General features: G+C 58.7%; 44 protein-coding genes (2 of these 44 running past the window's edge). 27 read left to right on the top strand and 17 right to left on the bottom strand.

What is annotated here, in order from left to right; all coding sequences use genetic code 11:
- Nucleotides 1–238, top strand: partial view of a penicillin-binding protein 1C gene (gene pbpC / locus ACOYW0_RS21830; protein ID WP_482415867.1) — the final stretch only. The gene continues 2,135 nt to the left of window position 1, outside the view; only the last 238 of its 2,373 coding nucleotides appear in the window; the start codon falls outside the window, past its left edge; its stop codon occupies nucleotides 236–238.
- 126 nt (nucleotides 239–364) lie between these two features.
- Nucleotides 365–2,908 (top strand): alkaline phosphatase, encoded by a 2,544-nt coding sequence (locus ACOYW0_RS21835; protein ID WP_482415868.1) that lies wholly within the window; start codon nucleotides 365–367, stop codon nucleotides 2,906–2,908.
- On the opposite strand, the gene ACOYW0_RS21840 is transcribed toward ACOYW0_RS21835, so the two are convergent.
- Nucleotides 2,871–4,217: an MATE family efflux transporter gene (locus ACOYW0_RS21840; RefSeq protein ID WP_482415869.1), complete on the bottom strand. Its 1,347-nt coding sequence runs from the start codon at nucleotides 4,215–4,217 to the stop codon at nucleotides 2,871–2,873. The two genes, ACOYW0_RS21835 and ACOYW0_RS21840, sit on opposite strands and share 38 nt — an antisense overlap.
- A 631-nt stretch (nucleotides 4,218–4,848) precedes the next feature.
- Between ACOYW0_RS21840 and ACOYW0_RS21845 the strand changes: the two genes are divergently transcribed.
- The 3 genes from ACOYW0_RS21845 to ACOYW0_RS21855 all read left to right on the top strand — a co-directional run bounded on the left by ACOYW0_RS21845 (nucleotide 4,849) and on the right by ACOYW0_RS21855 (nucleotide 7,997).
- A complete protein-coding gene (locus ACOYW0_RS21845; RefSeq protein WP_482415870.1) occupies nucleotides 4,849–6,165 on the top strand; it encodes a (Fe-S)-binding protein in 1,317 nt (438 codons plus the stop codon).
- Between the two features lie 427 nt (nucleotides 6,166–6,592).
- The gene (locus ACOYW0_RS21850) at nucleotides 6,593–7,036 is read left to right on the top strand and encodes a DsrE family protein (RefSeq protein WP_482415871.1); all 444 of its coding nucleotides are present in this window, start codon (nucleotides 6,593–6,595) and stop codon (nucleotides 7,034–7,036) included.
- Nucleotides 7,037–7,088: 52 nt separating this feature from the next.
- Complete coding sequence (locus tag ACOYW0_RS21855; protein ID WP_482415872.1) at nucleotides 7,089–7,997, top strand: Ntn hydrolase family protein; 909 nt, start codon at nucleotides 7,089–7,091, stop codon at nucleotides 7,995–7,997.
- A gap of 127 nt (nucleotides 7,998–8,124) precedes the next feature.
- On the opposite strand, the gene ACOYW0_RS21860 is transcribed toward ACOYW0_RS21855, so the two are convergent.
- From ACOYW0_RS21860 to ACOYW0_RS21870, 3 genes are all read right to left on the bottom strand, one after another.
- Nucleotides 8,125–10,935, bottom strand: coding sequence for a hypothetical protein (locus tag ACOYW0_RS21860; protein WP_482415873.1), 2,811 nt, complete (start codon nucleotides 10,933–10,935; stop codon nucleotides 8,125–8,127).
- Nucleotide 10,936: 1 nt separating this feature from the next.
- Nucleotides 10,937–12,556: a hypothetical protein gene (locus ACOYW0_RS21865; RefSeq protein WP_482415874.1), complete on the bottom strand. Its 1,620-nt coding sequence runs from the start codon at nucleotides 12,554–12,556 to the stop codon at nucleotides 10,937–10,939.
- 341 nt (nucleotides 12,557–12,897) lie between these two features.
- On the bottom strand, nucleotides 12,898–14,415 hold the full coding sequence (locus ACOYW0_RS21870; RefSeq protein WP_482415875.1) for a hypothetical protein: 1,518 nt from the start codon (nucleotides 14,413–14,415) through the stop codon (nucleotides 12,898–12,900).
- A gap of 838 nt (nucleotides 14,416–15,253) precedes the next feature.
- Here ACOYW0_RS21870 and ACOYW0_RS21875 point away from each other — a divergent pair.
- Nucleotides 15,254–15,883, top strand: a complete 630-nt coding sequence (locus ACOYW0_RS21875; protein ID WP_482415876.1) for a methyltransferase family protein — start codon at nucleotides 15,254–15,256, stop codon at nucleotides 15,881–15,883.
- Between the two features lie 127 nt (nucleotides 15,884–16,010).
- A complete protein-coding gene (locus ACOYW0_RS21880) occupies nucleotides 16,011–16,526 on the top strand; it encodes a DUF6125 family protein (RefSeq protein ID WP_482415877.1) in 516 nt (171 codons plus the stop codon).
- 40 nt (nucleotides 16,527–16,566) lie between these two features.
- Here the strand turns inward: ACOYW0_RS21880 and ACOYW0_RS21885 are convergent, their stop codons facing one another.
- Entirely contained in the window at nucleotides 16,567–17,508 is a 942-nt protein-coding gene (locus tag ACOYW0_RS21885) for a YceI family protein (RefSeq protein WP_482415878.1), read from the bottom strand.
- 611 nt (nucleotides 17,509–18,119) lie between these two features.
- Between ACOYW0_RS21885 and ACOYW0_RS21890 the strand changes: the two genes are divergently transcribed.
- From ACOYW0_RS21890 to ACOYW0_RS21905, 4 genes are all read left to right on the top strand, one after another.
- Entirely contained in the window at nucleotides 18,120–19,289 is a 1,170-nt protein-coding gene (locus ACOYW0_RS21890; protein ID WP_482415879.1) for an efflux RND transporter periplasmic adaptor subunit, read from the top strand.
- A gap of 161 nt (nucleotides 19,290–19,450) precedes the next feature.
- Entirely contained in the window at nucleotides 19,451–22,504 is a 3,054-nt protein-coding gene (locus tag ACOYW0_RS21895; protein ID WP_482415880.1) for an efflux RND transporter permease subunit, read from the top strand.
- Nucleotides 22,505–22,528: 24 nt separating this feature from the next.
- A complete protein-coding gene (locus ACOYW0_RS21900) occupies nucleotides 22,529–24,898 on the top strand; it encodes a TolC family protein (protein ID WP_482415881.1) in 2,370 nt (789 codons plus the stop codon).
- A gap of 23 nt (nucleotides 24,899–24,921) precedes the next feature.
- Nucleotides 24,922–26,517 (top strand): cation:proton antiporter domain-containing protein, encoded by a 1,596-nt coding sequence (locus ACOYW0_RS21905; RefSeq protein WP_482415882.1) that lies wholly within the window; start codon nucleotides 24,922–24,924, stop codon nucleotides 26,515–26,517.
- 36 nt (nucleotides 26,518–26,553) lie between these two features.
- Here ACOYW0_RS21905 and ACOYW0_RS21910 read toward each other — a convergent pair whose 3' ends face one another.
- The gene (locus ACOYW0_RS21910; RefSeq protein WP_482415883.1) at nucleotides 26,554–26,967 is read right to left on the bottom strand and encodes a winged helix-turn-helix transcriptional regulator; all 414 of its coding nucleotides are present in this window, start codon (nucleotides 26,965–26,967) and stop codon (nucleotides 26,554–26,556) included.
- Between the two features lie 185 nt (nucleotides 26,968–27,152).
- Between ACOYW0_RS21910 and ACOYW0_RS21915 the strand changes: the two genes are divergently transcribed.
- The gene (locus ACOYW0_RS21915; RefSeq protein WP_482415884.1) at nucleotides 27,153–27,767 is read left to right on the top strand and encodes a flavodoxin family protein; all 615 of its coding nucleotides are present in this window, start codon (nucleotides 27,153–27,155) and stop codon (nucleotides 27,765–27,767) included.
- 258 nt (nucleotides 27,768–28,025) lie between these two features.
- Here ACOYW0_RS21915 and ACOYW0_RS21920 read toward each other — a convergent pair whose 3' ends face one another.
- The 7 genes from ACOYW0_RS21920 to ACOYW0_RS21950 all read right to left on the bottom strand — a co-directional run bounded on the left by ACOYW0_RS21920 (nucleotide 28,026) and on the right by ACOYW0_RS21950 (nucleotide 33,935).
- Complete coding sequence (locus ACOYW0_RS21920; protein WP_482415885.1) at nucleotides 28,026–28,895, bottom strand: DMT family transporter; 870 nt, start codon at nucleotides 28,893–28,895, stop codon at nucleotides 28,026–28,028.
- Nucleotides 28,896–29,145: 250 nt separating this feature from the next.
- Nucleotides 29,146–29,466 (bottom strand): DoxX family protein, encoded by a 321-nt coding sequence (locus tag ACOYW0_RS21925; protein WP_482415886.1) that lies wholly within the window; start codon nucleotides 29,464–29,466, stop codon nucleotides 29,146–29,148.
- 35 nt (nucleotides 29,467–29,501) lie between these two features.
- On the bottom strand, nucleotides 29,502–29,720 hold the full coding sequence (locus ACOYW0_RS21930; RefSeq protein ID WP_482415887.1) for a hypothetical protein: 219 nt from the start codon (nucleotides 29,718–29,720) through the stop codon (nucleotides 29,502–29,504).
- On the bottom strand, nucleotides 29,717–30,889 hold the full coding sequence (locus ACOYW0_RS21935; protein WP_482415888.1) for an FMN-binding protein: 1,173 nt from the start codon (nucleotides 30,887–30,889) through the stop codon (nucleotides 29,717–29,719). The genes ACOYW0_RS21930 and ACOYW0_RS21935 overlap by 4 nt, the downstream gene beginning before the upstream one ends.
- A 13-nt stretch (nucleotides 30,890–30,902) precedes the next feature.
- The gene (locus ACOYW0_RS21940; RefSeq protein WP_092212969.1) at nucleotides 30,903–31,205 is read right to left on the bottom strand and encodes a hypothetical protein; all 303 of its coding nucleotides are present in this window, start codon (nucleotides 31,203–31,205) and stop codon (nucleotides 30,903–30,905) included.
- 92 nt (nucleotides 31,206–31,297) lie between these two features.
- Nucleotides 31,298–32,980: a 4Fe-4S dicluster domain-containing protein gene (locus ACOYW0_RS21945; protein WP_482415889.1), complete on the bottom strand. Its 1,683-nt coding sequence runs from the start codon at nucleotides 32,978–32,980 to the stop codon at nucleotides 31,298–31,300.
- 13 nt (nucleotides 32,981–32,993) lie between these two features.
- Nucleotides 32,994–33,935, bottom strand: coding sequence for a tetratricopeptide repeat protein (locus tag ACOYW0_RS21950; RefSeq protein WP_482415890.1), 942 nt, complete (start codon nucleotides 33,933–33,935; stop codon nucleotides 32,994–32,996).
- A 206-nt stretch (nucleotides 33,936–34,141) separates the two neighbouring features.
- Between ACOYW0_RS21950 and ACOYW0_RS21955 the strand changes: the two genes are divergently transcribed.
- The 12 genes from ACOYW0_RS21955 to ACOYW0_RS22010 all read left to right on the top strand — a co-directional run bounded on the left by ACOYW0_RS21955 (nucleotide 34,142) and on the right by ACOYW0_RS22010 (nucleotide 47,944).
- Complete coding sequence (locus ACOYW0_RS21955) at nucleotides 34,142–35,800, top strand: sigma-54 interaction domain-containing protein (RefSeq protein ID WP_482415891.1); 1,659 nt, start codon at nucleotides 34,142–34,144, stop codon at nucleotides 35,798–35,800.
- A gap of 20 nt (nucleotides 35,801–35,820) precedes the next feature.
- Entirely contained in the window at nucleotides 35,821–36,045 is a 225-nt protein-coding gene (locus tag ACOYW0_RS21960; RefSeq protein WP_482415892.1) for a hypothetical protein, read from the top strand.
- A 47-nt stretch (nucleotides 36,046–36,092) separates the two neighbouring features.
- The gene (locus tag ACOYW0_RS21965) at nucleotides 36,093–36,812 is read left to right on the top strand and encodes a TetR/AcrR family transcriptional regulator (RefSeq protein ID WP_482415893.1); all 720 of its coding nucleotides are present in this window, start codon (nucleotides 36,093–36,095) and stop codon (nucleotides 36,810–36,812) included.
- Nucleotides 36,809–37,969: an ADP-forming succinate--CoA ligase subunit beta gene (gene sucC / locus ACOYW0_RS21970; protein WP_482415894.1), complete on the top strand. Its 1,161-nt coding sequence runs from the start codon at nucleotides 36,809–36,811 to the stop codon at nucleotides 37,967–37,969. Before ACOYW0_RS21965 ends, sucC begins: the two co-directional genes overlap by 4 nt.
- Nucleotides 37,970–37,996: 27 nt before the next feature.
- Nucleotides 37,997–38,869: a succinate--CoA ligase subunit alpha gene (gene sucD / locus ACOYW0_RS21975; protein ID WP_482415895.1), complete on the top strand. Its 873-nt coding sequence runs from the start codon at nucleotides 37,997–37,999 to the stop codon at nucleotides 38,867–38,869.
- Nucleotides 38,870–38,924: 55 nt separating this feature from the next.
- The gene (locus ACOYW0_RS21980) at nucleotides 38,925–39,563 is read left to right on the top strand and encodes a succinate dehydrogenase cytochrome b subunit (protein ID WP_482415896.1); all 639 of its coding nucleotides are present in this window, start codon (nucleotides 38,925–38,927) and stop codon (nucleotides 39,561–39,563) included.
- 298 nt (nucleotides 39,564–39,861) lie between these two features.
- Complete coding sequence (locus ACOYW0_RS21985; RefSeq protein ID WP_482415897.1) at nucleotides 39,862–41,775, top strand: fumarate reductase/succinate dehydrogenase flavoprotein subunit; 1,914 nt, start codon at nucleotides 39,862–39,864, stop codon at nucleotides 41,773–41,775.
- Entirely contained in the window at nucleotides 41,772–42,524 is a 753-nt protein-coding gene (locus tag ACOYW0_RS21990; protein WP_482415898.1) for a succinate dehydrogenase/fumarate reductase iron-sulfur subunit, read from the top strand. The genes ACOYW0_RS21985 and ACOYW0_RS21990 overlap by 4 nt, the downstream gene beginning before the upstream one ends.
- Before the next feature lie 160 nt (nucleotides 42,525–42,684).
- Nucleotides 42,685–44,412 carry an NAD-dependent malic enzyme gene (locus ACOYW0_RS21995; RefSeq protein ID WP_482415899.1) on the top strand — a complete coding sequence of 576 codons (1,728 nt, stop codon included), beginning with the start codon at nucleotides 42,685–42,687 and terminating at the stop codon, nucleotides 44,410–44,412.
- A gap of 404 nt (nucleotides 44,413–44,816) precedes the next feature.
- Complete coding sequence (locus ACOYW0_RS22000; RefSeq protein WP_482415900.1) at nucleotides 44,817–45,719, top strand: DMT family transporter; 903 nt, start codon at nucleotides 44,817–44,819, stop codon at nucleotides 45,717–45,719.
- Between the two features lie 533 nt (nucleotides 45,720–46,252).
- Nucleotides 46,253–47,323, top strand: a complete 1,071-nt coding sequence (gene mutY, locus ACOYW0_RS22005; RefSeq protein ID WP_482415901.1) for an A/G-specific adenine glycosylase — start codon at nucleotides 46,253–46,255, stop codon at nucleotides 47,321–47,323.
- A gap of 36 nt (nucleotides 47,324–47,359) precedes the next feature.
- Entirely contained in the window at nucleotides 47,360–47,944 is a 585-nt protein-coding gene (locus tag ACOYW0_RS22010; protein ID WP_482415902.1) for a DNA-3-methyladenine glycosylase I, read from the top strand.
- Nucleotides 47,945–48,372: 428 nt separating this feature from the next.
- Here the strand turns inward: ACOYW0_RS22010 and ACOYW0_RS22015 are convergent, their stop codons facing one another.
- A complete protein-coding gene (locus ACOYW0_RS22015; protein WP_482415903.1) occupies nucleotides 48,373–49,773 on the bottom strand; it encodes a deoxyribodipyrimidine photo-lyase in 1,401 nt (466 codons plus the stop codon).
- Nucleotides 49,774–50,024: 251 nt separating this feature from the next.
- Between ACOYW0_RS22015 and ACOYW0_RS22020 the strand changes: the two genes are divergently transcribed.
- The 3 genes from ACOYW0_RS22020 (at nucleotide 50,025) to ACOYW0_RS22030 (ending at nucleotide 54,095) form a co-directional block, all read left to right on the top strand.
- A complete protein-coding gene (locus ACOYW0_RS22020; protein ID WP_482415904.1) occupies nucleotides 50,025–50,192 on the top strand; it encodes a hypothetical protein in 168 nt (55 codons plus the stop codon).
- Nucleotides 50,189–51,439, top strand: a complete 1,251-nt coding sequence (locus ACOYW0_RS22025) for a glycosyltransferase family 4 protein (RefSeq protein WP_482415905.1) — start codon at nucleotides 50,189–50,191, stop codon at nucleotides 51,437–51,439. The genes ACOYW0_RS22020 and ACOYW0_RS22025 overlap by 4 nt, the downstream gene beginning before the upstream one ends.
- 469 nt (nucleotides 51,440–51,908) lie before the next feature.
- Entirely contained in the window at nucleotides 51,909–54,095 is a 2,187-nt protein-coding gene (locus tag ACOYW0_RS22030; RefSeq protein WP_482415906.1) for an acetyl-CoA hydrolase/transferase C-terminal domain-containing protein, read from the top strand.
- 84 nt (nucleotides 54,096–54,179) lie between these two features.
- Here the strand turns inward: ACOYW0_RS22030 and ACOYW0_RS22035 are convergent, their stop codons facing one another.
- From ACOYW0_RS22035 to ACOYW0_RS22045, 3 genes are all read right to left on the bottom strand, one after another.
- Complete coding sequence (locus ACOYW0_RS22035) at nucleotides 54,180–55,913, bottom strand: Ig-like domain-containing protein (RefSeq protein ID WP_482415907.1); 1,734 nt, start codon at nucleotides 55,911–55,913, stop codon at nucleotides 54,180–54,182.
- A gap of 10 nt (nucleotides 55,914–55,923) precedes the next feature.
- Entirely contained in the window at nucleotides 55,924–56,508 is a 585-nt protein-coding gene (locus ACOYW0_RS22040) for a hypothetical protein (RefSeq protein WP_482415908.1), read from the bottom strand.
- Between the two features lie 141 nt (nucleotides 56,509–56,649).
- Nucleotides 56,650–57,671, bottom strand: the 3' portion of a protein-coding gene (locus ACOYW0_RS22045) for a M20/M25/M40 family metallo-hydrolase (RefSeq protein ID WP_482415909.1). The gene runs 289 nt beyond the window's last position; 1,022 of the gene's 1,311 nt are visible here — the last part of the coding sequence; its start codon lies beyond the right edge, outside the window; it ends in the stop codon at nucleotides 56,650–56,652.

A 57,671-nucleotide genomic window follows, 5' to 3' on the forward strand; every position in this document is an offset into this window, starting at 1 on the left:
CGGTGCCAGGGACGGCGCCGTTTTCAAAGACCCCTTGAAACCCGGACGCCCCCTCACCGTGGAGCTCTGTGCCACAGGCGGCAGCGGCCCTCTGCACTGGATGGTCGATCACACCTGGGTCTCCCGAAGCCGCCCGGGCGCAGCGGCCCGTATCACCTTTGCCACTCCGGGCAGGCACACCCTGACGGTGATGGACGCCTCGGGACAATACGCGGACCTCTCCGTGGTGGTGCAATAACCCGGATATTCCATGGGAAAAACACAACACAAATGAAGATATGACTTTCATGTAACCCAGCCTTAACACCGGGCAGGTAAAGAAAGGCAGCTGTCAAACAACAACCCGTATGTTTCAGGAGGAACCATGAAAATCCTTGGAAAGCAGGGCTGTTTTTTGTGTATTGCGTGTTTCATGATCGGGCTTTTTGTCCCACCGGCCTCGGCTGCAAAACATGTTATCCTGATGATCAGCGATGGTCAGGGCATGGGCACCGTCATGGCAACGGATTTTTACAACGGCAACCGGGCCGTGTACGAGTCCTTTGAGACCAAGTACGCCATGACCACCTACAGTGCCCTGGGCACCTACGAGCCCGACCTGGGCTGGCGGCTGTTCGGCTCTCATCTTTTAAACCCCACGGATTCCGCGGCGGCTGCCACGGCTATGGCCACAGGGGTCAAGACCTACCCCGGCATGCTGGGAAAATCCCCTCTTTTCATCGATGTAAAAAACATCGTGGAGACCGCCTCCACCCAGGGGTTGGCAACCGGGGTGGTGACCTCCGTGGAGGTGAGCCACGCCACACCGGCGGGCATGGCGGCCCACAACATCTCCCGCAACAACTACGAGGAGATCGCAGCCCAGATGATCTACGGCAGCGACCTGGATGTGATCATGGGGGCGGGCCACCCCATGTACGACAACAACGGGAACCTGAAGTCCCAGGATTGGGAGTACACGTATGTGGGGGGAGAGGCGGTCTACGCCGATCTTACCGATGAAGACGGGGCACTGGCCAAGGACGGGCGTTCCTGGGCCTTTATGGATGACAAATCTGATTTTGAAGCCCTGGCCCAGGGTTCCATTTCTGTCGGCAAGGTGTTTGGTCTGGCAAGAGCCGCCACCACCCTTCAGCAGGGGCGTTCCGGTGATCCCCAGGTGGTGGACCAAAGCAACCGGAACCCCTCGGTTCCCAGCCTTTCGAATATGGCCCTGGGGGCGCTTCGGGCTTTGTCCAACGACCCGGACGGCTTTTTCCTCATGGTGGAGGGCGGGGCCGTGGACTGGGCCAACCACAGCAATGAAAAGGGCCGTATGATCGAAGAACAGACCGCCTTTAACGAGGCCGTGGCCGAGGTGGTGGCCTGGGTGGAGGAGAACAGCAACTGGGACGAAACCCTGCTCATCGTCACCGCCGACCATGAGTGCGGTTACCTCTGGGGGGCGGAAGAGAGGGCCTTTGTCCTGGTGGGGGATAACGGTGCGGGCAACCTGCCGACCATGGTTTTCCACGCCGACACCCACAGCAACGTACCCGTTCCCTGCTATGTGAAGGGCACCGATGCCGGGCTGTTTCTTGATGGCCTGGTGGACGGCACGGACGCCTATTTTGCAGATCTCTTCTCCGGGTTCGATCCGGGATTCTCCGGCGACTTGATCGACAACACCGATCTGTTTCTCCTCATGAGCCGCTGGCTGGAAGGGCAAAACGAGGGCACCAACGGCACGGGGCAGTGGTTTAAAGGGGATCTGCACGCCCACTCCCTGCACAGCGACGGCAATGCCCCGGTGGCCGCGGTCCTGGAGAGCGTTGAGAACAAAGGACTCGATTTTTTTGCCCTCACCGAGCACGATTCGAACATGTTTGACCCCCAAGACCCCGGCCCGGTCATGCCCACCCATTGGGAAGACCCGGATTACACCTCCGAGGAGACCGTGCTCCTCTACGGCGTGGAGTGGACCACCGGTAAGGGCCACGCCAATGCATGGGCCGCAGCGCCCTTTGACTACACGCCCCTCTGGCACGCCAACACCGACGAGGATGCCGTGGCCGCGGTGTACGGGGCCCATGACGGGGAAGCCCTTTTCTCCATCAACCACCCCTCGGCCATTTTCTGCTGTCCCTGGGAGTATGATGTGGACAACGCCGTGGACACCATCGAGATCTGGAACAGCATGTACCGCATCCCCAACCTCAACGGCTGGTCCAGCCACCCGTTCTGGGATGCCGAACTCCTTAAAGGGCGCCGCATGACCGGTGTGGGGGGCTCGGACACCCACAAACTTGCCGAGTACGCCTCGGACCCCTTTGCAAAGATCGAGGCGGCCCTCTTCGGCCACGGAAACCCCACCACCTGGGTTTACGCCCAAGAGAAGTCGGGAGACGCCATCCTTCGCAGCCTGAAAAACGGCCATGTCTCCCTGAGCTACGCCCCGGACGCCGAGCGCCTGGACCTGGTGGCCGACCGGGACGGCGACGGACACTTCGAAACCCTCATGGGGGACAATCTGGTCCAGGCACCGGGCCGGGAGCTCTCCTTTCAGATCGATATCCGCAACCCGGCCCCGCCGGGCTGGTTTGCCGTGCCAAGGGTCAAAGAACTCACGGCCGAGAACCTGGTGAAGCTCGTGGCAGGGGAGGTGGACCTTCCCTCGCTGCTGGGGCTTTTGGCCGGAAAAGACACCTACCTTGTGGGCGTTCTGAAAAACGGTATCCCCCACAGGGCCTGGGTTGTCAGCGGGGGCGCAACCCGTGTGACCTTTACCGACACCCCGGCTTCAAGGGGCAGAACCTACTACCGCGCCGAACTCATGGGAACCCCCGACCTCCTTCTTTTCCAGCGCCTGCTCTACGGCCGGGTGAAGGCGGTCACCAACCCCATCTATGTGAACTTTCCGGCTCGGTAGGTGTTGCATCCGTGGCGGCGAACACCTGCCGCCGCAGGAGCAGCACACAGGACAAGCCTGCCGTGAGGTCCGAGAAGAGCTGGCTGGCGGCGATCCCGTTGATGCCGAGCCATCCGGGCAGGACCAGCAGCAGCGGGATGAGGTAGATGCCCTGGCGGGCGAAAGAGACATACATGGCAAGCCTGACGTTGCCCTTGGACTGCTCGAAGATCATGGCGATGAGTTGAACCGGGACCATGGCGAAAAAGCCCATGTAGAGGGCAAGGGAGCCGGACAGAATCGTTGTTACGGCAGCCTCTGCTGAAAAGAGGGCCGCGATGGGCCTGGAAAAGATCAAAAAGAGAAGGGATGCAAAGGTTCCGTATCCCGTACCTATTTTGATCAGGGCGGAGAGAAGGTCTTTGATTTTTGCGGGGTCTGTGTCCACCACACAGGCCCCGATCAATGACTGGGCGCCGTTGGCAAGGCCCATGACGGGCAGAGTGGATACCGTGTAGAGTCTCAGGGCGATGCCGACCCCTGCCACGGCCTCTGCTCCGAAAACGGCGGCCTGTCGGTTGACCAGGACCACTGCCAGGACATTGATGACAAAAGCCATGAAGGTGGGGATACCGATGCTCAGGATGGTTGCGAAGATGCGGCGGTTTACGGCCCGGAGGGCTGGACGAATCCGGATTCGGCTTTTTTTGCTCGAAAAATACCAGATGTATGCTCCCACCGCGGGGATCTGGGCAAGCAAGGTGGCACAGGCTGCTCCGCGGATGCCCAGGTCCATCCAAAAAATGAAAATCGGATCGAAGAGGGCGTTGAGGGCAAAGGCAATGATCAACGTCACCATGGAAAACAGGGTGCCCCCCTGGCTTCGCGCGATGAAGCCGAAGATGGTGTTGGCAAGCACCAGGAGGAATGCCACCAGGATAAGCCTGCCGTACCTGTAAAAGCAGGCCTCGGTCCCCGGGACGGTTCCCATGACACGGGCCACAAGGTCAAATTTCCAAAACATCACTCCAAGGTAGGTCCCCCCTGCCAGAATCCCCAGCATCAGGCCGCTGCTGGCGGCTGCATGTGCGTGGGCAAGGTCATTTCGCCCGATGCTCCGTGAGGTGATGGCCGCTGTGCCGATGCCGATGCTCTGGCCCAATGCGATGAGCACAAAGGTCAGGGGGTAGGTGAGGTTCACGGTTGCCAGCTCGGATACCCCCAGAAATCCCACGAAATACGCATTGAGGACCTGGTACATGGCCTGGATGATCAGGCCGAAGATGGTGGGGGCGGAGAGCACCAGAATTTTTGAGTAAAGACGATACATGGCTCGGGCCTTGGTTTTTGTTGGTTGAAACACCGGTTTTTTCTGCGATGAGAGGGCCTTTGCAGGCAGGGATATGCGGTGAACGGGATGCGTCGGGGGGGCGCATGGTTTGTTCTGCAAGGCGTTCTCTCCTGTATACCCTTGCCGGAAAGCCCCGTCCACAGGGGCTTTTGCTTATGTGGGCGTACGCGGGGTATCTTTCTGTTGCGGAGATGGCGGGCTGAACGGTGTTTGTCTGGGGGGAAGAACCGTGGTCGCGAAAAAAGACTGTGGCCTTGGCGTTCAGAGCTCAATTCGGATATCTCCGTGGATTTTGTCGCTGGCAAACCTTCCGTATTTACAGGGGATGGCTGGTTTGGTAGAGTTGGGGGTATGGCGTGTGTCTTTGGCATTTGGTGTATATCGGCTGTCTTCTCCTTCCTCATTCTCTGTCCGTCTCTGCCTTCATTTTCTCTCCTTTCACCGATTCCTGACTCCAGGTGATACCTGTGCGTGTCATCTTGTTGTCGATATTCCAGCAGGGAGCATGCCGTCCGCCGGTACCGGCCATGATCATGTGTCGCGTCATCTCTTGTGATGCGGGCCGGGCCTTCGCCCTTGTGAAAAAGCCATCAAGAAAGGAATAGAACTTATGAGTGAGAAACCTGTTAAATTGACAGGGGGGTCCAAGAGTCCCTTTAAGGACATGGTCATGAAGCTTCTCCCGAAGGGAGGCAATCTCAACTCCTGCCTGACCTGCGGGGTCTGCTCTTCGGGTTGCCCTGCCACGGGGCTGGATGACATGGATCCCAGGAAGTTTCTGCGCATGGCCGCCCTCGGCATGGATGAAGAGATCAAAGAGAGCCGATGGCCCTGGTTCTGCACCATGTGCATGCGGTGTGTGCATGCCTGCCCCATGGAGATCAATATCCCCCAGCTCGTCTTCAACGCGCGGAGGCTTCGCCCCCGTGAGGAGATGCCCAAGGGGATCCTGGGCTCCTGCGACATGGCCCTGGGCAAGCCCACCAACAGCGCCATGGGGTGCACCCAGGAGGATTTCGCCTTTGTGGTGGAGGACATCTTAGACGAGATCAAGGAGGAGTATCCCATCTGGGAAGAACGGAACCTTGAGGCCCCCATCGACAAGAAAGGGGCTGAGTATTTTATCAATCAGAACTCCAGGGAGCCCATGATCGAGCCCGAGGAGATGGGGCCCCTTTGGAAAATCCTGAACCTTGCCGGGGTGGACTGGACCTACGGCAGCTCCGGCTGGGCCGCCGAGAACTACTGCATGTTCATGGCCGACGACGCCGGGTGGAAAGAGCTCACCGAGCGCAGCGCCCGGCAGTGCGAGGAGCTGGGGTGCAAGACATTCTTGAACACAGAGTGAGGGCACATCACTTTTGCAGTCCTGGTAGGACTGGACAAATTCAAGATTCCTCACAACTTCAAGGTCGAGACCATGTACACCATGTATGCCCGGTGGATCCGGGAAGGAAAGCTCAAGCCGGATCCCAGCTGGAACGATGAGCTCAAGATTAAATTTACCCTTCAGGACCCTTGCCAGATCGTTCGGAAATCCTTTGGGGACCCTGCTGCCGATGACATGCGGTTTGTGGTGAAATCGTGCGTGGGGGAAGACAACTTTGTGGATATGTACCCCAATAAGTCCAACAACTTCTGCTGCGGCGGGGGCGGGGGGTTCCTGCAGTCCGGCTACAAGGAGCAGCGGCTTGCCTATGGCCAGATCAAGGACCTTCAGATCAAAAAGACACAGGCCACGTATTGCGTAACGGGCTGTCACAATTGCCACGCCCAGATTCATGAGCTGGGCGAGCACTTTGGGGGCGGGTATCACGCGGTCCATGCCTGGACCATCCTGGCCCTTGCCCTGGGCGTTCTCGGCAGCACCGAGCGGATCCATCTGGGCGAGGACCTGCAGGAGGTGAATCTTCCTGACCCGGGTTAGCTCGGATAGATAGGAAGTGAGAAGCACGCATGGCCGGGGGGATCACCTCCGGCCATGTTTTTTTTGTGTCGTTTTTTTCTGGTTTTGTTTAAATGTCGCAAGGTGTTATGGGATATTGTCCTTTCTTTTTGCTTCGTGGGGTATTAGAATTGTCGCGACGATTCACCGATGCCGATCTGTCGTGATCGGCCCGGGGTAAACCCCAAGCTTGCCTTTTTTATGAAATCATCACAATTCCCTGTTTTTCTTTTGAACCGTTGTGGCATGCACACCGGTTTCCTTTGTTGCTGCCTGCCCTTCGGACACGACGATCTGTTTTCAGCCCGGATAGTTCATGAGAAAGCGACCAGACCCTGAATATGGGCGTTCTGGATGCGTGGAATATCCGGCTCAGACTGCCAGCTTCCAAAAAACAAAGGAGGAACACATGAAAAAGCTCAGCGTGTTTTTGTCCACACTTCTGTTTGTCGGGTTGGCCTGGTTCGGTGTTGCATGCCAGGGCGGTGCCGAAGCACCCAGGGACGGCGTCTTTCTCCACATCAGCCATGGTGCGGACGATCCCCACAGGCTGCTGATGGCCTTGAACATGGCCAGCATCATGGCAGACGACAAGGATGTCCTTGTCTACTTCGACATCAAGGGCGTGGAGGCCGTTCTGCAGGATGCAGAAGAGGTTACTTTTTCCCATTTTCCGTCCTCAAAAGCTGCCCTGAAAACCCTCATGGACAAAAACGCAGTCCTCATGGCTTGCCCGGGGTGCCTCAAGGCGGCGGGCAAGAGCAAAGAGGACCTGCTCGACGGGGTCCGAGTTGCCGACAAGCAGACCTTTTTTACCTTTACCAAGGGGCGCATTGTGACCCTCGATTATTAGGAATGGCCGTTGCATCCTTTTGAAATGGGAGAAAACATGCGATGAAAGGGAGATGAAACTCAAAATCTCTCTTTTGTCGGTGTTGTTTGTTTTCTGCGGGGTGCCACTGGCGTGTGCGTGCACGGGGTTTGCCGTGTATGGCGAGCAGGTGGTTTACGGCATGAATTTTGACTATTTTGCCGTCCCTTTGAAGTTTCTCATCGAATCCCGTGGGGGCATGAGCGTGTTTCACCTGGCTTTTCTCTATGAGAAAACCCAGAACGACCCCATGTTCAGGGATTACTTCGCCAAAACCTGCGGCATGAACGAGAAAGGCCTTTTCTGCTCCTGCCAGGAGGTCGAACCTTATGTGACGGGGATCGAGAGCCTGGGGGAGGGGGACGCGTACATCGGCGACCAATACGATACCTTGGGATCCTGCTCCCGGGTGGCGGAGGTCCGGCACCTGATTCCCTCAAAAAGGTGGGTTCAGTTCACAGGACCGTCGGTGCACAACCTTTTTGCCGATGTGGACGGTCATGCCATGGTTACGGAGACAGATAACAGAGAACACGTCATCACCGAGATGGACGGGGATTTTCTGGTCATGGCCAATTTTTCCAATCACACCATGGCCCGTAAGCCCCTTGCGGAGGTGGTGGGTGTCGGGGCGGAACGTTACCGCAGGGCCCATGCCTACCTGGCAGAGCATAAGCATGCCTTTGGCGTGTCCCGGGGCTTTGACCTGCTGAGGCAGACGGTGTGCGATGATCCGGGATGCAACACCCTGTGTTCCATGGTGTGCCTGCCCCGGGAAAAAACCATTTACCTGACCACGGACCCTGAGATGGAAAAGATCTGGAAGGTTTCCCTGGGACGCAATCTCATGGAAACGGAACGGGGATTCGACAGGTATAACTGTCACTCCTTGGGGGCCGAAGGGATTCTGGCTTCGGAACTGGAGTCTGTTTCCGGTGCATGACACAGGCGCTGTCCTGCCCCGGATCTGTCACAACCGCTGCAATAATAATTTTGTTATTTTGTAATGAAACACACATGGCTCCGGGATGACTGTCCCGGGGCCATGTGTGTTTGTGAGGATGGTCGCTTCAGGCAAAGGCGTAGTTGGTGCCGTGGAACTCGATGCGGGCCGCGCTGAGCCCCGAGAGGTCCAGGCCCGGGTTCAGGGCGGGGTCGATTTTGAACTGCCACTGGGTAAAGGGGCCAAGGGCAGCGTATTCGTTCGTTGCCTGGTCTGCACTTTGCTCCACGCCGAAGTTGGCGTCTTCAAAGATCTGTCTTGTTTTGAGGTTGTAGATGAACAGCTTGGTGACGGGTTCGTGGGTGAAGGTGAAACGGTTGTCGGCCTGGTCGTAGATCTCTTCCCCACCGGTGTGGGTGATGTGGATGCTCAAGGTGTCCTGATCTGTCTTGACGCCGTCGAGCCAGAGCCGCACCCGGGAGATGCGGACATCGCACATGCCCGCAAAGACGCTTTCGGCCTTGCCCGTGGTGAGGCTGGGGGCGTAAAGGGAGACCGTCATGAGGTTCAGGTATTGCAGCACCGAGCGTTCCCCTTGGCCCACCGTAACCACCAGCCCTTCCTGGCCGGGTTTGTCCGGGAAGTGCTGGGCGTTGGAGCCGAAATGCTCCAGGGCCTTGTCGGTCTTGGTCAGCAGGTCGCTTTTGGCTGCCAGCAGGGCGGAGGCGTCCAGGGAGGGCAGGTTGCCTGAAAAGGTGCTGCTGATGATCTGGGCGTCGGAGAGGGACCAGAACCTGTAGGCTTGCTGCGTCAGGTCCATGAACTCCATGATCTGCTGGCGGGCCGTGTAATAGGTCCGGGACATGAAGCTGACCATGTCGGGCAGGGTAGGGTCCATGGTGGAGAGGACCTTGTCGGTGTAGGTGGCGTCTTCGGCGGTGAGGCTGTCGATGAGCTGGTGGTTTTTCAGGGCCACGATGACTTGGGCGTTGTACTGGAGGATATGGTTGTTTCTTTCCTGGACTTTTTGCACATAGGCGTCAAAGGCTTTTTTCAGTTCTTTGAGGTCATCGGGGAACTGGTCCTTGAAGTCGTTGAAAAATGTCTGGAACTGCTGCTCTTCGGCCATGAGCTTTGCCCCGCCCGGGTCGTCGGGTTGCAGGGTGCCGTCGTCCAGGGCGTCGTAGCCCTCCTGCAACCCCGCGACGCTGGAGGTTACCGTCTGGATTTCGTCCACCAGGTAGGCCTTGTTCACCGCAATGCCCCGGCTGTCCGTGACCTTGGACAGGGAGTTGTGCAGGAATTCGGCGCCCTGGGTCAGGGCCATGAACTTGGACTCCGGGGCAAAGGCCACCATGCTCAGGTTCTGGAGGAAGCTGTCGAAGTTGAAGTCAAAGTGGTCCTTGACCTTTGTTTCAAAAGCTTTCAGCAGGTCCGTTACCTTCTTTTTAAGCGTCGGCAGGATGCTCTGGTAGCTGTCGATGACCTCCGCCTGCTTGATAAGAAGGACTTTCAGCATCTGGATCTGGCTTTTGGCGTTGCTGACAAGGGCCTCGTTTTTCTGCCGGGTGGCAACCACGGATGAGATTTCCGCCTTTTTCTCTTTGAGCTTGGCAAAGTAGCCGTCGTAGGCGGTCTGGATGTGGCCGAAGTTGTCCATGAGCCCGTCCAGGGTCTGGAAGAGGCTGTCAAAGGAGACCAGGGGCACGTGGTCCGCGGCAAACCCGAAGAGGTCCTGCCCCTGCTTGATCTGCAACAGGGCGTTCACCGCCTGGGCATGAAGGCTCTGGAGCTGCTGCACCGACCCCAGGGCCCCGTATTCGGCCTCATGGGCCGTGTAATAGGCAACCAGGGCTTTGTTTTCCGGGCTGGTGTCGGCAAAGGGGGCGGTCTTTTCCTCAATCTGCTGAAAGAGGATCATGGTGTCGGTGACGGACTGAGGGCGGGACACCGGATCCATGGTCCAGTAGGTGAGCCTGGCCTTGTCCATGAGGCGGCTCACCTGGCTGGGGTGGACGAAGAATCCCGGGGCGGTGTGGCCTTTTTCCCAGTCGAGCTGGGAGAGCTGGCCAAAGGTGAAGAGGCTTTTATTGCCCGGTTTGCCTGACGTGCCGTTGGACCCCGGGGTTTTGCCCTGTCCGTAGGTGCCGTAGGCCCCCCCGTTGACCATAAGGCTGCCGTGCAGGGCGTTGTCGAACTGGGCGTCCATGGCGGCCAGCTGCTGGCCCACGGCTTCAAGGGCCTGGGTGGAGTCGTCCAGGCTCTTGGCCCGGGCCGCCTTTGCGAGCAGGGGAATCAGGGCAGCCCACTGGGAGTCGGTTTTGTAGGCACCGATGATGGGGGTCAGGGCCACATGGCGCTCGGTGAGGCTGGTCAATGAGGCGACGGTTCGGAGCCGATCCAGCAGGTCGCAGCAGCTCAGCCCCACCAGGACCTCAGCGGTACCGCCGTTGCCGCCATTGCCCCCGTCTCCCCCGTCGGTGTTGATCTTTCCCTGCTGGCCGTCGCCTCCGGCCCCGCCCGCAACAGACACCTTGAAGTTCAACCGGTTGTCGGCCACGCTCTGGAGATAGAGGCGAAAGGTACCTCCCGGCTCCCCCGGCCCTCCGGGTTGTCCTTTTTCATTGGGGTTCTGGTTCGGGGTGTCCGGGCTGGTGCCGGACTTGCCGGAGAGGTCGAAGAGCCCCTGGCCGGTGGTGGTGAGGCTCTGAACGGAGACGAGGCTGTTTTTCAGCTTGACGGACTGGCTCAGGAGGCACCCCTGTCCGTAGAGATAGACATGGTCGTAGGCGGTGAGGTCGTCTCCGATGTCCGTGTCCTTGCCCAGGGTCACCTCGTCCAGCACGCTGATGATAAAGAGGTTGCCCCCCGACGCCAGGGTCTGGAAAGCCTCCTGGGGATTGGAGAGCAGGGTGGTGTCGGTTGTGGGATTGGTCATGTCATTTCCCCTCGAATACGTGGTCTTTAAGGGCCGCCTGACGCTCCGCCGCCTCCTTGCTTTTCTCCTCGGCCTCTTTCTGGGCGGCCTCGTTGGCTTTCTGCGCCTCTTCGGCCTTGGTATATTTATCGTCTTCGGCCTTGAGCTTGTCCGTCAGGTCAGCCAGCTCCTGGGTCAGCTCCTCTTGGGTCTTTTTCAGGTCCGGGTCGTCGGGTTTGGACTTGAGCTTTTCCTCCACCTCTTTGAGCTGCTGGTTTTTGGTCTCCATGGAGGCGCTCGTCTCCTGCCGGGCCGTGCCCGCTTCGGCGATGGTGGCCTGGATGGTTCCCGCCTCCTGGGACAGAAGGTGTTGCTTTTTCTCCAGAAGCACCTGGTCGGTGACCGTCTGAAGGTAGCCCGGGCCGCCTGAGACCTCTTCGGTCAATTTTGCAAGGCGCTCCTTGACCATCTGGGACTGAAAGAGGGTGGCCACGCCCGAGACCTGAATCCGGGTAACCAGGTCCGTAAAGCCCGGTTCCGGGGCGATGAGGCTTACGCCGGTCTTGGTAAGGGCCGAGGCCACCGAGTCCATGACACCGTCCTGCATGGTTTTGTTCAGGTCGGCAACCGAGGTGTCAAAGGGCGTGTCCATGGCCGACAACTGGCGGTTTACCGAGTCGGCAACGGCCTTGTCCACGGTGGTGGGCTCAAAGGACCAGTCCACTTTCTCGGACATGTCCCGGACCTTCTTCTCAAGGGGGGAAAGGACCTCCAGCTGCTCGGGCAGGGGCACGAGTTTTTTGCTCTCGGGCTGGTCGAACTGTGCATTGTAGGTGAGGTCGTCCATGGTGTAGGCCTGGCGGACCACGGGGTTGCCGCCTTCCAGGATCTGGTAGCCCGAGGCCCGGCCCTGGGGCTCCACGTCCAGAACCATCTGGCCCTGGTCGCACCGGAAAATCGTATTGAACCCGCCGATCTCCCGTGCTGAGGAAACCTGGATGCACGGCAGGTCAAAGGTTTCGAAGGCGGCGTTGCCCACGGCCCGGGTAAAGCTGTAGTCTTCGCCCAGGTAGAGGTCTTCCAGGCTGCGCCCCTTGACAATGTCCGCCCCTTCCTTGAGCATGTTTTTGTAGATCAGCTGGGGATAGCTCATGGGGTCTGCCGTGAATCGGAGGTTCAGCCCGTCCTGGGTCTGGTTGAAGGTGTAGAGAAAGACGCTGCGGAGGTTCCCTGCTGTTTCCATCTTGGCTTCCGGGGCCTTACCCGCCTCGTAATGCATGTACTCCACCGGGGTCTGGGGATCCAGGGGCGTATCCGTGAGGGCCTGGGTCATGTAGTGCTTCATCTCGGCAAAGGTAAAGTCCTTGTCGAACAGGAAGTCGTTGGAGGTATACAGGCCCTGGCTGCCACCCCCTTTGCCGTCGGTGCCGGTCCAGCGGTTGTTGTCTTTGCTTAAGGGCTGCCAGACCTTGAGCACCTCGTTCCACAACTGAGGCCGGTCTGCGATGTAGCTGCCGTAGCGGTAGACAGCATCGCCTTTGGTAAACGAGACCGTGCGACTCGTGAGCGGGGTTTGCTTGAAGACGGTTTTGGCCATGTTGAACGCCAGATCATACAGCAACACTTCAATGGGTTTGGGCATGGGAATTCTCCTTAGCCCGGACATTTCATGAGAAAACAGCTGTCTCAAAGGGAAATCATATGGTTTTAAGGCCTACAGCAAAAATGTCAGCTATTTTGAACGTGCAACATGTAAATCAGCGCTTGCTGTTTGATTTTCTCATCCTTCGGGCGAGCCGGGTGCACTCATCTGCTGCGTTATCAGAGTCTTGAGGTGGAAAACCACATCTACAGCTCTGATGCCTTGCACATGAGGGCACCCGACTCGTGAAATATCCGGGCAATGTTGGCGGCCCGGCATGTGCCGGGCCCGTTGGGTTGAAGCCGCGTCCCGCCTCTGTTGATCTGCGGGGATGAGCAGGGCTATTTTGCGTTGACCTGTCCCACAAGCAGAAAGTCCTTGGGGGTTTTGACACCGGCCGAGGCATCAAAGTTGATCATTGTCTCGCCGGGGGCCAGCAGGTTGGTCTCCATGAGAAAGTTCAATCCCTTGAGGTCCAGGGAGAGGCTTTTGGGCATCTCAAGGTGGTCGCTCAGGTTGTCGTAGAACGAGGGGTGGGACTCCATGCAGCCCACCAGGCGTTTCCAGAAACTGCAGCTGTCGTTGCTCAGCCCGACGTGGATGTCTTTGGGGGTGATGGAGATGGCGGCGATGCTGATTTCGTCGGTGGTGGTGTCCAGGCTGATGGAGCCGCCGTTCTGTTCATAGGAGAGGGTCACGTCGACCCCGCCCCAGTGGTTGGAGGACGACTCCCCGAAGGAGGAGCTTTCGGACCAGGAGGTGTCGGCCGAAGCCTGCCAGTTCAGGGAGACGCTGCCGTCTGCGATCTGCATGCGGATGGGATGGTCCTTGAAGTTGATGTCAAACCCCTTGTAGTAGTGGCTGCCGAAGAACCAGTGGCCCGAGTCGTCCTTGGCAAGGACCTCCAGGTCCTTGCTTACATTGCAGGCAATGCCCTTGGGAACCGACTCATAGGCCACCGTATAGCCTTCATCCTGGAGTTGTTTGGTGATGTAGCTGGTGGTGAGGAGCTGGTAGCCCAGGATGAGGCTGGCGGTGAAACTTTCCGGGATGGGGAGCATCTCTTTGGTGCCCGGTTGAAAGGAGGGGTTGCGGTTGCCCGGGGGGTTGCCGCTCTCCTTCACCTGGATGTAAAGGCTCAGAATACCGGTTTCCCCGTCTCCTTCCGAGGCAAAGACAAAGGATTTCGGTGTGAGCAGCACGCTGCCCTGGGAGGCTTTGTCGTTGTTTACCTGGGCCAGGGCGTAGTCGATCTCCGTGACATGGTAGGTAAAGTAGCTCTCCACGGCGTCGACGAACTGCGGGTTGATGATGGCCTTCAGGGATGGATCGGGCTCGGGCATGATCTTGAACTGGGTGCCCTTTTCATTGGCAAAGTGGAGGATTACGTGGCTCTGGCTGGTTTTGTCGTCGTCGAAGGTGACGATGTCTCCCTTGGATGAGACCTTTCCGGTATCCCCCGTGACCGCAGCCAGGGGGACATACGCGTCCACGGTGTACGTATTTTTGGGGAAATCGGCTGTCCTGAAAGGTTTCTCCTGGCCCTTCAGGTAGATGCTGTACGTTCCGCCGGTGATAAGCATGGTGAGGTTGGCCTGGTCTGAGCGGCCGGCGATGAATTTCAGGGTGGGTTTGCCGAGAAAGAGGTCGTATTTCACCGTAAAGGGCTCCCCTGTCAGGGGATCGTCCTCCTGGACATCGAAGTGCATCTCCGTGACGAGTTTCTTTTTTGCGTAGGCTGTGGCGAGAAAGTCGTTGAGCTGTTTCGTGGTGTAGGAACAGACCATGTCCCAGTTGTTGGTTGAGGAGCTGCCGTTCATGGCGTTGACCAGGTTATCCATTGTCGGGTAGGTACTCATGGAGCCTCCTGAGGATTGTGAGTTGGTGTTACGTAATGAACGTTTTATGACGACGATATGGTGTTGATGAGCTGTGCGATGTAGGTATGTCTTGAATGGTAACTATCTGTAACAGTATTTAATTTGGGCTTTTTAGGGCTGGGCGTCTGCATCTGTACGACGTGGTGTCGCGATTTTTATAACATGACTGAGATGTAGGGCAGGACGCCCATGCATCAAGTCCGAAGGATGAGAAAATCGATCAGAAATCGGAGTATTACATTTTGCATTTTAGAAATGTATACACTCTTCTCAGTAACCATATGTAATGACATCTAAAATCATTTTTGGCATGGTCGCTTATTCATGAAATATCCGAGTAAGGCGTGTTGCTATTGGATAACAGAGGGCTGAGGTGTTCGTGGGATGGGGACAGTACGGTGAGCATCTCAGCATTTTAATGCTTTGAACTATAGGGATTGTTTTGCTTTTTGCCAAGGGAAAAAAGTATCCTTGTCTTTCAGGCGACAAACGCTCCCGTTACCTTTCTTTCCGTGTTTTTCCGACCCCACCGATTCGGCCTTGGAAGGCTCTCGCTTTAAGGGCCGTCTCCCACAGTGGTAAGCCCGGTTTTTTTGTTGAAATATGGCTGTGAATATCGTAATTTTATTCTCATATTTAAATACGTAGAATCAGTCGGTTGAGGCAGGCTATCAGGCGCCACAGACTTGTCAGCTGGGGCGAAGTCCCCTTTTTTGATTGGTGTGCTGTTTTTTTAGTAAGGAGAAGGTTGTTGTCGCAAAAATTGAACAAAGATGGCGTAAAGTATCTGTTGGCACCCGTTCGATGGAACATTCTCATGGGTGTTGTTTTTTTTCTTGTGGCCGGGCGATGGGATATTGCCAGGGCCTGGTTGGCCTTCGGCATTCATATTGTCGGAGCCGTTTTCGGGGGGTATTTGATGTTGCGGTTCGCACCGGAGCTGGCCAACCAGAGGGCGGAAGCCAGGGAAGGGACCAAGGGCTGGGACAAACTCATCCTCCTTTCCTACTTCCTGCTGTTGATCGTCTGTATCCCCGTGGTGGCGGGGCTGGAGATCGGACGGTTCGGAGGCGTCCAGATGGAAGGGCTCAGTTGCGTTGCCGGGATCGCATTGTACCTTGGCTTTTTTCTGCTGTTTTACTGGGCCATGCTGGTCAATAAACACTTTGAAGGGACGGTCCGTATCCAGACGGATCGGGATCATAAAGTGGTTACGCGAGGCCCCTATGGCGTTGTCCGGCATCCCGGGTATGTGGCCATGGTGCTGGTTTGTCTGGCCGACCCCTTTATCATCGGTTCGAAGCTGGCGCTGATCCCCGGTGTCGTTGCCATTGCGGTAACGGTGCTCCGCACCTTTCTGGAGGACAGGATGCTTCAGGAAGAACTGGATGGGTATGCCGAGTACGCAACCAGGGTGAGGTACCGGCTGATTCCCGGGGCCTGGTAAGTCTATTTCGCGTTGCGAACCCGGGCTTTTACATCACTTTTCGTTTTTCGGAACCCTGGGCGCACCGGGTGTAGTCCCAGGCCGTTATCATCTTCCATAGGTTCGCTTCGGGGGCAAAGGAGGCCATGTGAGATCCCTTGACGAGATGTCGACGAAGGAGACGGTGGAGCTGCTCAACAAGTGCTGGATGACCCACGACGGCATGTGGTTTTTTCATTGCCTCAACACATTTGGGATTGAGGCAACAAACAAGCTTAACAAAGAGGCGATTAGGTCCCTTTCATCCGTTGAAATTAACCGGCTCAAACAGGTCCTGGGCATCAATGGACCGCTGGATCGCTGCGATGACTTTTTAACGTTTTTTAAAGAAGCATCCACGGTAATGATCCCTGACTTTATGCAGGTCCGTTTTGGTTACCCCGGTGAAAACACCCTCACATGGGCGTTTCCTCAAGGGGAGTGCTTTGCCTATAAGGGCGTAAAACGGCTAGGCGCCATCGACCGGTATGAATGCGGGGTGCTTTACAGAATCAAGTGCTGGCTTGACGAACTCGGCATTGCTCACCGGTTCAATCCGGAGTGCGGGCTGTGTCTGATGCATCATCACGGATCATGCGCAGGGGAGATCCGGTTGTTTGTCTGAAGCGCTTGCAAGGTCTCCGACTGCAACTTCATTCCCCGACTTACGTCTGGCTTTTTTGTGCCACGATACGGATCTCGAAGCTGATGGGATCGAAGACAAGGTGCATGCCCAGGTGCTCGAAAAATCGTGAAGAGCCGTAAAGAACATGCCACCGGGTTCGGTCCAGGTCGAAATGGGCCTCGGCAGCCAGGCGGCCCCCTTCCTCCGGTGTGACGGTGGCCGTAAAGGAGAGGGGGGCCGTGATTCCTTTCAGCTCGAGTTTTCCCTGGATGTCGCAGTTTGGGACGCTCAAGTACGGATCCGGCACAGGGGTCGCCTTTTCAATGGTAAACCGGGCCGAGGGAAAGCGGCTCGTGAAGAAGAAGTCATCGGACTTGAGGTGGGCCTCAAGGACCTCCTGCAGTTCGTCCCCTTCCAGATTGATGTTGGCGATGGAGGCCATGTCGATCTCAAAGCTTCCTGTGACGGTCCCGCCTTCGGCCTTCAAAGTGCCCGAAGAAAGCCTCACTCCCCCGTGATGACGGTTTGACGGGTTCCTGCCGACCCACCGGATCGAGCTTTCGCCCGTGTCCACACCATAGGTCCCGTCGGCAATGAAAAGACGCGACGGCGGAGCATCTGCCATCTCCGGCGCCTCCCCCTCCAAAGGAAATCCTGCGGCGTTCCACGCCTCGATTCCCCCGGACAGGACATGAAGGTTTCTGTACCCTTCGCTGTGAAGTTTTCGGGCGGCTGTATCCGCGTCCAAGGAACGGTGGCTGGAGCCGTAAAGGACGATAACGGCATCCGGGTCTTCGGTAACGGCGCGAACCTGCTCCAGGAAATTCACCTCAAACACCGATGCCCGGGCAGCCCGGGGAAGGCGGACCTTTGCAAAGTGGTCTTCGGTGAGGGTGTGAAGCAGGCAAAACGGTTTCTCCTCATCCATCCAGCGGGAGAGCGTTTCCGGTGACAAAACCTCGTAAGGGCGGGTGTCGGTCATGACGTCTCCTTGTCTCTGTTTCGTTTGTTACGATTCAGGTCGCCTTCTGTCGGTCGAATCAGGGGGCAACGAAGGGCTGAACCGTTACGTATGGTGTTTTACGGCAAGGCGGAGTTGTACCTGGGATGGTGGTGTAATTGCCTTGAAATACCTTAAATGTTTGTAACTGAGACACGTTGTTGATATATTCATCGCATGATCTCATGATTGGGTCATCAATCTCTACCAACCATGGCGCCCCATGACGTTCGTCGCAATTCGGGGAGGGGTGTCGGGCCCGCGAATCGGGCTGCGGGGATAATCAGAGCGCGTTTCGTGGCTTACCGATTCGCGTAGGTACTGATCGTCACCGACTCCTAAACGGCCTGCGATAACCTGCACGTCGACTTCAGGAACTGTTTGAAATCCCATATGTATTTTATATATCACACCACCGGGGTCCCTGCACTCCGAAAAGGGTCTCTGCGGGTGGCGTGGTACAGGTGCAGAGGGCCTGTTTCCGGGGCGTTTGATAAACGATGATTTTTACACCACATCGTTTACCTGTAGTGGATCCATCGTTTCGTTTTGAATAGCTGTTCGTAACTGATCAACATTAAAACGGGGACAATATGGAATCAAAAAAAAGAGACAGGGGCCTGGTATCTGGCCTGGCTCGGAGGGTGCCCCTGGGCACGGGGCTCATGGTTCTGGCGGCCGTTTTGTTGCTGTCCTGCGGCAGGAGGGGCGAGGAAGAGCCCGAGCCGGAGGTGGTGCGCCCGGCAAAACTCTTTCGCGTCTCGTCAGCTGTTGAGGAGAACCTCCGGGAGCTTCCGGGTAGGGTCAGGGCGAGCAGGCGGGCAGACCTTGCGTTTCAGGTGTCCGGTCCGTTGACCGCTTTTCCCGTTGAAGAAGGTGACCCCGTGAAAAGAGGTGCGGTGGTGGCGCGGATCCTTCCCAGGGATTTCAAGACAGCCCTTGCCACGGCCAAGGCCAACGAGCTGGAGGCCATGCATCAGTATAACCGTTACAAGGACCTCTACATCAAAAAGCAGGTCTCCAAGGCCGATTTTGACAGGGCCAAGCGGGAGTACGACGTGGCCAAGTCAGATGTGACCAACGCAGAGAACGCATTGAAGGATACCTATTTAAGGGCCCCCTTTACAGGGGTCATTGCCCGGCGGTACGTGGAGAATTTTCAGGAGGTTCGCGCCAAGGATCCCATTGTCAGCCTTCAGGACGTTTCGGAATTGGAGATTGTGGTGGATGTGCCCGAAACCCTCATGGCCAGGGTGCGGAACAAGTCCAAGGGGGCCGTTGTTGCCGAAGTGGAGTTTTCCGCCATGGCCGGTGTCAAGCATGACGTCACCCTCAAGGAATTTTCCACCGAAGCGGATGATCAGACCCAGACCTACCGTGTTGTCCTTGCCTTGCCGGCACCCAAGGGAGCCAACATTCTTCCCGGCATGACGGCCAAAGTGGTCGGAAAGAGTCAGTCCGCAGAAGAGGAAACTGAGGACAACGGCAGCGAGGAGGCGGTGGAAGGCCTGAAGGGTATAAAGGTGAAACAAGGCTTTCTCGTGCCTGTCAATTCCGTCTTCGCAGATGAAGCCGGTCGCGAATTCGTTTGGGTTGTCGCTTCGGGCAACATGACTGTGGAGATGCGTGAAGTGAAGGTCGGCAGCGTGTCGGGGAGCAGCATTATTGTCCTTGAAGGGCTTGAAGCCGGTGAAACGATTGTCTCCGCCGGTGTCAATTACCTTCAGTCCGGAATGAAAATCAGGGAAATGAAGGCCAACTAACCCGGCTCGCCCGGAGGGTGAGAAAATCGAGTCGAGAACTGAGGGTTACATTCTGAATTTCTTGAATAACGAGGCTTTTCATACTGACGCGCCAATCACAGCCTGATTGCTTTGATGTGATCGTTTTCTCATGAAATATCCGGGACAGGAGGCTGGTATTTATGAACATCGCAGAACTCTCCATCGAAAAAAAGACCGTCACACTGGTGATCTGTTTTTGTATTGTTGTGGGAGGTATCCTTGCCTATTCCGGGTTGGGGCGCCTTGAAGATCCAGAGTTTACAGTAAAAAATGCCGTTGTCCTCACCCCGTACCCCGGGGCCACCCCCATGGAGGTAGCCGACGAGGTCACGGATCGTATTGAGACGGCCATCCAGCAGATGCCCCAGCTTGATTATGTGGAGTCCACCTCCCGGGCCGGAGGGTCCATCGTGACGGTGACCATCAAGGATCAGTACGACAAACATACCCTTCCCCAGGTCTGGGACGAGCTGCGGCGCAAAGTGGGGGATATTCAGTCCCAGTTGCCTCCGGGGACCCATCCCTCCATTGTTAACGACAGCTTTGGCGACGTCTACGGTGTTCTCCTTGCGGTTACCGGCGAGGGATACTCCTATGAAGAGCTCAAGGAGTACATGAAGTTTCTGAGAAAAGAGCTCCTACTGGTGCCGGGTGTGGCCAAGATTACCCTCTGGGGGCTACAAGACGAGGCGGTCTTTGTGGAGATTTCCCGCGCGCGCATCGCCCGCCTTGGCATCGGGCTGGACAGCATCTATTCCGCCTTGAAGGATCAGAACCTTGTGGTGGAGTCGGGTTCGGTGAAGGTGGGACCCGAGTATATCCGGATCAACCCCACGGGCAGCTTTGACTCGGTTGAGGATATCGCCAACCTCCAGGTGAGGGATCCCGAATCGGATCGGGTCATTTATCTCAAGGATGTTGCCGACGTGAAGCGAGGGTACGTCACGCCGCCGTCCAGGGTACTCCATTTCAACGGAGCCCCGGCCATCTCCATCGGTATTTCCGTGGTACCGGGGGGCAACGTGGTCAACATGGGAGAGGCGGTTAAGGCACGACTTGCGGAGCTTGAAGACCAGAGGCCGGTGGGCATGGAGATGGGTGTCGTCAACTTCCAGTCCGATGATGTCTCCAAGGCGGTGAACGGGTTTGTGAGCAACTTTATCCAGGCGGTCCTTATTGTGGTGGTGGTGCTTCTGCTCTTTATGGGGCTTCGGAGCGGTCTTCTCATCGGTGTGGTCCTGGCCCTGACGGTTCTTGCTACCCTGGTGATCATGAAAGTACTGGCCATCAATCTGGAGAGGATCTCCCTGGGGGCCCTTGTCATCGCCCTGGGCATGCTGGTGGACAATGCCATTGTCATCACCGAGGGGATGCTCATACGCATTGAGTCGGGTATGAATCGCATCAAAGCGGCAAAGGAGGTGGTGGACCAGAACCTCTGGCCCCTGTTCGGTGCCACGGTCATTGCGGTGCTGGCCTTTGCGGCCATCGGTGTCTCCCAGGACTCCACCGGGGAGTACTGTCGCTCCCTGTTTCAGGTGATGCTCATCTCCCTTATGAGCAGCTGGGTCATCGGCATCACCATTACCCCGCTTTTCTGTACCATGTTTCTCAAGAGCAAGGTCAAGGACGGGGAAGAAAATACGGGAAAGGAACCGTATCAGGGCATCATTTTTGTGGGTTACAAAGCCTTTCTCACGTTATGCATCAGATGGCGATGGGTCACCATGGTGGTTATGACCGGCTTGCTGTTTCTGGCCATCACCGGGTTCGGCATGTTAAAAAACAGTTTTTTCCCGGAATCCACGCGGCCGCAGTTCATGATCAACTACTGGCTCCCGGCAGGGACCGATATTCGGCAGACCACGGCAGACATCGCCAAGATCGAAAAGCGTCTTCTGGAGGACGAGCGGGTGGTCTCCACGGCATCGTATATCGGCGAGGGGGCTCCCCGGTTCATGCTCACCTTTAACCCGGAGACCTCCAGGGACAAAGGCTTTGGCCTGATACTCGTTTCCGTTAATGACTACAAGGTAATCGGGGACCTTATCAAAGAGTACCTGGTCTATTTAAGCGATGAGTTTCCGGAAGCCCAGCCCATTTTGGAGAAGTTCAAGCTCGGCCCGTCCAGCGGTGCCGTGGAGGTGCGGTTCAGCGGGCCGGATCCCGTTATTTTACGGCAGCTTTCAAATCAGGCCAAAGATATCCTGCTGGCCCATCCGGATACCTATGCAGTGAGGGACGACTGGCGGCAGCGGGTGAAGACCATCCGGCCCCAGTTCGACGACACCCGTGCCCGGCTGGCGGGTATTTCGCGGTCCGATCTGGCCCGGGCCCTGGAGATGAACGTCACCGGGACCACCATGGGCATTTACCGGGAGGGTGATGAGCTGATCTCCATCATCGCGCGGCAGCCCGAAGAGGAGCGCCTGGACGTGGAAAATATCCGGAGCCTTCAGGTGTGGAGCCCGGCCACGCGGAAAACCGTTCCCGTGTATCAGGTGGTGTCCGATTTTACGACGGACTGGGAAGACTCCATGATCTATCGTCGGGACCGGAAGATGACCATCACCACCAAATGCGAGAACAAGCCCGGGATCCTTGCAAGCTCCATCTTAGGGGACGTCAAGACCAAGATCGAGGCCATTGAGATCCCTCCGGGGTTCTCCATGGAGTGGGGCGGTGAATTCGAAGACTCTGCCAAGGCAAGGGAGAAACTGGCCGGTTCCATGCCCGTCACCTTCATGCTGATGGTGCTCATCGTGATTATGCTTTTCAACTGCCTGAGACAGCCCCTGATCATCTGGCTCACCGTACCCCTTGCGATTATCGGGGTCTCCATGGGGCTCCTTATATTTGACCTGCCCTTTGATTTTATGGCCCTGCTGGGATTTTTGAGCCTTACGGGCATGATGATCAAGAGTGCCATTGTTCTCATTGATCAGATCAACATCGAGCTGGGCGGGGGCAAGGCCCCTTACATGGCGGTGGTGGACTCGGCGGTGAGCAGGATGAGGCCGGTGTGCATGGCTGCCATCACCACGGTTCTTGGCATGATTCCGCTGTTGCCAGATGTCTTCTTCAGGGCCATGGCCGTGACCATCATGGCCGGCCTCAGCTTTGCCACGCTTCTGACCCTCATTGTTGTTCCGGTTCTTTACGTCATTCTCTACAAGATCCCTTCCCAGGGATGAACCCTATATGCCGGGAGTTCAACCATGACACGTACATCCACCTGTTTCGTCATCATGCTGGTCACGCTGCTCACCCTGGCTTCCTCGGCAGTGGCCCTCACGGGGCTTCCCGTTGCCCGCATTGGGATCGTGACCGACGGGCCCTGGGCCAGGTATCCCGATTCTCTCGAGGTGTTCAAGGAGGAAATCATCACCCTGGCTGAAGGGGAGTTCGATATCCGCTTTCCGTCAAACCGAATCCTGGACGGGGGGTGGAACGCCGGGGCGGTTATCTCCGCCCTGGATACCCTCCTTGAGGCGCCGGACGTGGATCTGGTCGTGGCCCTGGGGGTTGTGGCCAGTAACGAAGCCTGTCGCCGCAGGAACCTGAAAAAACCTGTTATCGCTCCTTTCATTGTGGATGACAGGCTCCAGGATCTTCCCTTCAAGGATGGGACCAGCGGTGTGCGAAACCTCAACTACATCAACGTGCAGAAGAGTATCTCCAAGGAGATGAAGACCTTTACGGACATCGCACCGTTCAAAACCCTCACGGTTATTGCCGATCAGTTTGAAATCAATGCGCTTCAGGACATCACAAAGCATATAACGGCCTATGAGGAGGAGCACGGCCTTGGAATCAAGCTTATCGCTTATGACGTCAGCGCCGAGAAAACCTTGGAAAAGCTCACCCCTTCAACCGAAGCGGTGTTTGTGACCTCCCTGCTTCGCATGCCCCCGGACGAGTTTGAAAAACTGGTGGCGGGGTTCATCGACAGGATGCTGCCCAGCTTTTCCTTCTGGGGCATGGCCGATGTGGAGACCGGGATCCTGGCGACCATGACCCCCAAATCGAATATTCAGCACCTCTCCCGAAGCGTTGCCGTTAATGTCATGGAGGTGCTTCGCGGGAAAAACGCCGGGGATCTCCCTGTCTTCTTCAGCCGTGGGCAGAGCCTGACCATCAACTGGGCCACGGCAAAGGCCATTGAAGTCTACCCGAAGTGGGACATCATCACCGGCGCGGAGCTTCTCAACAACACCGTCGAGGGCGTGGGAAGGCGTCTGACCCTTGAGGGGGCCGTCACCGAATCGGTGCGTGCCAACCTCGATTTGAAAGCACTGGACAGGGCCGTGGCCTCAGGCATGGAGGATGTTAAGAAATCACGGGCCGACCTGTTGCCGCAACTGGGGCTCGGATCAGAGGCCAGAATCATTGACGACGACAGGGCAAAGGCGGCCCAGGGCCAGAGCCCGGAAAAGACATGGTCCGGTTCCATAACCGGCAGCCAGGTCATTTATTCGGACAAGGCCTGGTCGGCCTATACGGTGTCGAAACAAACCCAGAAAGCCCTTGAGGAAGATCGGGAGACCCTTAGGCTTGACATCATCAACAGCGCTGCCGTAGCCTACCTCAATGTGCTCAGGGCCGAGGCGGTCCTCAACATACAGACCGATAACCTCAAGCTGACCCGTGCCAACCTGGAGCGGGCCAAGGTCCGTGTTTCCGTGGGAGCGGCAGGCCCTGAAGAGGTGTACCGCTGGGAGAGTGAGCTGGCCAACCGTCTCCAGGACGCCTTGAATGCGGAATCCTCGCTTCTTGACGCCAGGAGTGAGATGAACCGCATCATGGACCGGCCTTTGACCGAGGGCTTTGCCCCTGCAGAGGCGGGGATCAGGGACCCGGTCTCCGTGGTGGGCGAACCCCGTATTTTTCCTTATCTCGAGACCCCCCGGAAGGTTCGTGTCCTGAGTGATTTTTTTCAGGAGGAGAGTCGGGTCAAGGCCCCGGAACTCAGGGCCATCGATGCCCAGATTGCCGCACGCATGCGGGTGCTGACTGCGGCCAAGAGAGAGTTCTGGCTCCCCACCTTTGAACTTGTCGGCAACGTCACCGAGGTTTTTGACAAAAGCGGTGACGGCACTGAGTTCCCCCCCACCACCCCCGAAGTCCCGGATGATACCAACTGGACCGTGGGGGTCACAGCATCCCTGCCCCTGTTCAGCGGAGGCGAAAGATCGGCCGAATTGAGGCAGGCAAGGGAAGAGATCCAGCGGCTCGGCAGGGAGCGCGAGGCTGCGGCTGCACGCATCAGCCAGAGGGCTGTTGTGGCCATGAACCGCGTCCGGGCTTCCTATCCGGGGATACGCCTTTCCAGGGACGCGGCCGCATCCGCGGCCAACAACCTGCAGCTGGTGACGGACTCCTATGTCCGGGGCGTGCTGTCCATCATCGATCTGCTCGACGCCCAGAACCTTGCCCTTGTGGCCGAGCAGCAGGCAGCCAATGCCGTTTATGATTTTCTCACGGACCTCATGGAAGTGCAGCGATCCGTGGGCTCTTTTTTTCTTTATGCCGATGAGACCGAGCGAGATGTCTGGTTCGACCTGATTGAATCCTATTTCTCCCAGTGACTGTAAGATAAGGATTGAACTCCATGGACCCTGTTGTCCTTACCGTGGCCTTTGCGTTGGGCTATCTGATGTATCGCCTGGGGCTGCCTCCCCTGGTGGGTTTTTTAATGGCCGGGCTGTGCCTCAGCGGTGTAGGGTATACCTCCACCCCCATGCTTGAGGCCGCCTCGGATGTGGGCGTGACCCTGCTTCTGTTTACCATCGGCCTGAAACTGAGGCTCAGGAACCTTGCAAAGCCGGAGGTGTGGGCCGGTGCGTCTCTGCACATGGCCCTCACCGTGGCGACCATGGGAGGGGCCCTGTTCTGCCTGGGGTACTCCGGGCTGCGTTTTTTTCTTGCAATCGACATGCAGACCGCGCTGCTCCTGGCCTTTGCCCTGAGCTTTTCCAGCACCGTCTTTGCCGTCAAGATCCTTGATGAGCAGGGGCGCATGGACTCCCTCAACGGCCGCACGGCCATCGGCGTGCTCGTGATTCAGGATATCCTGGCGGTCATCTACCTGACGGCGGCAACCGGTAAGGTGCCCTCTGTGATGGCCATTGGGGTCATTGCGCTTCTTCCCGTGGTGAGAAAGGCCTTTCTCCTGGTGATGGACCGCATCGGCCACGGGGAGCTGATGGTGCTTTTCGGCCTGTTTGCCGCCCTCATCGCAGGGGCACATACCTTTGACCTGGTTCGGTTGAAACCGGATTTAGGGGCTCTGATCCTGGGCATGCTCATGGCGCCGCACCCCCGGGCCAAGGAGATGGCAAACGCCTTGATGAGCATCAAGGACGTGTTGCTTGTGGGTTTTTTCCTTGATATCGGGCTGAGAGGCATTCCGGGGGCTGCGGGGTTTGCCGCCGTCGGCATCCTGGTGGCCCTGCTTCCCCTTAAGATGGCCCTCTATTTTCTGGTCTTCACCCGGTTTCGCCTAAAGGCCAGGACCTCCTTCATGACCATGGCAAACCTTTCCAATTACAGTGAGTTTGGCCTCATCGTCTGCTCCCTTGCCGCATCCGTGGGCAAGCTGGATCCCCGGTGGCTGGTGGTGATGGCCATTGCCCTGTCCGTCTCCTTTATCCTGGCATCGCCTTTGAATACTTACTCGGACCGGCTGTTTGACCGTCTGGCCGACATGTTGAAGCGGTGTGAGACCTGCGAGCGTCATCCCGAGGAAACCCCGTATGAGCGGAAATCGGCGGACATTGTCGTTATCGGTATGGGACGGACCGGGGTGGGGGCCTACGACTGGTTTCGGGGGAAGTACGGCGAGGTCGTTCTGGGGATCGATTACGACAAGGAGACCGTTGCAGGCCATGAAATGCAGGGGCGGAGTATCGTCCAGGCCGATGTAACCGATCTCGATTTCTGGCGGCGCCTTCCCACTCCGGACGGGCGGGTGAGGCTTGTGGTGCTGGCCTTGAATAATTTCGAATCCACCCTTTCCGCCATTCAGAGATTCAAGCAGTTCGGATACACAGGTGCTCTGGCGGCCGTGGCCCGCTATGACGACGAGGTGGAGAGGTTGAAGGAGGCCGGGGCTGATGTGGCATTGAATGTCTTTGCCGAGGCCGGGGCTGGCCTTGCAGCCCATGCCGTGGGAAGCCTCGGGTCACCGGAGCAGGGACCGGCCTGATACGCTGAACGGCCCCTGTAACGGCTTATCGGATTCCTACAGGGCGAGCAACTCCGGGGGCTTGGCGCATTCAAACCCTTCATCTTCAAACAGGCCTTCGCCACCCAGGTGCTTCTCGTAGTCCACGCCCCACTGCCGCATGTGCTGGAGGATGGGGATGATGGTGTATCCCAGGGCGGTCAGCGAGTACTCGACTCTGGGGGGAACCTCCCGGTAGACTTCGCGATGCACGAGGCCGTCGGCCTCAAGTTCACGGAGCTGCTTGGTCAGCATGCGCTGGGTGATCTCCGGGATGCTGCGGGTCAGCTCCCCGAAGCGCATGATCTGCTCCAGGGCCAGGTGATTGAGAATAATGGGCTTCCACTTGCCTCCGATGACAGAAAGTGTCAACTCGAAGTAGCATCGGTATGATTTTCCCTTAAGCTCTTTGATCCTGCAGGGTTCGGGCATGGTCGGTCTCCAAAGGTATCTTTTTTGTAAGTATAGCACAACAAATACCGTACTTGCGAAAACTGTTTCCCTTATGGATAGTGCACCTGTCAGGAACGGTCAAGGGATGTATCCCTTGATAACGTGAAACCATTGAGGAGGGGGCTTCGGTCGTCCCATCCATGAATCCACAAGGAGAGACAGCTATGTATGCCATTGCAGTCAACGGAAGCCCCAGAAAGGGTGGAAACACGGAAACGCTTTTAAATCATGCAATAGAGCCACTTAAAGCCGCGGGTTGGGAGACCGAGATGGTCCGTATCGGCGGGAAACCCATGCGGGGGTGCACCGCCTGCGGTTCCTGTTTTGAGAAGAAGGACGGCCTCTGCATCCTGAAAAAGGATAGCTTCAACGAGATCATGGCCAAAATGGTCCGGGCCGATGCCATTATCCTGGGCTCTCCCACCTATTTCACCGATGTGACGGCTGAGCTCAAGGCCCTCCTTGATCGCTCCGGCATGGTGGCCCTGGCCAACGACAGGGCCTTCCGGGGAAAGATCGGAGCTGCGGTGGTGGCCGTACGACGGGGTGGCGCCACCCACGTCTTTGATACCATCAACCACATGTTCATGATGTCCCAGATGATCGTGCCCGGTTCCACCTACTGGAACCTTGGCCAGGGCTTGAACAAGGGCGACGTGCTGGAAGACGCCGAAGGGCTGGCCAACATGAAGAACCTGGGAGAGACCATTGCCTGGCTGGGGAAAGCGACGGCGCCTCATAAAGAGAGTTTTCCGCAGACCCTTGAATTTTTCGGGTAGGCAGTCCGCCTCTGAGTATTGGCCAACTTATCTGGAAACAGACGAAACTCCGAGACCTGCAGGGAGCACTCCGTGCACCAAGATGGCGGCCTTCCATCCTTCTCTGATACCCCATAACGCCAAGAGTTTTGGTTCCCCGGGCATGGTCCAGAGAGTTCACCCTACGGGCTGAGGGCCTCACAGCACGATGTCATTGAGGATAGAGCATGATCTGTTGAAACCATTCAGCTTTCTCGTCCCGTTTGATCCTCCACGCGTTTACCGCTCCGGCGCCAGGATGGTGAGGAGCACCCCGGTGAGGATGAGGACGCTGCCCCCGTATCCCAGGACCCCCAGGGTCTCGTTCCAGAGAAGCCAGGCAAAGAAGGTGGCCACCACGGGTTCCAGGGTGGCGGTGAGGACGGCTCGGGTGGGGGCCAGGGTGCGCAGCCCCAGGTAGTAGAAGCTGTTGGCGCTGTAAGAGAAGAAGGCCAGGAGCAGGAGCTGGAACCAGATGACGGGCGTTTTGGGGGTGAACTCCACAAAGGGAAGAAGGCCCAGGATACCCGTGGGAAGGATCCAGAAGAAGAGGGTATACGGGGCGTAGGTGCCCGAAAACATCTTGCCGATGATGTAGTAGAGGGAGTAGCAGATCCCTGCGGTGAGCCCCCAGAGCACGGCCGTGGCAATGGACTCACCGGCCATGGGGCCGCCGTCGAGGCAGATGCCCCAGACCCCTGCCACGGCAAGGGCCATGGCGATGCTCTTGATCAGGGTCATGCGTTCCCCGAAGAGAAAAAAGGAGAAGAGAGCGACCCAGAAGGGAGCGGTGTAGAGCAGCACCGAGGCCAGGGCTGCCCCGCCCTTGTCGATGGCCATCATGTTGGCGGCGTAGAAAAGGGAGATGCCCACGAAGCCGAAGGCAAAGAGGACGGGCAGGTCTTTTTTCTTTGCCGCCATCTGTCGTTTGGCGGCGGCATGGGTACCGAACATGATCCAGGTCAGAAGGGCTCGGAAAAAGCCCGCCTCAATGGGAGAGACCCCGGCGGCAAAAAGGTACCGGGAGACCGGGCCCAGGAGTCCCCAGAGGAGGGCGGCTCCAAAGATAAACAGATAGCCTTTGAGGCTGGGTGAGGTGAGCTTGGGCACGGGGGCTCCTTTGTCTGGATCTGATGCGGACCCGCGTCAGCGGATAAGACCAACGTGTCGCCATGGGCAGAGCCGTGACGCGAGATCAAGCTTTACGGCCCTTTGTGTGCCATGTCAAGGGCTGTCCGGGAAAGACCCAGGGTTAACGCATTTAAAAAATCAGTTGCCTCCGGCAGGGCCGCCGGAGGCAAAAATCTAAATGCGGTAACACTGAAGGAAGACCCCTGTAAAAGGGGAGCTGTCCTTATGGTTACAAGGTCCCGGCCATGATCACGGCGCCCAGGATGAGCACCACCAGGGCAGGGGCGCTCTGAGTCGGCTTATGCCGGGCTTTGACGTGGGCGCCCACGGCACCGATCATGGTCACGACCAGAAGAGCCGATGCCGCCAGGGTGAGGGCCTCTATCTGAAGGCCCATGGCGATGCACACCTCCAGGCCGCCGATGAGGGGCATGGCATGCTTGGGCAGGCCGAACTCTTTGAACTGATCGGTCAGGGGCTTGGCGCCCAGTAGTTTAGCAACACCGGCCATGAGGATCAGGGCGGAGGTGATGAGTTTGACGATGGTCATGGGTCGTCTCCTGTGACGGGGCGTGACGGATCCGGCTATCCGTCCTTGTTCCCTTCATTGGCCTTGAGAATGCTTTCAAGGCTGATCTGTTTTTTGTTGGTTTCCGGTTTGGCCTGTGTGTCGGTGCTTCGGACATAGAGCACGAAGCCCGTCTTTTTCCCTGCGGCCTCTTCCCATTTGGGAACCAGTTCCAGAAGGCTTGCGGCCAGAAAGGCCAGAAAGAGGATTGCCGTTGCAATGCGTCGAAAAGTCATGGGGCCTCCTTGGGGCGTACATCCTGTCCGGCGCGACGGCGCCATTGGCTGCGGACAAACCCGATATAGTCAAACAGAGCAGTGACCGGGCAAAAGAGTCGGCACCAGGGCCGCTTGACCATGAGGGAGCCGATGACCACGGCCAGGGTCATGGCAAAGAGGGCATCGGAACCGGTGAAGTTAAAGGCCATGCCAAAGGGCTCGAAGTTCGCCTGGGAAGGGTTCCGGAAAAAAAGGGCGGCGCAAAGGGCTGCAAGGGCCACAAGTCGTGCCGACCAGGTCATCCATGGGGTCCGCCTGGGTGGTGAGCAGCCCGTCATGCGTCCCAGCCCTTCCTGAACCGCGCCAAAGGGACAGAGGATGGCGCAGTAAAGGTTTTTGCGGGTGAGGAGAAAGACCGCAACCGCTAAGGCCAGGCAGACCAGGGCGGCGTAGGACGCAAGGCCCTGTGTCCAGCCGCCGGAGATGAGCAGGTGCACGGTGGCAAGGGAAAACTGGGTGCTGTAGAGGACGCCCAAGAGCAGGGTCGAGACCGTCAACAAGGCGGCCCGGCCCTTTTTTTTGGACCAGGGGAAGCGGTGTCCGGCCACGAAGAGGGCGCAGCCGAAGAGCAGCACGATCACCATGCTTTTTATGAGCTCTTTTGGGTTCACCGGGCCGGTAGCGCCTTGGGCGGGCATGGGCTTACCCGTGCGGGCGGCGGTAATGCGGGCTGCTGCCTCCCTGAGCCCTTCCAGGATCGCCGTGGAGGAGATGGTGGCCCCGGAGACAGCGTCGACGTCGGGGAGCGTGTCCAGCGTGCTGCCCGGAAAGGGATCAAGGAGCCCGCTATCCACCACCCTGGCCAGGTAGGTGGCGGTGTCGGTGCTGTTGAGGATGGCTACATGTCGGATGGTTCCTTTCTCATCGGCTGCCAGGGCCACCTTCAGGGGGCCACCGTAGCTTGGGCGGCTTGCCAGGGCGATATGCAAGGGGGCCTCCGGCGCGTTGCGCTGTTCAGCCCGATACAGCTGGTCGCTTACCAGCGAGATGTTTGTGAGTGTGTTTGAGATGTTCCGGATGTGCGCCGTGGCAGACTCCTGGAGCCTGGCCCTCCCCCCGGCCCAGGCCAGGATAAGGACCAGGAGGGAGAGGATGGCGGCTGCACGTTCCATGTGCTGTTTTTGCATGAACAGGTGTTCCTTATGCCTTTTTCTTGAAAACAAAGAGCTTGAGCATCACCGTGCCTGCGATGATGTGGGGGAGCCCCAGAAAGCCGATGAAATAAAATCCGGCCCTGCGTTCGTATTCTCCGGCCAGGGTGAAGCCGCCGGCAACCACGGCGCAGAAAGAGAGAAAGCAGCCGTACATGAGCAGGGTCTGCCACCAGGGAACCTGTCTTCCGCTCTCTTTCAACCAGGTGTTTGCGCTTAAGATGATGATCACCTGCATGGCCCCCATGACCATCCAGAAGAGGTAGTTGAGTATCGTTGATCCGGGAAACATCGTTTTTTTCCTTTCAGGATTTTGGTGCGTCGTTTGGTTGCCTGCCGAAAGCAGCCCCTATGGCAAGGGGCCTGCCTTCGGTCGATGCTCTCTTACTCCATGCCGTGGTATTGCCAGGTCCGTTCGATTTCAAAGAAGTCGTCGCTTCGCATCCACCAGGGCGCTTTGTGGTAGTTGGCCTCTTTGCCGCCGTCCCAGTCCGACTTGAACTCTTCGGCTTCCGGGTACTTGAAGAAGTTGGTCTGCATGGCAAGGAGACCCTTGGAGACCAGATGGGTGGGGTCCCGGGGTTCCAGCTCCCGGGAGATGGTGTGTATCCATGTGTTCTTGCGGGAGTATGGGCACAGACCGATGCAGACCCGGCACCCGAGGCCGTCGCTGGTGGGACCGCTGCACCACTGGAGGTGGCACTTCTCTTCATCCAGGCGCCAGCGCTTGAAGCCCCGTATGACGGTTTCCGGCATGTCGCTTTTGGAGATGGCCCCGGAGGGGCAGGCATCCGCGCAGATTTTGCATTGCATGCAGAAGTCGGCCATGCGCACGCTGATGGGCTTGTCGTATTCAAACTCGATGTCGGTGATGACTGCGGCGGGTCGGAAGTTGGCCCCGAGCTCCGGCACCATGACCACACCGGCCCGGCTGTATTCGCCCAACCCCGCGAGCTGGACGTACGGGCTCATCATCACCTCGTAGTGATGGCCCGGGAACTGGGCACGGGCGGGGTAGCCCAGCTCCTGGATAAACCGCTCCAGAAGGCCGGAGGTGCACCGGGACCGAAAATAGGCGTCAAAGGAGGTGGAGTACCCCACGGCGGCGTACGTGCTGTCCCAGTACATGGGGACTCCGAAGACGATGATGCTCTTCCAGTGCCCGGGGACCTTGTCGCCCCAGCTGTCGTGGCCCTGGTTGGGCATGCCGCGCATGAGTCCCTTGAACATGAAGCGGGGGTCGAATTTGGTGATCCCCACCAGGGACATGCCGTACATGTGGGCCATGCGCTTGATGAGCTTGGTGGCGTGCTTGGGGGACTTGAACTTCAGGGGCTCCTTTCGCCAGATATGGCGGTAGTCCCACTCCTCCGGGGGCACGGGGACGCCGGTCTGCTCGTATTTTTCCGCGGGGTCTTCGGGAACCGTGGAGCCGTATCGGTTGTACATGCCGGTGTCCCGGAAGGACGCGTTGTAGGCGTCGGCAATGGCGTAGCGCCTGTGCTTGCCCGCTTTCCACGCTTCGGCCCGGATGACGCTGTTTTCAAGGGCCTTCATCATGGTCTCGAACTCTTCCTTGGGCCGGCTGCGGTAGTAGTCTCCCACCGGGCCGGGCAGGGCTTTGAGGCCCTTGTCGGGCGTCCAGGTGCCCTCCTTGATGTAGCCCATGATGACCGCCTTACGCTGGAAGAGATACTCGGTCCAGTCCGGGCGCTCCACCTTGCCCACGGGCTTGAAGAAGGTTGGCAGGTCTGTTCTGAAGGGCTCGCGGTTGAAGAACATGTCACCGCCCTGGTAGGTGCGGTTGTAGCCTGTGTAGGCGTCGTCGGAGCGGCCGATGGCAAAACCGGCGGCACCGGCGCCCCCCACCGAGGCCACGGCCGCGGTGAGGCCGCCTATTTTAAGGAAGCCGCGGCGTGAAAAACCGCCCGGCTCTTTTTCGGACGGCTCCTTGCCTTTTGGGGGCGGGGCAGCTTCTTCGGTCTCTTCCGGCTCCAGGTAGTCCGGTTTGGCGGTGAAGTTGGCCGGATCGTTGATGATTTCAAGGGCATCTTTTTCATTGGGCATGGGATTGGCTCCTTCAGTCCTGTGGACGGTCTTTATGGAAAGGCTCCTGTGGATCCAGGGCGCTTTTGAAATCGGGAAAATGGTCGAGGACGCATCGGACATAGGGGGGCGCTTTGTCGGGCTCCGTTTCCATGAGGACTCTGGCCCGGTTCACCAGAAATTCCCGTGCGTCGAAGTCGATGAGGGCCATGTCGATATGGCTTTGGGCCGCCTCAACGGGTTGGCCCAGTGCCAGCAGGGCGTCTCCTTTCACCCGCAGGGCTGTGAGCTCCGGCCCGAAGGCTTCGAGCATGTGCTCGCACAGGCAGATGGCCTCTTCGTGCCGGCCTGCGTGGAACAGGCAGATGGCAAGCCCCCGGCTGGACTCCGGGTGGTCGGGGTTCAGGGCCGAGGCCTTGTGAAAGTAGGGGAGGGCAGCATCGGTTTTTTCCAGGTGGAGAAGGCATTCCCCTGCCCAGAAATGGGCCCCGGCATAGTCGGGGGACAGGACCACGGCCCGCTCAAACAGGGGCAGGGCTTCGGCCACCCGGCCGGTCAATGCATGGCAGAGGGCAGCGTTGTAGGTGGCCCCCCCATGGTCGGGCTCTTTTTTAAGGATGGCCTCGTATCTTTCCAAGGCTGCTTCAAATTCTTCCTCATACAGGGCGATGTTGCCCCGGTTGTATGCGGCCCTGAGGTTTTCCGGGTCAAGGGAGACGGCGGTGTCAAGGTGCGTGCGGGCTTTGCCTATCTCTTCCTTTTGAAGCCAGGACAGGCCCATCTCGTTGTGGAGCCTTGCCAGCAGGCGCGTGTGGTCTTTTGTCTGCGGGATCTCTTCAATCCGTTTCTCCAGAAAAACCCGGAGTGATTCAGGGGGCTCTGTGCGTTTGAGTTTCCCTATGGCTTCCTCTATGGCCTCTTCCGACCACAGGGCTGGCTTCAGGGGAGGGCGGTTATGTGGCATGGCCGTTGACATGGGTGTCTCCTTGACTGGCGTGTGTGTGGAATGCGGCAACTCGACCGGCTTTTTAGGGATAGCAAGGGGTGTGCCAAAAGGCAGTGGCTTGAAATGACAGGGAATGTGGATTCGAGGGAGATGTTGCGTTGGTAAATAAGGTAATTTTGGTCTATATTTGTCTTATAAGATGAAAAATTACTTTATTCGGCAATATGAGGTGACCCATGCCCGCCCCTTCCCCCACAGATGATCTGCGTTTTTTTCAGGAGACCGTCTCCCATCTCTCCGGAAGCCTTGAACTGGCCGACTCCATGGTGTCGGTCTTTAATCACCTTGCGGACCATTTCCCCCTGGAGGGGATCTCCCTGCACCAGTACTCCCAGGGGCTCAATGCCTTAAAATTGCTTTTTCTCGTGCGTGAAGGCCGCTTCGATTACGTGGAGACCCTGGTGGACCTCACCCCCCGGGAAGGGGCGATGATGATCCATTTCGAGCAGGCCGGGGACGTCATCCTGGAACGGAAAATCAGCCGGGACGGGGGGGCCGCAAAGCACGCCCAGGCCCTGGGGCACCTGCTGCCCGTCAAGCCCCGGGCGTACCTTGTAGGGATCCTTACGTCCGGTAACGAAACCGTGGGGCATCTCTGCTTTATCGGTAAGGAGGAAGACTGCTTTACCGAGGAGCATGAGCGCAAGATCCGCCTGCTCCTCACTCCCTTTGCCCTGGCCATGTCCAACATGCTTCGGTTTCAGCGGGTGCTGGCGTTTCAGGAACGGCTTAACGAAGAGAAACGTGGGCTGGAAAGGGCCCTGGAGCAGCTTCGGGACAATCGCATCGTCGGGGGCCTCGGCGGCCTGGGCAGCGTTATGGAGGTGGTTCGACGCCTGGAAGGAAGGGAGGTGCCGGTGCTCATCTTGGGGGAGACCGGTACCGGCAAGGAGCTCATCGCCGAAGAGGTGCAGCGGATCTCACCGCGTCGAAACGCGCCCTTTGTGAAGGTCAACTGTGGTGCCATCCCCGAGGGGCTCATGGACGGGGAGCTGTTCGGGTACGAAAAGGGGGCCTTTACCGGGGCCACCCGGAGTCGGCCCGGGTTTTTTGAGCAGGCCCACGGCGGCACCCTTTTTCTGGACGAGGTGGGCGAGCTGCCCCCTCAGGTTCAGGTGCGGCTCCTGCGGGTTCTCCAGAACGGGGTGGTGGAGCGGTTGGGGGGAAAGGATTCCATCTCTGTGGATGTGCGCATCATTGCCGCAACCCATCGTAATCTTGAGGCGATGATGAAGCAGGGGGCGTTCCGTGAGGACCTCTACTACCGCCTCTTTGTGTTCCCCGTTACGGTTCCTCCGCTGCGGGAGCGCAAACAGGACCTCGAAGCCCTGGTGTACCATTTTATCGAAAAGATACGCCGGAGACTGAACTTGCCCCAGAGCCCCTCCCTTGCACCGCGGGCCGTAGATGCGCTGATGCAGTACGCCTGGCCGGGCAACGTGCGGGAGCTGGAAAATCTTGTGGAACGGGCCATGACCCTGTGGCCCGTGGGGCCCCTCTACCTGGATCGGTTGTTGCCCCGGGAGCCGGCGTTGTACCAGGAAACGCGGGAGAACCTGTCGGAGCTGGAACGGCTGGTGGAGGAGAAGGTCGCCGCCTGCTTTGAAAAACAGAGGCCGGGTACACAGATCCGTGAAACGAAAAACGTTGCTTCGGCACACCCCCTCCAGACCCTTGATGAGGCGACACGAAAATGCATCGAGGCGGCCCTCTCCCACTGCAGGGGGAAAGTCCACGGCCCCGCAGGTGCCGCCGCCGTTCTGGGCATCAATCCCAGTACCCTGAGAAATAAAATGGTCAAGCTGGAAATCCGGGCCGACGCCTGGAAGCAGTAGGGCTTTCCGCTTACGGATCCATGGATGTTGAGCAGCGGGGAACTCTTGACGATTCGTTGCGGCTTAAGGCCTTGATTGTGCTGTTTATATTTGATTGTAAAAAGGTTGACATTGAAAAAACGCTCATGGTATCCATGACTGAGCGCTCGTTCAGGAAACCGGTCGTTGCTGCCCTCATTTCCTCTCCGTTTTATCCTGAATCCTCTGCCTGTTTGTCCCGGTTTTTCTTTGCAGTGCTGTTCTGAACGTTTATCACCCGCGAATATCCAACGTCTCCGATTCCGGAGGGAGCATGGCCCGTAAACGTCCCGATGAAGCCGGTGTGGTCTCCCAGGTGAAAAACCCGGAGCTGGTCCATACCCGCCGTCGCCAGATTGTGGATGCTTCCGTTCATCTTTTCATCGAAAAGGGGTTCCATAAAACCCCCACCCGTCGGATTGCAGAAGCCGTTGGCTTTTCCATCGGATCCCTCTACGAATACGTCTCATCCAAGGACGATGTCCTTTACCTTGTCTGTGACGCCATCCACGACGAAATAGAAACGGGCATCCATCGCGACATAGCGCGGGAGAAACGGGGAATCGACGGTCTTGAGGCCGCCATCGGGGTATACATTCGGGTATGCGATACCATGGCCGATCACCTTCAGCTGATCTACCAGGAGACCGCGTCCCTTTCCAAAAAGTGGCGGCGCCGCGTTCTGGAAAGCGAGGTGCGCATCACCAATATTTTTGTGGAGCGCATTGAGCAGGCTGTGGACGAGGGGACCCTGTCTCCCATGGAACCCTCCTCCGTGGAGCTTCTGGCCCACACCATCATGGTCATTGGCCATATGTGGGCCTTCAGGCGATGGTTTTTAAAGGGGCGCTACACCCTTGAAGGGTACATCGCTTTTCAAACCCGCTTTATCCTGGCTGCGGCGCGAGAGGGCGGGGCGCCCTCGGCAGGGAGCGGCACAGGGCCTGACCAATATGCGGGCAACCCACCTTCTATGCATTGGAGACAACCATGAAGATCCATGAATACCAGGCAAAGGAACTCTTCAGGGCCCATGGCATCGCCGTCCCTGACGGGGCGGTGGCACGAACACCGGGAGAAGCGGCCTTCCGGGCGGTGAGCATGGGAGACTGGCCTGTGGTGGTCAAGGCCCAGATCCATGCGGGGGGGCGCGGCAAGGCCGGGGGGGTGAAGCTGGTGAACTCGGCCGACGAGGCGGAATCGGTGGCCAAAGGCCTTCTGGGCTCCACCCTGGTGACACACCAGACCGGCCCCGAGGGCAAGGAGGTGCACACCCTCCTGGTGGAAGAGGGTCTGGATATCGCCCGGGAGCTTTACCTGGGCATTGTGCCGGATCGTGCCACCGGCGACATCGTCATCATGGCAAGCTCCGAAGGGGGCATGGAGATCGAGGAGGTGGCGGAGAAGAGTCCGGAAAAGATCATCAAGGTGCGCGTGGGGCCCCTTGCCGGGCTGTGGCCCGGCCACCTGCGCCGGGTGACCTTTGGTCTGGGCCTGGAAGGGCGCGAAGCCAAAGCTGTGTCCGCCCTTGTTCAAAAACTGTTCGGATTTTTCGAGACCAAGGATTGCTCCCTGGTGGAGATCAATCCCCTGATCCTCACAGGAGACGGCGAGGCAGTGGCCCTGGACGCCAAGGTGGATTTTGACGACAACGCCCTGTATCGCCACGCAGAGATTTCTGCCTTAAGGGACGTCACCGAAGAGGCCCCCCTGGAGGTGGAGGCCTCCCGCCATCGGCTTAATTACATCAGCTTAGACGGCAACATCGGCAACATCGTCAACGGAGCGGGCCTTGCCATGGCCACCATGGACCTCATCAAGATGGCCGGAGCAGAGCCCGCCAACTTCCTTGACGTGGGGGGCGGGGCCACCAGCGAGATGGTGGAGAACGCCTTTCGCATCCTGTTGAAAGACGACAAGGTCAAAGGGGTGCTCATCAATATTTTCGGGGGCATCCTGCGTTGCGACATCTTTGCCCGGGGTGTGGTGGAGGCCGCATCCAAAACCGGCATCAGCGTCCCTGTGGTGGTACGCATGGAAGGGACGAATGTGGAGGAGGGCCGACGCATCCTTAAAAAATCCGGCCTCGACCTCCAGACTGCCGTTGACCTGAAAGACGCCACGGAGAAGATCGCCGCCATCGTGGCGTGATCGGATCCTGCGGGAAAGGAGTGAGCTGTGAGCATCTTCGTCGATAAATCCACGCGATTGCTGGTCCAGGGCATCACCGGGCGTGAGGGCAGTTTTCATACCGGTCAGTGCAAGGCTTACGGAACCCAGGTGGTGGCCGGGGTCACCCCGGGCAAGGGCGGACAGACCCATGAAGGGACCCCGGTGTTCAATACCGTGACCGAGGCCATGGCCGAAACCGGTGCCAATGCAGGCATGATCTTTGTGCCCCCACCCTTTGCCGCCGACGCCATCGTGGAGGCTGCCGAGGCAGGCCTGGAACTGATTGTCTGCATCACCGAAGGTATCCCCGTGCTGGACATGGCCCGGGTGAAAAAGGTGATTGATGGGACGGGCGTGCGCCTCATCGGTCCCAACTGCCCGGGTATCATCACCCCGGGGGAGTGCAAGATCGGCATCATGCCGGGGCCCATGCACAGGCCCGGTGGCCCGGCCGGGGTGGTGTCCCGCTCTGGGACCCTCACCTATGAGGTGGTCCATCAGCTTTCCAACCAGGGCATCGGTCAGACCACCTGTGTGGGCATCGGCGGGGACCCGGTGAACGGTACCTCCTTTGTGGATGTCCTCAAGGCCTTTGAGGCCGATCACGAGACAAAGGGAGTGGTCATGGTGGGCGAAATCGGCGGTACCGCCGAAGAGGAGGCCGCCGAGTTTATCCGGGACCACATGACCAAGCCCGTGGTGGGGTTCATCGCAGGGCTTACTGCGCCTCCGGGCAGGCGCATGGGCCACGCAGGGGCCATCATCAGCGGCAACAGCGGCACGGCCCAGGCCAAGGTGGAGGCCATGACCTCCTGCGGTGTCCACGTGTGCGAAAACCTGGGCCGCCTGGGGGAGACCTGCTGGGAAGTGTTCGGGTAGGGAGTTCCGCCTGCACGGCGGGTGGGCTCCATGGGAATCATAACCGGAGGCACGCATGATGGATCTGATCGGACGAATCGCAACACCTGTGGGGAAAAAGATGCTCATGGGGATCACCGGGCTGGGGTTTTGCGGGTTCCTGGTGGTGCACCTGGCAGGCAACTTCACCCTGTTCCGGGGTGCAGACGCCTTTGCCGAGTACACGGAGAGGCTCCACTCCCTGGGATTCTTGCTCAAGGCGTCCGAGTTTGTATTGCTCGTGATGGCCCTGGCCCATGTGCTCACCGGGGTGGTGCTGGCCTTAGAGAACCGGCGGGCACGCCCTGAGCGGTATCAGGTAACCGCCCGTCATGGTGGCCGAACCCTGGGCTCGGCCACCATGATCTACACAGGCCTCTTGGCCCTGGCGTTCATTGTCCTTCACCTCATCGGATTCAAGTTCTCCCCTCCGTCCGGGGCGTCACGCTACCCCGTGGTGGTGGAGACCTTCTCCCGCCTCACATATGTGGGGGCCTACCTTGTGGGTATTCTGGCCATTTCGTTTCATGTGAGCCACGGATTCTGGAGCGCATTCCAGAGCCTGGGGGCAAACGGCGAGGGTAGCACCCCCTGGCTGATGCGGTGCGCAACCTGGCTGGCCGTGGGGGTGGGGATAGGATTCGGGTCAATTCCTCTTGTGTTTTTTTTGTTGTAAGGGCGATGAAACCAGCTTCTATGGCGAGATGGGTGCCCTTCACCTTGCAGCCGGAGTTATTCCGGTTAAAGTCAAACGAATCCCAGACGTTCTGCATCGTGTTTTAAGAAGAATGAAATGGGCTGCTCCTGCAAAGACGGTTGCCACATGTCACACATCACGCGAATGCCCCCATAACGCAGGCAGAATGGTTGCCTTCATGCATTCGCCATAGGGTTTCCAGGTGCCCCCACCTGGCCGCCGGAGGCTGCTTTTTGTTGCCTGAATAATGACCTTTTTTGACCCAAGGAGATGGTTTATGGCTCTTGACGCAAAGATTCCGGGCGGGCCTCTGGAGGAGAAGTGGGACCGGCATCGTTTTGAGATGAAGCTCGTGAACCCCGCCAACAAGCGCAAGTACAGTGTCATTGTGCTTGGGACCGGCCTTGCCGGTGCCTCGGCTTCTGCCACCCTGGCGGAGCTGGGCTACCGGGTGAAGACCTTCTGCCTTCAGGACAGCCCGAGGCGGGCCCACAGCATCGCGGCCCAGGGGGGGATCAACGCGGCCAAGAACTACCAGAACGACGGGGACAGCGTGCGCCGTCTCTTCTACGACACCATTAAGGGCGGGGACTTCAGGGCCCGGGAGGCCAACGTCTATCGCCTGGCCCAGGTCAGCTGCAACATCATCGACCAGTGCGTGGCCCAGGGGGTGCCCTTTGCCCGGGAGTACGGGGGGCACCTGGCCAACCGCTCCTTTGGCGGGGCCCAGGTATCGCGAACCTTTTATGCCCGGGGCCAGACCGGCCAGCAGCTTCTCCTGGGGGCCTACGGCGCGTTGTCCCGGCAGGTGGCGGGCGGGGGCGTGAGCCTTTTTACCCGGCGGGAGATGGTGGAACTGGTTGTGGAGGACGGCCGCGCCGCAGGGATCATCGCCCGGAACCTCGTCACCGGGGAGCTGGAACGCCACGCCGCCGATGCCGTGGTCATGGCCACCGGGGGCTACGGCAACGTCTATTATCTCTCCACCAACGCCATGAGCTGCAATGTGTCGGCGGCCATGATCGCCTACCGCAAGGGGGCCTTGTTTGCCAACCCCTGCTTTACCCAGATCCATCCCACCTGCATTCCGGTCCACGGTCAGTGGCAGTCCAAGCTGACCCTCATGAGCGAGAGCCTGAGAAACGACGGCAGGGTGTGGGTGCCCAGGAAAAAAGGGGATACGCGCAGCCCCAGCTCCATCCCCGAATCGGATCGGGACTACTATCTGGAGCGCAAATACCCTGCCTTCGGGAACCTGGTTCCCAGGGACGTGGCCTCCCGAAGCGCAAAAGAACAGTGCGATGCGGGCCTGGGTGTCGGGGAGACGGGATACGCTGTCTACCTCGATTTCCGGGATGCCATAAAACGGGACGGAGAGGAGGTGATCAAGCGAAAGTACGGCAACCTCTTCTCCATGTACCAGCGCATCACCGACGAGGACCCGTACGGCACGCCCATGCGCATCTACCCGGCGTCCCACTACGCCATGGGCGGGCTCTGGGTGGATTACAACCTCATGAGCACCATCCCCGGCCTCTTTGTGCTGGGGGAAGCCAACTTTTCCGACCACGGGGCCAACCGGCTCGGGGCCAGCGCCCTGATGCAGGGGCTGGCCGACGGGTATTTTATTATCCCCTACACCCTGGGGGGCTACCTGGCGGATCGTCCCTTCGGGGCTCACACGGAATCATCGGATGCCTTCATAGAGGCGGAATCTGCGGCAAAGGCCCGCATCGAGGGGCTTCTGGTATCCACGGGCAAGCGGACCTGCGATGACATCCACAGGGAGCTGGGCCGCATCGTCTGGGAGCATTGCGGCATGGCCCGCACCAACGAGGGCCTGGACGCGGCCCTTTCCGACGTGGAAGCCCTGGAGGCGGTTTTCCGGCAGGATCGCGCCATGGTGGGCACGGCGGATACCTTCAACCAGAACCTTGAAAAAGCCATGCGGGTCTCTGATTTCCTTTCCTTTTCCAAAGTAATGATTGCCGATGCCAGGGCCCGCCAGGAGTCCTGCGGCAGCCACTTTAACGAGGCCTTTCAGACCGAGGATCATGAAGCCTTGCGGGACGACACCTCTTATGCCCATGTGGCGGCCTGGCGACATCGCGGCGAGGATGAAGAGCCGGAGAAGGTGGTGGAGGAGCTGAGTTTTGAAAACGTCACCCTGAGCCAAAGGAGCTACAAATGACGGACACCATCGGGTTGACCCTGAAGATCTGGAAGCAGGATGGTCCCGGTTCTGGGGGGCACCTGGAGACCTACGAGGTGAGGGACATCTCCACGGACGCATCCTTTCTTGAGATGCTCGATATCCTCAACGAGCGGCTGGTGCGGGCAGGGGAAGAGCCCGTGGCCTTTGACCACGACTGCCGGGAAGGGATCTGCGGCACCTGCGGGGCGGTGGTCAACGGCAAAGCCCACGGCCCCCTGAAGGAGACCACCCTGTGCCAGCTCCACATGCGCCACTTTGAAGACGGCGATGTGGTGGTCATCGAACCCTGGCGTTCACGGGCTTTTACCGTCATTAAAGACCTGGTGGTGGACCGCGGGGCCCTGGACGCCATTATCCAGGCTGGGGGCTACATCTCGGTGAACACCGGGGGCGCTCCGGACGCCAACGCCGTGGCTGTCTCCCAGGAGCAGGCCGAGCTGGCCATGGATGCCGCCGAGTGCATCGGGTGCGGGGCCTGCGTGGCTGCCTGTCCCAACGGTGCGGCCATGCTGTTCACCAGCGCCAGGGTCTCCCACTTATCGACCCTTCCCCAGGGAAAGCCCGAGGCCAAAAAACGGGTGGAGTCCATGGTGGCCTGCATGTCCGAGCAGGGGTTCGGCAACTGCGGCAACGAGCGGGAGTGCGAGGCGGCCTGTCCCAAGGGCATCTCCATTTCCCATATCTCAAAGCTGAACCGCGAATTCTTGAAATCGTTTTTTAAGTGATTGATTGTGTGTGTCGTGCTCACCCTGACAACTGGTTGAAATTTAAGTCGAAGACTCTATTCATCCTGCAGGGTTCATGATATAGAGGTTCGGATGCAGCCAGAGAAACAAGGCAAACAAAGTCAGGGACTCGGATAGCAATGAAGGGGGTAGACGACACATGGGTATTTACGATTTACAGTTTGACGACTACGGCAACACCAGGGCCCTTAAGGTCAACGCCAAAGGCAACGCGGTTCTGTTCCACAACTATACCAACAAAGGGGTGGCCTTCTCCGATGAGGAGCGCGAATTATTTGAAATCAGCGGGCTGGTTCCTCCTGAAGTCAAAAGCCTCTCCCAGCAGGTCTTGAACGCTCAGGATATCATCCGGGAGAAGATTAGCGACTTTGAGAAGTTCATCTACATCCGGTCCCTTTTCGACCGGAACGCCACCCTCGCCCACGCCCTCCTTGCAAGCGACATCACCCGATACATGTCCATTGTGTACACGCCCACGGTGGGGATCGTCTGCCAGCGGTTCTCGTCCATGTTCCGCCAGGGCAACGGCCTCCATTTCTATCCCGGCAATATCGACGATGCCGAAAAGATCCTGCGCCGTTACGAGCGTGCGGATATCCGTGTGGCTGTTGTTACCGACAACCAGGGCATCCTGGGAATCGGCGACCAGGGGGCAGGGGGCCAGGCCATCTGCCTCGGCAAACTCATGCTCTACACCCAGGGGGCCGGTATCGCGCCCTGGCACTGCCTGCCCATCTCCCTGGACGTGGGCACGGACAACGAGAAGCTCCTCAACGACCCCAAATACATCGGCTGGCACCACAAGCGCCTCACCGGGGACGAGTACTTCGCCTTTGTGGAGAAGTTCGCCAAAGCCTTTAAAAAAGTGTTCCCCAACGCCCTGTGCCAGTGGGAAGACTTCTCCAAGCAGAACGCCTTTACCGTGCGGGACACCTATGTGAACGATCTTATCAGCTTCAACGACGACATCCAGGGCACCGGCTCCGTCACACTGGCAGGCATCCTGGCTGCCATGAAGATAAAAAACGAGGGCATTAAAGACCAAGTCTACCTGATCCACGGCGCAGGAGCAGGCGGCGTGGGCATTGCCGAGCAGATCGAGGCGGCCCTGGTGGAAGAGGGCATGGCCGTTGCCGATGCCCGCGCCCGTATCTACACCCTGGACTCCCGCGGCCTGGTCACCACGGACCGCAGCCTCGACCCGTATAAAGAAAAATTCGCCAAGGACCCCGGGGCGCTCCCCTGGTTCAACAGCTCAGAAGACGGCGCCCTTGAAAACGTCATTGAAAAGGCGGGGGTCACCGTTCTCATCGGCACCTCCGGCCAGCACGGCTGCTTCACCCAAGAGGTGGTGACCAAGGTCCTGGCCAACACCGAGCGTCCCATCATCCTTCCTTTGAGCAACCCCACGGCCAATACCGAGGCCATTCCCGAGGACATCTACACCTGGACCGACGGCAAAGCCCTCGTGGCCACGGGCAGCCCCTTTGACCCGGTGAGTCACGGCGGCTCCGAATACCGGGTGGGTCAGTGCAACAACGTCTTCATCTTCCCCGGGGTGGGCCTGGGCGTCATCGCCTCCGGGGCCACCACGGTGCTCCCCAGCTTTTTCACGGCCGCCGCCCATGCCGCAGCAGACTGCGTCGGCAACGAAGACCTCGCCCGCGGCGCCCTGTTCCCCACCGTGGACAGGCTCCAGGAGGTGACCCTCAAAGTGGCCAAAGCCGTGGGACGCGCCGCCATCCGCGAAGGCGTCGCCCGGAAATGCGCCTTCAGCTCCTTTGATCACGGCATGGACCCCGAACGCCTGGACGAAGCCGTGGACAACATGATCTGGAAACCGGTCTACCTTCCCTTGGAGGCCTAAAATTTAGAAAGCGTAAATATAGGAGAGGCCTTCTATGCTCAAAGTCGCCGGAAAAAGCAAGCCTCCGGCGGCGAGGTGGAGCCACCTCGAAAGCTTATTGCGCTTGCGCATTTTCCTTCGTTCCTCAGGAAAATGCGCAAGCGCCTTCGGTTCGGGCTTCGCCCGATACATAAGCTGATGGTTTGTACGAGTTGTTCCACAAACCTTGAAAGTATAGGGCGCGTTGCTGTAACTCATTAATTATCGCGATTAATCGCTCTGGCTCCGCTTGTTGCGCCGTATCCCGATGACATGGGTTGAGCGTGATACCCAGACACGGGCGCAGCCCGTAAGCAAATGCGGAGGGCGAGGAACGAGCCCCGAAGCATTTGCGAAGGAGGGGCCGTGTCGGGTATAACAGGGCCATGAATGAAACCCACGCATCCAACGCAGGAAAGGAACTCATGGCTTCGGGCATGTCCCGGGATTATATGCTGATCCATACGGCCACGCTGCTCTTCGGACTGGCCGGGCTTTTTGGGAAGCTGGTGCACCTTTCCCCCGTGGCCATTGTGTTCGGGCGGGTGTTTTTTGCTGCGCTCTTCCTGGGGCCTGTGATTCTCCTGGCCGGACGTCCCCTGCGCCTTGCTTCCACGCGGGATTATCTGCTGATGGCTCTTCAGGGCCTTATCCTGGCGGTTCACTGGGGTACGTTTTTCCGGTCCATCCAGGTGTCGTCCGTTGCCGTCGGCTTGCTGACCTTTGCCACCTTTCCTGTGTTCACCACGCTTCTGGAACCCCTTTTTAACAGAACCTCTTTTCGGTGGCGAACCCTTGCCCCTGCCTTGTGGACCCTTGCCGGGGTGTTTCTCGTGGTGCCCCGTTTTCATCCGGGAGAGCCTGTGTTCGAGGGGGCCCTCTGGGGTCTGGCCTCGGGCCTGACCTTTGCCGTGCTCTCCCTTCTCAACCGCCGGTTCGGAAAGAGGTATCACGGCGCCGTGGTCTCCTTCTGGCAGGATGCCGCCGCTGTGCTGGCTCTCCTGCCCGTTCTCTTTCTTTTCCCTCAAATTCCCACGGCAATCGATCTCGGGTACCTCTTGCTTCTGGGCGTTCTGTTTACCGGGGTCTCTCACACCTTGTTTATCCAGGGCATGAAAACCGTGTCGGCCCGAAAGGCAAGCATCATCGCATCCCTGGAGCCGGTGTACGGCATCGCAGCCGCCTGTCTCCTCCTGGGCGAAGTGCCCACGGCGCGGTCCCTTGCGGGTGGGACCATGATCCTGGCCGCTGCCCTGTGGGTGACACTGCGCAAGGTGAAGGCACCTTGAAACCTTAGGGCGAATGCATGGGGGTTCACATCATGCGGACGTTTTCGAGGCATTCGCATGGAGTGTGACATATGGCAACCGCTTTTGCAGGAAAGGGCTGTTTCATTGGTCCTTCTTGGATGAAGTTTGGGCCGCCCCTTCAAAATAACAGAGATAAATCGACCGAAACGGAGCGCCGCACTCCGGTGCGGCTTTTTAGTCCGTCGTTACCCGTGCCGCACAGGAGTGCGGCGCTCCAGGGGACAAGGGGGAATTCCCCACCCTCGCAGCCGGAGGCAGTGCGGTTAAATCGGCAATCGGCAATGGGCAAGTAGCGACAACGTACCCTCTGATTTCGAAGCTTGTGAGCCAGCCCGCACAAACCATTAGCGTTTATGTCGGGCGTAGCCCGAGCCGAAGGCCATTGCGCTTTGCCTTGAGGAACGAAGGGCAAAGCGCAATGGCAATCAGCTTTCGAGGTGGCTCACCTCGCCGCCGGAGGCTTGCTTTTTCCCAGCAACGTTGACCATAGAACTGCAACATCAAGGACGCATATGACAGACATACTGGACGCGGGGCTTCTGCTCTCGTGGTACGACACCCACAAGCGGATCCTGCCGTGGAGGCAGAGCAGGGATCCTTACCGGATCTGGCTCTCCGAGGTGATGCTTCAGCAGACCCAGGTGGCCACGGTGATTCCCTATTACAATCGGTTCACCGATGCCTTTCCCGACGCCACGGCCCTTGCTGACGCCCAGGACGACCGGGTGCTCAAGATGTGGGAGGGGCTTGGTTATTACAACCGCTGCCACAACTTGCTGAAGGCCATGCGGAAGGTGCGGGATGAGCATGGGGGCAGGGTGCCGGACACCCCGGAGGCTTTTTCCAGCTTGCCTGGAGTGGGGCCATACACCTGTGCGGCGGTCCAGAGCATTGCCTTCGGGCATCCCCTGGCAGCCGTGGACGGCAACGTCAACCGGGTGGTGACCCGTCTTTTCTCCCTTGACGGCGTGGTCACTTCGGCTGGAGTGAAACGGGCCATTCAAGATGCGGTGGACTCGGCCGTGCCGGAAACGCGGCCTGGTGATTTCAACCAGGCCATGATGGAGCTCGGGGCCACGGTCTGCACGCCCAGGCGACCCGATTGCTCCCGGTGTCCTTTGAGGTCCGGTTGTAAAGCACGGGCGTTGGGCAGGCAGGAGGCTTTTCCCGTCAAGGGAGCCAAAAAGGCGGTCCCTCTTTACCCTGTGGCCCTGGCCGTGGTGGTGAAGGACGGAAAAATCCTGGTGCAGAAGCGGCCGGCCAAGGGCCACCTTGCCGGGATGTGGGAGTTCCCCGGAGGGCGGGTCCTGACAGGGGAAACCCACGAAGATGCCCTGGGGCGATGCCTCATGGATGAGCTGGGGGTGGTTCCGACTGTGGGAAAACTGGTGGGAAGCGTGACCCACGCCTATTCGCATTTTCGGGTGCAGCTTTTTCTCTATCTGGCAGAGGTTGGCGGAGGCTCGCCAACGCCGAAAAATGGGCAGCCCGTGGACTGGATTACGACGGAGGACCTGGATCGCCTTGCCTTCCCCACAGCCAATAGAAAATTGTTTCCACTGCTGGTGGAGGCGTTGGGATAATCCTGGCAACATGAAACGTTTAAGGAAGGATAGTTGATGACAGACGAACGATGCCCCTGGTGCGGGGACACCCCCATTTACGTGGCCTATCACGACGACGAGTGGGGCGTGCCAGAGCACGACAGCAGAAAACTTTTTGCCATGCTTTTACTTGAAGGGTTTCAGGCCGGGCTCTCATGGATCACGGTGCTCAAAAAACGGGCGCATTATATGGAGGTGATGGACGGGCTTGCCCCTGAGAAGATCGCTCTCTACGACGAGGCCAGGATCGAGGCGCTCCTGGCCGATCCCGGGATCATTCGGAACAAGCTGAAGGTGAGGGGCGCGGTGAAAAACGCCAAGGCCTTCCTCGCCCTGGAAGAGTCCCCGGGGGCTTTCTCCGAGCTTCTCTGGGGATTCACCGACGGCAAGACCCTGGACAACGGATTTCGAACCATGGCTGATGTGCCCGCCAGCACCCCGGAGTCCGATGCCATGAGCAAAACCCTTAAAAAGCTGGGGTTCACCTTTGTGGGTTCCACCATCTGCTACGCCTTTATGCAAGCCGTGGGCATGGTTAACGACCACCTGGTGACCTGCCCCCGATACCGCGAGCTGGGCGGCAAGGTGGGGGCACCTTGAAACCCCATGGCCAATGCATGAATGCAGCCATCATGCGACCGGTTTTACGCTTCGTTCCCAGGCTCCGCCTGGGAATGCGTTTCGGAGGCTCTGCCTCCATGTTGGGTATTGCCAATGCCTGTGCGTGAACCATGTACGGCATTTGATATCGGCAAGGCGGAGCCTTGCTATGAACACTCCCAGGCAGAGCCTGGGAGCGAAGCAAATAAGTAGGGTATGTGAATACCCAACACCGTTGATTTCGGGCGCAGCCCGTCAGCACATGTGACGTCCCTGAGGAACGAAGGGAATAGCCTGTTAGAGGGGTGCGTTTCGTTCCCAGGCTCTGCCTGGGAATGCTTTTCGGAGGCTCTGCCTCCATCCCGAATAAGCCGTCAGTTTTATATCGGGCGAAGCCTGAGCCAAGGCCAATATGCTTTCGAGGTGGCTCACCTCGCCGCCGAAGGCTGTTTGTTAACCAACTCCTCCACCCGTTTTACATACCCTTCAATATTGCATTTCCGTTTCAGGCCGGAGGCCTTCATGGAGCGCACTTTGCCGAAGCCCGGCTGCTGTGGCCAGGCGCGGTCGTGGAGGCCGAAGGTCCAGCCCACTCCGGCATAGGAGTTGGGGTCCCGTCCGTCCAGAAAGTAGCGGTTGTTGAGGTAGAGGGCTGTTACAAAAGCCTCTTTGGCATCGTGTGACCATTCCAGTATTTTTTTCCCCCAGTACATTCGCATGTAGTTGTGCATGAACCCGGTGTGGACCATTTCGGCCATGGCTGCGTTCCAGTAGGGGTCGTGGGTCTTGCAGGCCGTGAGTTCCTCTTGTGTGTAGAGGTTCTTTTGCATACCCCGGGCGGCAAGGGTTTCCTGCGCCCAGGAAGGGGCTGCGGCCTCGAAGGTGTCGTAGTCGGGTTCGAACCAGGCGTAGTTGATGGCCAGCTCCCGGCGGACGATGAGTTCTTCCAGGAAAACGGCCACGTCCTCGGGACAGGAGGTTCCCCCGTGGCTTGCGGCAAGGGCTGCATCCAGGGGGGATAGCTGGCCGAAGTGGAGGTAGGGGGAGATCTCCGAGATAGCGTTTTCCTCGGGTTTGTTTCGCAGGGACGCGTAGCGGGGAAGGATCTCCGACACAAAGTGGGCCAGTTTTTCCTGGGCTTCGTCTTCCCCGCCTTTGAACCGGCTGACAGGCGCCACGCTTCGGTCCACGTTGAAATGGTCCGGTACCCCCTTGCTTGGATCGATAGCGCCCTTGGGAAGGAGGGCAGTAGGAAAGGGGACCTTTACAGGCGTGGGGGCGAGCCCTACCAGGTAGCGGTCCAGGAGCCTCTCGATTTTGGGCCGGATGGTGCGGGCGGCGTACTCCCGTTTGGTGGATGCACACTCAACCGGCACCACGGCGTCGGACTCCACCTCCACCACCGGGCACGGTGACATGGCGGAAATTTTGACCCTCCAGCTGCGCTGGTGCCTGAGGTAGCCCCGGTCGCAGACGATAAGGGCTGCGTCACCCGAGAGCCCAAGGGCAACATCGGCCGGAACCCCGGGGAGGATGCAGAACCCGATGTCTCGTGCTTTCAGGTTTTTTTGGGCGTCGCAGAGCCCTTCCATCATGAAGTGGTAGTGGCGCCAGGTGGCCTCGGGGTAGCCCTCCATGAGGCCTGTGACCGTGAGCAGGGGAAGGCTCTCGTCGTTGGCCCGTTGCACAGCGTATTCCAGGGCGTGGTTGAACCGGGTGCGCTGGCTCTGCTGCATGAGGTAGAGAACGTAGCGGCCCCTGGTTGGACGTCGGTTGTTGAGGTGGTGGATGCGCGTTGCATCAATAAACGGGTTGGCGGTGATAACCATGGGAACTCCGGTGCGGTTAGGTTGACGGGACAGGCTGTGGCTGAAACATGTGGCCTTCATTTTCTCACAGGCGGCGCCCCGGGACAAGGAGGATGGGGGTGACGTAACCGTCGGAGCAGGGCTCCTGACGTGATGCGTTGCTTTGAAATAAGGGTTTCAAGGCGGTTCACTGTGCGTTAGGTTGGTTTTTGTCCGGGCTTCCGGAAAGGAAAAGATGTGTTTAACAGTGACGATGGATCAGGTGACATGTGATGAAAGAGTTTAAGGCGTGGTGTCGGAATTATTTTGAAGTTGCCATTGTCCTGCTGCTCCCCGGTTTGGGGTATGTGGCGGGACTTTTTCTTTATATCTGGGAGTATGTGATCGAAGGGAGAAAGCCCCACCGGGTGCCGGGCCTTGAGAGGAGGTCCCTGCGATGAGTGATTCACAGCCTTCGTTGCGTATCTGTCTGGTGAGTTACCGGAGCAACCCCTATTGCGGAGGCCAGGGGGTGTACATTCGCCATCTGGCAAGGGCCCTTGCCGATCTGGGACATCGGGTCCACGTTCTTTCCGGGGAGCCTGCTCCCATCCTTGACGAGGACATCGGCCTTACCGTGTTGCCGGGTTTGGATCTCTACAGCCCCGAGACCATGGAGAATGGGGCAGGCTACAGCCAGTTGAAGGATCCCCTCAAGTTTACCGAATGGTGGCTCAACTCCACCCTTGGCTACCCCGAGCCCTTCTCTTTCGGGGTGCGCGCCCGGCGGTTTTTTGAGTCCGAAGGCCACCGGTTCGACATTATCCACGACAACCAGTCCCTCTCCTGGGGGCTTCTTTCGGTGAGCCGGAAGATCCCCATGGTTGCCACCATCCATCACCCCATGACCCGGGACCGGGACATTGCCGTGATGAGCACCCGGAATCTGTGGAAGCGGGCACGGGCCATGCGCTGGTACTCGTTTATCGGCATGCAGAAACGTGTGGCGCGAAAGCTCCCTGCCGTCATCACCGTTTCCCAGGTATCGAAAACGGATATCGCGGCAGATTTCGGCGTCTCTCCGAGCAAGCTGCACGTCATCCCCATAGGCATCGACACAGCCCGTTTTTATCCTTTGCCGGAGATTCCCAAAGACCCCCGCAGGATCATCGTGACCAACAGCGCGGACAGCCCCTTGAAGGGCCTCTACTATCTGATGCACGCGGTGGCCGCCATGAAGGACGAGGGCGATGTGAAGCTCACGGTCATCGGCAAGCCCAAGGAGGGCGGCATTGTGGAACGTCTGGTGTCGTCCCTGGGACTTTCCGGGGTGGTGGAGTTCACCGGCCGGGTCTCGGATCGGCGCCTGGTGGAAGAGTATGCCCGGGCGTCTGTGGCGGCGGTTCCCTCCCTGTACGAGGGCTTCGGCCTTCCCGTTGGCGAGGCCATGGCCTGCGGCGTGCCCGTGGTCTGCACGGACGGAGGGGCCTTGCCCGAGGTGGCGGGGGATGCGGCGCGCATTGTCCCGGCCGGTGATGTAACGGCCTTGAAGGATGGCTTGAAGGCGCTTCTGGCTGATGGGGATGCGGCCGCAGCCCTGGCTCGCAAAGGGGAGGACAGGGTCCACAGCAGGTTCGTCTGGAGGCGGACGGCCGAAGAGACCGTCGACGTGTATCGCCGGGTGATGAAGTCCCACTGCTCCGCCTGACCCGTGAATTGTGCCATGTAAATGGCCTGTTATGCTTTCAGGGGAGCCGGTGATCTCCTGGGGAACTAAGGTGTTCCCTGTTGGCTTATGTAAACCTCAGCATATTTGTATAGTGAAAGCGAACAGTGTTGACACGCTGTGACTATGTTTGTAGGCTATGTCTATTCTGGTGTACGGCTTTGTATCAAGTCCGTGTGTGGGGTTCCCATCGCAGCGCATTCCGTTGTGGTCTCGGACCCGGCAGCACGCAGAGGGCGCTTGTGGATCTTGGATCCCCCGATGCGGGGCCGTGGGAATAGTGTGGCAAAGGTGGTGGATCGTTTTTTTCTTGATGGCGGCTCATTGCGGTCAAACAATGAATACCGGTTCAGTGCCTTGCTGCATACGGCTTGTGAGGGAGAGCGGGAGTGCGTTTGCTCGACGCATCCGTTTGGATATAAATCAGGTTGATCTGCAGGGAGGTATTGTTGTGATTGAGCATAATGGACCGACGTATTACACAGATGTCACCAAGGTTGTGGACCATATCATCGAAGCGTTTGATAAGAAGATAGCCTTCGGCATGCCCATTGCCCTGGGCAAATCCTATCAGATTGCCAACGAAATCTACCGCAGGGCCAAAAGCGATCCGACCATTGAGCTGACGATCATCACGGCCCTTTCCCTTGAGAAGCCCACCTGGTCGAATGACCTTGAGAGGCGCATGCTGCAGCCCCTCCGGGACCGTGTCTGGAAAGATATCCCCGATTTTGATTACATGCTGGACCTCCGAAAAGGGGCTCTGCCCCCCAACGTGAAGATGAAGGAGTTCTACTACAAGGCCGGATCCGTCAAGAACGATCCCATGGCCCAGCAGAACCACTACAGCTCCAACTATACCCACGTGGGTCGCGATATCATGAACGAGGACTGCAACGTCCTTTATTGCCACGCCGTGGCAAAAAAAGAGATTGACGGCAAGCTGTGCTACAGCGACAGCTGCAACGCAGACCTTTCCCTTGATATCAAAAAGTTTATCCCGGAAGCCCAGGCCGCCGGGAAGAAGTTTCTCCACGTGGGGCACGTCAACAACTCGCTGCCCTTCATGTACGGGGACGCCGTGGTGGGGGAGGATGATTACGACATCATCCTGGACAACCCCGAGTACGAAACCCCGCTTTTCTCCGTGCCCAAGGCGCCGGTGAACACGGCCGACCACATGATCGGCCTCCACGTCAGCTCCCTGGTCAAGGACGGCGGGTCCCTGCAGATCGGCATCGGGTCCTTGGGCGACGCCATTGCCTCGGCCCTGATCATGCGAAACACGGCCAACGCGGATTACAAGAAGGTGCTGGAAGATTTGGGCATCAACGCCAGGTACGGCACCCTCGTGGACCACATCGGGGGGCGGGAGCCTTTTGAAGAGGGCCTGTACGGCACCACGGAGATGCTGGTGGACGCCTTTATCGAGCTGTACAAGGGCGGGGTTATCAAGCGGCGGGTTTACGGGAACCTGGAGATCCAGCGCCTTATCAACGAAGGGGCCCTCTCTGAGACCCTGACCCGGGACTCCGTGAAGGCCCTGCTCTCCCAGGATGCCTTCCAGCCCATCATGAAACAGGCCGACTTTGAGAGCCTCCAGCATTTCGGGGTGTTCAAGCCGGGCCTGACCTGGGACGATTACGCCATCGTCAACGGCGAAGCCCGTTACTCCACGGACTTCCGGGACGGGGCCAACCTGGACGCCATCCTGGACAACTGCATCGGAGAGAGCCTTCTCAACGGCGTTATCGCCCATGGGGGCTTTTTCATCGGGCCCAATCAGTTCTACGACACCTTGCGGAACATGAGCGATGACGAGCGTAAGCTCTTTGAGATGACCGGGGTGGCCGTCCTCAACCAGCTCTATGGTGACGAAAAGCTCCGGACCCTCCAGAGAAAGGACGCACGTTTCGTAAACGCCGGGATGATTGTCTCCGTTGTGGGCAACATCGCCTCCGATGCCCTTGAAAACGGCACCGTCATCAGCGGGGTGGGCGGGCAGTACAACTTTGTCTCCATGGCCCACGCCATTGACGACGCCCGGCTGATCATGATGATCCGTGCGGTGAAGGAGACGGCAAACGGTCCGAAGTCCAACGTGGTCTTCAACTACGGGTACACCACCGTGCCCAGGCACCTCAAGGACATCGTGGTGACCGAGTACGGCATCGCCGACCTGCGGGGCAAGGTGGACCACGAGGTGGTGGCGGCCCTCATCAACGTGGCGGACTCCCGGTTCCAGGGCGAGCTGCTTGAGAAGGCAAAAAAGGCCAAGAAGCTGCCCCCCGACTACGAGATCCCGGCCGAGTATCGCAACAACTACCCCGAGGTCATCGCCAAGAAGCTGCAACCCTTCCGGGCCATGGGTAAGAAGTACTTCGACACCTTCCCCTTCGGGTGCGAGTTCACCAAGGAGGAGCTGGTCCTCGGCCGTTCCCTGAGGGAATTCAAGGCCAAGATGGACAAGCAGAAGATCAAGACCATCATGGGGCTTGCCAAGCAGATGATCTCTTCTGTTCCCGACGAAGCCAAGCCGTACCTTAAGCGGATGCAGCTTGATCGTCCCGGGGACTTCAAAGAGAAGATGACCCAGAAGCTGGTTACCTTTGCCCTGAAGGAGTCCGGTCAGATCTGATCAACCCCTTAGCAAACACGAAATGCAAAACGGCCGATGTGGAGTCCACATCGGCCGTTTTTATGTTTGGGGGTGCCCCTCCTTTTAGTCCAGGGACCGGATAAAGCATCCGCCGCCACCGCCCCCCCCGGATGACGAGGGCGTTGCCTGGGTGGTGAAACTCCAGGTGACCGGTGAATCCAGGGCATTGCCGGCGGCATCCCGCACGTCCGTGGTGAGGGTGAAGGTGTAGGAGGTCTGGTAGGCAAGGGGGGACGCCGGGGTAAAGGAGGCGGTGCGACTGGCCGCATCATAGGTGACGGTCCCAGAAAGGCCCTGGGCGCTGGTGAAGGTGGCAGTGGTGATGCTGGCCGGGTCCATGGGCTCGTCAAAAAGGACGGAGACTGTGCTGTTGACGCCGATCCCTGACGTGCCGGACGAGGGATAGGTCTGGGAGACCGTGGGCGGCACCACATCGAAGATGATGTCTATGACCTGGGTGGCCGTGTTGCCTGCGGCGGCGTTGTCCGTTGCCTTCACCGTGACGGTGTTGGTGCCCGGGGAGAGGGTGAGATCCGACGACCATGACGCGGTTGCGCTGCCCAGGGCGGAACCGTCGACGGCAGGTATTCCGTTGACCGTCACCTGCTGGACGCCGGAGTCGCCCCGTCCGGCGTCCGAAGCGGTGCCGGTGAGGGTGATGGTGTCGGTCCTGACAAAGTCACCTGTGGTGTGGCTGGTGACGGTAAGTAGCGGGGCTACCAGGTCACCGATGGCTTCGGGCATGGTGAGGGTGAAGGTCGATGTCCCGTCCGCCACGGTGTGGGAGACGGTGTGGCTGAAGGCGGCAATGGATGCCCGCAGCTGAATGGTGCGGCGGGTGGGGTGGATGGCATTGGTGAGCCCTGAGGCATCGGTGGTGTCAAAGGGTGTCTGGTTCAAATAACTGTCGCTTCGGACTTTATCCCCGGTAAGGACCGCGTTGTTGGTGACGTCCCCGTACACCCGTCCCCCCTGAAGGCTGTCTTGTCCGCCCACTGGAGCGGCTGCATCCAGAAGGTCCACGGTGACACCCACAATGGGCTGACCGATGCTGTTTTCCACCCTCACGGTCAGGGTGCTCCTGGGATACCCGTGGACCAGGGCGGCAATATCGTCGAGTTCCAGACTGCTTTTGTCCCTGAAACCAATGGCCCCTGCCGAGTAGTTCCAGTACATGGTCGCCTCTTCAAAGTTGGCACCGCACCCTTCGGAACCGGCGCTCTGGCACTGGGCCCCGGCGTGGCTGAGCCCAGCGCTGTGGCCGCTTTCATGGGCCACCACTGCAGCGGTGTCGATGGTGCCGCCGCTGCCGTCTCCCCAGGTGTACTCCTCCCCATTGAAGGCGATGTCCGATTCAACGGCCCTGTAGGAACCGCCCACTCCGAGGGTCCAGGTGGTGCTGATGGCAAGGATCCCTTCACCGACCCGGCCGTTGCGGGTGGCAAACTGGGGGTCGATGCTGATGAGGTTGGTGCCGTCCCTGGACACGGTCGTGAGGGTTGAGGAGCCCTGGTATACAAAGGCGAAGGTGCTCATCTCAATGGCATTCCACGTGTTGATACCGGCTTGCAGAGAGGGAATGAGGCCTGCCGGTGTGGTGTTGGAGATGGCATAGCCCATGGTGCCGCCGGACCATCTGCGCAGGTTGCCGTCGCAGCATCTTTCGACGTAGAGCAGTGCCCCGCACCCCTGATTGGTGCTGCCCGTATCCCGAATCCAGCACCAGGCAAAGAGAGGCCCGGGCAAAAGGAGAAGCAACAGGCCGGATAAAAAAAGTTTCGACAGGGTTGATTTCATGCAAAAAAGCCTATGGTTGTCGCGTTTCATCGGCGGGCGGAAGAAGGTCCCGGACACGTTGGAAAAACAGGTCCAGGGCCTCGCCGTTGGGGGGCAGGGGGTTGAGGCTGAGGGCCTTGGTCTCCGCGCTTTGCGTGGTCCTGGCCCGGAATACGGGGCCGGTGACGCTCTGGGAGGCGTCGTCCGGGTCGGTTTCAATGCGGCAGAGGCCGTAGTAGAGCCCGTAGATGGTGTAATCCTCATCGTGTTGCCGGAGAAAGAGGACCACCTCTTCATCGACATGGAGGTCCGGCACGCCGTGGACCTCCATGCGCATGTCGCCTATCTGGCCGCCCATGGTGCGCACCACGATTGTCTCGGGACGCTGGGCCGTGGGGTGTTTGAGAAACTCCATGGTCTCAAGGGTCACATCCGTGTAGATGCGGCCCTCGTCCCAGTACGCGTGGGTATCCCGAACGACACCTGCCACGATGGTGTCGACCTTTTGCGTCAGTTGGGTCAGGCTGACGGGAATGACTGTTGTTGCGGAAGGGGAGGGGACGGAAAAGAAAAACAACAGGATGGACAAAAACGCTGCATAACGCACAGGAGCCATACAAGCCTCGACAGTGTATCTTACGTTACCATAAACGGTGTGAATGACATTTTATAAATGTACCACATCCGCTCACACAGGAGAACGGTTCAGTCGCGTTTATCTCAATTTAGATGTGTCTTGTCAGGGAGCAGAGGGGCCTCAAGCCCGGCTCTTATCGACCACACCCAGCTCTCGTAGCAGGTTGAAGAGGGTTGCCGTGGCCCGGATGCCGGTTTGTTTGTCGAATGTTTCATTTTTCCCATGGGTAAGGCGCTGGGGCGACACCCGGCGCTGGGACCGGGTTCCCGGGCCTGCAACCACGGGGAAAAAGCGCTCCCTGAGGGACGGTTCCATGGTGTTGACAATGGTGGATGCATCCGAGATCCCGGTGTTGTGGTCCAGGGTGATCTCAAGGGGCTGGGGCCCCATGGCCTCCACGGCTCGCTGGAATGTGGATCCCGGCCACCGGTTCCGCATGTCCATGCCCGGGGAGATGGAAAAGTCTTTGAGCTCCCGGTAAGGGATTCCCGTGAGTTGCCTTCGGACGGTGTCCAGGCTGTCAAAGGTGCGGTTGCTCAGGACTAGGGTGTGGGCCGTGGGTACCGGGGCGTGCCCTTGCTTGATCTCCGTGGGGATGACCCCGAAGCTGTCCGGGGCTCCGGCGCAGAGCAGGTCCGAGTCACTGGCGTTGAGGATGATCTCGGTGAGCATGTTCTGGTCCCGGGGTACGGAGCAGACGTGGCCCCCTTTTTGTGTGAGGACCTCGGCCCAGGTGTCCGGGGATGCTTCGGGGTAGATGCAGACAGGGTTCCAGGCGGGAAGGCCGGAAAGGATGTGCCTCAGCTCGGCAAGGGGCCCGGTGACGTCGATGACAAAGTTGCTCCGTTCTGCCGTGTAGAGGCCCAGGCTGGGTGAGGCGCCTGCGGTCACCGTGTTTTCAAGGACCAGGAGCAGGGTCTCGTCTTGGCTGACGGGAAGGTTTTTTCCCAGGGCCCTGCCCATGTGGACGGCACTTTTGTGCCCTGCGCCTTCTTCTTTAAAGGTGATGGTGAAGATGAGGTTATCAAGGCAAAGATGCCCTTTTCCTGCCAGTTCTGCCAGGAAGAGCTGGAAGGCCACCCCGGCCTTACAGTCCGAGACCCCGCGGCCCACGATCTCGTGGTCGTCTTCATAGGGCACAA

It is taken from the genome of Desulfoluna sp. HI9BLuna (assembly GCF_056829775.1).

Coding starts and splice junctions, on each gene's coding strand:
- ACOYW0_RS21835 (WP_482415868.1), top strand. CDS start 365: ATGAAAATCCTTGGAAAGCAGGGCTGTTTTTTGTGTATTGCGTGTTTC.
- ACOYW0_RS21840 (WP_482415869.1), bottom strand. CDS start 4,217: ATGTATCGTCTTTACTCAAAAATTCTGGTGCTCTCCGCCCCCACCATC.
- ACOYW0_RS21850 (WP_482415871.1), top strand. CDS start 6,593: ATGAAAAAGCTCAGCGTGTTTTTGTCCACACTTCTGTTTGTCGGGTTG.
- ACOYW0_RS21855 (WP_482415872.1), top strand. CDS start 7,089: ATGAAACTCAAAATCTCTCTTTTGTCGGTGTTGTTTGTTTTCTGCGGG.
- ACOYW0_RS21860 (WP_482415873.1), bottom strand. CDS start 10,935: ATGACCAATCCCACAACCGACACCACCCTGCTCTCCAATCCCCAGGAG.
- ACOYW0_RS21865 (WP_482415874.1), bottom strand. CDS start 12,556: ATGCCCAAACCCATTGAAGTGTTGCTGTATGATCTGGCGTTCAACATG.
- ACOYW0_RS21870 (WP_482415875.1), bottom strand. CDS start 14,415: ATGAGTACCTACCCGACAATGGATAACCTGGTCAACGCCATGAACGGC.
- ACOYW0_RS21875 (WP_482415876.1), top strand. CDS start 15,254: ATGGGTGTTGTTTTTTTTCTTGTGGCCGGGCGATGGGATATTGCCAGG.
- ACOYW0_RS21885 (WP_482415878.1), bottom strand. CDS start 17,508: ATGACCGACACCCGCCCTTACGAGGTTTTGTCACCGGAAACGCTCTCC.
- ACOYW0_RS21890 (WP_482415879.1), top strand. CDS start 18,120: ATGGAATCAAAAAAAAGAGACAGGGGCCTGGTATCTGGCCTGGCTCGG.
- ACOYW0_RS21895 (WP_482415880.1), top strand. CDS start 19,451: ATGAACATCGCAGAACTCTCCATCGAAAAAAAGACCGTCACACTGGTG.
- ACOYW0_RS21900 (WP_482415881.1), top strand. CDS start 22,529: ATGACACGTACATCCACCTGTTTCGTCATCATGCTGGTCACGCTGCTC.
- ACOYW0_RS21905 (WP_482415882.1), top strand. CDS start 24,922: ATGGACCCTGTTGTCCTTACCGTGGCCTTTGCGTTGGGCTATCTGATG.
- ACOYW0_RS21910 (WP_482415883.1), bottom strand. CDS start 26,967: ATGCCCGAACCCTGCAGGATCAAAGAGCTTAAGGGAAAATCATACCGA.
- ACOYW0_RS21915 (WP_482415884.1), top strand. CDS start 27,153: ATGTATGCCATTGCAGTCAACGGAAGCCCCAGAAAGGGTGGAAACACG.
- ACOYW0_RS21925 (WP_482415886.1), bottom strand. CDS start 29,466: ATGACCATCGTCAAACTCATCACCTCCGCCCTGATCCTCATGGCCGGT.
- ACOYW0_RS21930 (WP_482415887.1), bottom strand. CDS start 29,720: ATGACTTTTCGACGCATTGCAACGGCAATCCTCTTTCTGGCCTTTCTG.
- ACOYW0_RS21935 (WP_482415888.1), bottom strand. CDS start 30,889: ATGCAAAAACAGCACATGGAACGTGCAGCCGCCATCCTCTCCCTCCTG.
- ACOYW0_RS21940 (WP_092212969.1), bottom strand. CDS start 31,205: ATGTTTCCCGGATCAACGATACTCAACTACCTCTTCTGGATGGTCATG.
- ACOYW0_RS21945 (WP_482415889.1), bottom strand. CDS start 32,980: ATGCCCAATGAAAAAGATGCCCTTGAAATCATCAACGATCCGGCCAAC.
- ACOYW0_RS21950 (WP_482415890.1), bottom strand. CDS start 33,935: ATGTCAACGGCCATGCCACATAACCGCCCTCCCCTGAAGCCAGCCCTG.
- ACOYW0_RS21955 (WP_482415891.1), top strand. CDS start 34,142: ATGCCCGCCCCTTCCCCCACAGATGATCTGCGTTTTTTTCAGGAGACC.
- ACOYW0_RS21960 (WP_482415892.1), top strand. CDS start 35,821: ATGGATGTTGAGCAGCGGGGAACTCTTGACGATTCGTTGCGGCTTAAG.
- ACOYW0_RS21965 (WP_482415893.1), top strand. CDS start 36,093: ATGGCCCGTAAACGTCCCGATGAAGCCGGTGTGGTCTCCCAGGTGAAA.
- sucC (WP_482415894.1), top strand. CDS start 36,809: ATGAAGATCCATGAATACCAGGCAAAGGAACTCTTCAGGGCCCATGGC.
- ACOYW0_RS21980 (WP_482415896.1), top strand. CDS start 38,925: ATGATGGATCTGATCGGACGAATCGCAACACCTGTGGGGAAAAAGATG.
- ACOYW0_RS21985 (WP_482415897.1), top strand. CDS start 39,862: ATGGCTCTTGACGCAAAGATTCCGGGCGGGCCTCTGGAGGAGAAGTGG.
- ACOYW0_RS21990 (WP_482415898.1), top strand. CDS start 41,772: ATGACGGACACCATCGGGTTGACCCTGAAGATCTGGAAGCAGGATGGT.
- ACOYW0_RS21995 (WP_482415899.1), top strand. CDS start 42,685: ATGGGTATTTACGATTTACAGTTTGACGACTACGGCAACACCAGGGCC.
- ACOYW0_RS22000 (WP_482415900.1), top strand. CDS start 44,817: ATGAATGAAACCCACGCATCCAACGCAGGAAAGGAACTCATGGCTTCG.
- mutY (WP_482415901.1), top strand. CDS start 46,253: ATGACAGACATACTGGACGCGGGGCTTCTGCTCTCGTGGTACGACACC.
- ACOYW0_RS22010 (WP_482415902.1), top strand. CDS start 47,360: ATGACAGACGAACGATGCCCCTGGTGCGGGGACACCCCCATTTACGTG.
- ACOYW0_RS22015 (WP_482415903.1), bottom strand. CDS start 49,773: ATGGTTATCACCGCCAACCCGTTTATTGATGCAACGCGCATCCACCAC.
- ACOYW0_RS22020 (WP_482415904.1), top strand. CDS start 50,025: ATGAAAGAGTTTAAGGCGTGGTGTCGGAATTATTTTGAAGTTGCCATT.
- ACOYW0_RS22025 (WP_482415905.1), top strand. CDS start 50,189: ATGAGTGATTCACAGCCTTCGTTGCGTATCTGTCTGGTGAGTTACCGG.
- ACOYW0_RS22035 (WP_482415907.1), bottom strand. CDS start 55,913: ATGAAATCAACCCTGTCGAAACTTTTTTTATCCGGCCTGTTGCTTCTC.
- ACOYW0_RS22040 (WP_482415908.1), bottom strand. CDS start 56,508: ATGGCTCCTGTGCGTTATGCAGCGTTTTTGTCCATCCTGTTGTTTTTC.